Consider the following 56,036-nt stretch of genomic DNA (forward strand, 5'->3'; position numbering starts at 1 on the left):
GCCCTGCAGCTGGCGTCGCTGACCGCGACCCAGCCGAAGGTGCAGAGCCTGATCGACACCTGCAAGCGCACCATCGCCCGCGCCACCGCCCTCACCAGCCAGCTCGGTTCCTTCGGCCGCATCCAGGACGCCAAGCTGCTGACGGTGGCGCCCTGCGAGCAGCTGCGCAATTCGGTGCAGCTGGTGCGCAATGTGCTGCGCCAGGGGATCGAGCTGGAACTGCAGTGCGAGGAAGACCTGTGGCCGGTGACGGTCGATCCGCTGCAGTTCGATCTCGCCCTGCTCAACCTGGCGATCAACGCACGCGACGCCATGCCGGACGGCGGCCGCCTGACGATCGCCGCGCGCAACTGCGTGCTGGAACCGACCCATGAACGCAGCGGCGGAGACCACGTGTTGGTCACCGTCACCGACACCGGCTCCGGCATGCCGCCCGAGGTGCTGGCGCACGCCATGGATCCCTTCTTCACCACCAAGGCCCCGGGCAAAGGCAGCGGCCTGGGACTGGCGCAGGCCTATGCCTTCGCCACCCAGTCGCAGGGATCGCTGGCGCTGTCCAGTACACCGGGCCAGGGCACCCGCGTCGAGCTCTACCTGCCGCGCTCGACGCTGCCGCTGTCGCCGCAGCCCGGCCGCAACCCGCAGGCAGCCGCCATGCAGGCCAGCGGCCGCATCCTGTTCGTCGAAGACGACGAGCTGGTACGCGAAGCCGTGGTGCGCGGACTCGAGGAAGCGGGCTTCGAGGTGGTGGTGGCGGCCAACGGCGAACGCGCGCTGGCGATGATCGAGGCGGGACTGGACATCGATGTCGCGTTCTCCGACATCGTCATGCCGGGCAAGGTCAGCGGTATCGATCTGGCCGGTATCCTGCGCGAACGCCGCCCTAACCTGCCGGTGGTGCTGGCCACCGGCTATACCGACCAGCGTGCCACCGTGCCGGGGGTACAGGTGCTGGCCAAGCCCTACGAGATCGGCCAGCTGGTCGAACTGCTGTCCGGCCTTAAAGGCTGAGGCGCACGCGCTCGCCGCCGACGGCCACCATGCAGGTGGTGCCGTGCAGCTTGCGGCCGCCGGAGGTCGAACAATCCGCGCTGACACGCTTGCCCTGGTAATTGCCGGCAAACGCGCCGTCGCCATGGATCAGCGAAACGTGCTCGTCGATCACCTTGTTTTCGTTCACGAAGATCTTGACGCTGGTACTGTCGACCAGTTCGCCGCGGATTTGCAGCTGGCCGTCGGCACTGACATAACGACTTTCGGTAGCAGGCGTAAACATGGCGCAGCCCGACAGCAATGCGCCCATGCAGGTGATGAATGTGAATTTATGTGACATTTTTCCGAGTTTTTGACAATTTATTTTGGTATTCTTATTGAGTATCGAATACTAAACCGAATTGACTAAAAAAAACTCTCACATTGTCACGCTCGATGTTGTATTTAGGCACTGTTAAAAGCCAAATGGCAATATGTATAAAATTTCCTCAATGCAACTGTTAGTCACTTTAGCTGGAATGTAAAATATTGAACAACATGCATGCTGTGCCCCTCCGCATTCCCGCCCAAGCCGACCTGCGCGCCGTCCTGGCCAGCCTGCCTGCCCAGCACGGCGTCGAGGCGGCTTTCGTCCTGCAGGGCATCGGCAGCCTGAGCGTGGCGCAGATCCGCTTCGCCGGCGCGCCCGCATGCACGGAACTGCGCGGCGACCTCGAAATCCTGAGCCTGGGCGGCTCGCTGTCGCCGGATGGACCGCACCTGCACATCGCGGTGTCGGATGCGTCGGGACGGGTGACTGGAGGGCATATGGGGCCGGGATGCGTGGTGCGCACCACGGCCGAGGTGATGGTGCTGCTGCTGCCCGGCCACCGCTTCAGCCGGGAGCATGACCCGGCGACCGGGTTCAAGGAATTATTTGTGCGCTAATGCCTTGCGCGGAAAGCGCAGGTAGTACTGCAGGCCCTTGCCCGGGCTGCTTTCCACGCGCAGCGAACCGCCCAGCGCGCCCGTGACCAGGTTGTAGAGGATGTGGGCGCCCAGGCCGCTGCCGCCGCTGCCGCGTCGGGTCGTGAAGAAGGGATCGAACAGCTTGGCCAGCGTATCGGCGTCCATGCCGGCGCCGTCGTCGCCATATTCGAAGGCGACCATATCATCGTCCTCCAGGCGCGCGCGGATCGTGATGTTGCCCGGCTGCTCGCGCTCGAAACCGTGCACCAGCGAGTTGACCACCATGTTGGTGAGGATCTGCGAGACCGCACCCGGAAAGCTGTTCACTTCCAGGTCGGCCGGGCAGTCCACCGCCACCTTGACCGGCCTGCCCTTCAGCTTGGGCTGCAGCGAGAGCAGGACCTCGCCCACGTACTTGCACAGGTTGAAGTTGCGGATATTGTCCGAGGACTGGTCCACCGCCACCTGCTTGAAGCTGCGTACCAGGGCCGCGGCACGCTGGGTGTTGGTGGTCATGATGCGCAGCGACTGGTCGATCACGTCGAAGAAACCGTTCAGGCTCTCCTCCGTCATCTCGCCGGCCGCCAGCTCTTCCTTGGTCAGCTTGAGTTCCTGCACCAGGTGGCTGGTGGCGGTCACGCAGATGCCCAGCGGGGTATTGATCTCGTGGGCGACGCCGGCCACCATCTGGCCGAGCGAAGCCAGCTTTTCCTGGCGCACCAGTTCCGACTGCGCCTCCTGCAGCTGGGTGAGCGCCTGGTTCAGCGCCGCGTTCTGCTTTTCCAGGCTTTCCTTGGTCTTGCGGATCGCACGGTCGGCCTCCATGCGGGCGATCGCCACCGCGACGTGGCTGGCGATGAAGGCCAGCAGGTCGAGATCGGCCTTGGTATACACGATGGCCGGGTCGTAGCTCTGCACGACCAGCACGCCATAAGCCTTGTCGTGTACCAGCATCGGCGCGCCGGCCCAGCTGGCAACGTCGATGTTGCCGAGCGGCTCCTTGACCTTGCCGGCGGCGCGCAGGCGCGCAATGCTGCCGGCGTCATGCAGCTGCGCCTGGCGGGTCTGCAGCACATAGGACACCATGCCGGCACCCAGCGGGAAGCGCTGGTTGGGCGCGTAGCTGTCCTTTTCGTCGGCATAGTAGGGAACGCTGAGTTCCTTGCTGTCCGGATGGGTCAGCGCGATCAGGAAATTCTTCGCCACCATCAGCTCGCCGATGATGCGGTGCAGGCTGGCGGCCAGCCCGTCGCTGCCCTTGGCGGAGGCGGACAGGTCGGCGATCTGGTACAGCGCATGCTGGATCTGCTCGGCGCGGCGGCGCTCGGCCACTTCGCGCGCCAGCGCCGCGGTGCGTTCCTGCACGGCGCGCTCGAGGCGGTCCATGCTCTGCAGACCCTGCAGCGCATTCGAGACGCTGTTCGCGATCAGCGCGAACAGGGCCTGGTCTTCCTCGCTGTAGGTGTGTTCGGGCAGGTAGCTCTGGATCACGATGGCGCCCAGCACCTCGTGCTGCTGGTCGAGCAAAGGGCAGCCCATCCAGTGCTCGGCGACGCTGCCGGCGCCCCAGGTGTTGCCGTTCTCGCGTGCCCGCTCTTCGTCGGCCGTCATCGACAGTGCCTGCTTGTTGAGCATCACCCAGGCGGTCGGCGACTGCTCGGGCGAGGCCAGCGTCACGCGGGCCTGCGGGCTCGGGCCCTCGTCGACGGTATCGACGAAGTACACGAAGCGCACGGTATTGTCCTCACGCTCGGCCAGGGCCACATAGAAATTTTCCGCATACATGATGCGGCCCAGCGCGCGGTGCACGGCGCCGATGAATTCGGTGATATCGGTGCAGCTGGCCGACAGCTGCCCGATTTCGAGCAGCATGGCCTGCACCGCTTCAAGGCGCGCAAGACGGTCTTTCATCGATCCCCCTAGAACACAAAATAGTGCGTCGGGGAAATATTAGCAGCTGGCGCGCCGACTTTACATCAATTTCCGCGCGGGGCGCGGAAATCGTTCTCCACCCAGGCCAGCGCGGAGGCCGGCGACAGTTTGAAGTCCGCTGCCACCCGCACCTGCGCCACCTGCTCGCCCATCTCGTCGATGGCGGCCAGCATGGCATACGGATTGTCTTCGTCCGGCACGATGTCGAGCGTGACTTTCAGCTCGCCGTCAGCGGTCGAGACCACGGTGCTCTTGTGCAGCTTCGCATGCAGCGCCTGCTCGTGGCGGCGCAGCACTTCGTGCGCCGTCTTGACCAGCGTGTTGAAAGCGTTCACGTCGAGCGGCTTCGGGTTCTTCTTGTCGCGGCCCATCGTCCACGGACCGACCAGGGCCGGCTCGGCCTCGCCTTCCTTGTACATGGCGACGGCCCAGCCTTCGTCATCTTCGTTCTTGATGACGCGCGCGGTCCAGCCGTTGTCCTGCCACAGCCGGGCTTCCTGTACCGGCGTGTCATCGTCGTGTTGATCTGGTGCTTCGTCGTTCATGTCGTCCAATCTTAACCAGGGGCAGGGTCGCCCAAAGGTCAGATCATAGGAAATTCCAGCGCTCCGGACAAGCACCACACAGGGTGTATTTGCGGCTACATGCGCAGATCCGGCCTGCGGGGCGGGACGATGGGCGGCCCAGGGGGATTGCTGCGCGGGTCGATCGCCGGATTCGGGATCTGCCGGTTGAACGGATTGATGATAATCGGTGGGATGGCCGGTGGCGCCGAGGGCGGATAAATGAAATGCATACGAGTCCTCCTGCGACAGAGCAGGCTGTCAGTATAGACGGCGTGCCGGTCATTGCAAGGCTTGATTCTCGCCAATTCCTTCAGCCGTTCGTCGGCTGCCTGCGCATACCTGGCCCCTCAAAATTGCAGCCTGTCGCATGCCGATGGAGGGCCGCTGCCGATACAGATACATTGAAACCATGCCGGCAAGGACATCACTTCAAAAACATTGAACTACACGAGGACCATCATGAAAAAGCCCGCTTTGTTCGTCATCGCATTCCTGTTCGCGCTGCTGCTGTGGAACGTCTTCGCCTACGGCACCGGCCCTGTCGTCAACATCGACGGCGACGAGATCGACGGGCCGCTCGGCGCCCTGCTGGCGGTGCTGTTCGCGGGCGGCGGCACCCTGATCGCGGCGCTGGTCATGGTCGTGGTGGGCGTGGTGCTGGCGGTGGTGTTCGCGGGCGTCGGCATCATCCTGATCGGCGGCCTGGGAATCGGCGCCGTGGTGCTGGCGCTGGCGGTCTCGCCGCTGCTGCTGCCCCTGCTGCTGCCGCTGGCGCTGATCTGGTACATGGTGGGGCGTTCGCGTAAGAATCGCATGTTGCGCGAGCATGCGGTTTGAACCGGTTGCACTCGTAGGGTGGGCACCCCGTGCCCACGCGCACATTTGATTCGTATCGCCGTCCGATGCTGACACGGCGATACGATCGCCGCCATGCCCTACTACCGACGCACCCGCACCGGCAATACCTTCTTCTTCACGATCGTGTCCTACAATCGGCGCCCAATTCTATGCACCGATACCATCCGCCGATCACTCCGGACTGCTCTCGAAAACCTCCGTATCACCCGGCCGTTCTCGATCGACGCCTGGGTACTGCTCCCCGATCATCTACATTGCATCTGGACCTTGCCTGATGGAGACTGCGATTTCTCGACGCGTTGGTCACTGATAAAGCGTTCGGTGTCGCGCTTTTCCTCGGAAGTCACGCTCGATCCGGCCCTCCGTAGCGCGTCCTCATGCAAGCGTCGCGAATCGACAATCTGGCAGCGCCGGTTCTGGGAACATCAAATCCGGGACGAACTGGATTTCGAGCGGCATGCCGATTACATCCATTTCAATCCAGTGAAGCACGGGCATGTAAAGCGTGTGAGCGATTGGCCGTATTCGACATTTCACCGTTATGTACGGGACGGTTTGTACACCTCGGATTGGGGCGGAGAAAGCGTCGTGGATCTCGATCGTGAGTAGCTGGTGCGGAGCCCCGTGTACACGTAGACATGACGTTGCGTTGTCCCGGCATGCGCGTGGGCACGGGGTGCCCACCCTACGGCCGTTCCCGCACCTCGGCGAGCGCCAGGCGCATGCCATCCCCCGTTGAAACCCGCGCGGCTCAGGCGCCTGCGCGCTCCGCCGCGTACTGCTCGTAACCGCGCGCACGCAGTGCGCAGGCCGGGCAGGTGCCGCAGCCGTGGCCCCAGGCGTGGGCGGCGCCGCGCTCGCCCAGGTAGCAGGTGTGGGTGTCGAAGCGGATCAGGTCGACCAGCGCCTGGCCGCCGCACTGCTCCGCCAGTTCCCAGGTCTGCTTCTTGTCGATCCACATCAGCGGCGTCTCGACCTTGGTGCGCGTGGCCATGCCCAGGTTGAGGGCGACCTGCAGCGCCTTCATGGTGTCGTCGCGGCAGTCCGGGTAGCCCGAGAAATCGGTCTCGCACATGCCGCCCACCAGCACGTTCAGGCCGCGGCGGTAGGCCACCGTCGCCGCCACCATCATGAACAGCAGGTTGCGGCCCGGTACGAAGGTGTTCGGCAAGCCGTTGGCCTGCATCTGGATCTCGACATTGCTGGTCAGCGCGGTGTCAGAAATCTTCGAGATCAGGCCCAGGTCGATCATGTGGTCCTCGCCCAGGCGGCGATCCCATTCCGGCGACAGCGCGCGCATCTTCGACAGCACGGTCGGGCGCACCTCCAGCTCGATCGCATGGCGCTGGCCGTAGTCGAAGCCGATGGTTTCCACGCGCTCGTAGCGTTGCAGGGCCCAGGCGAGGCAGGTGGTGGAGTCTTGGCCGCCGCTGAACAGGACGAGCGCGGTATCAGCTTGATGCATGTTGATATTCCTGAATTAAAGCGTCCGCCGCCACTTTTGACATTCCGTTAAGATGTGGCCGGCAGAGAGAGAGAAATGGAGAGACATGTTGCCCGCACGACCCGACCACGTTGAGACCATTGCGTCGGCGCGACCACGGATTTTGGCACAAATCGTGCTGGCCGTGAACGCGCTGTGCGCCTCCGTGGGCGCCGCAGCACAGTCTCCCGCGCAGACGCAGGCGCAGGACCCGGTCCCGGCGCCGACCACCAGCAAGGACCAGACCCAGAAAGAGCTGCAGGAACAGGAGCGCGCCCCTGCCACCCCGCTGCCGGTGGAAGCGCCGGAACAGCGCGCGGTCCGCTATGAGGTGCGCATCGATGCGCCGCGCAACCTGCGTGAACTGCTCGAAAACAACCTCGACCTGATGCGCTGGCGCGGCAATCCGCGCGTCGACCTCGAACAGCTGCAGCGCCTGGTGCGCAGGGCCCCGGAAGAAGCCAGGACCCTGGTCGCCACCGAAGGCTACTACACGCCCAAGATCTCGAGCGGGCTCGATACGGCCGGCGCCACGCCGGTCGCGCGCGTGATCGTCGATCCGGGCGAGCCCACGACGGTCGGCGACATCAACATCGAATTGCGCGGCTTCGCCTCCTTCGATGCGAACCAGCAGGCGACGGCCTTCGATGCCGCCGGCCTGCGCAGCCGCTGGAGCCTGCCGGTCGGCTCTCGCTTCCGCACCGCCGACTGGGAATCGGCCAAGCGCGGCATGGTGCGCGAGATCACCCAGTCGCGCTTTCCGCGTGCCCAGCTGCTCGACTCCACCGCGATCGTCGATCCGGACAAGCACAGTGCCGCGCTGAAGGTCGTCATCAACAGCGGACCGGACGTGCGTTTCGGCGAGCTGCGCATCGAAGGCCTGCAGCGTTATTCGCCGTCGATCATCCGCAACCTGAACCAGATCGACCCCGGCGAAGAATACAGCCAGGCCGCATTGCAGGCCCTGCAGGGGCGACTGCAGGAGACCGGTTATTTCAGCACCGTCGAAGTCAGCCTCGACATGTCCTCGGCCCTGCAGGAACAGGTCAGTGAACTGAACCAGGGCGATGGCGCCAAAGCGGAAGCGCCGAGAGGCCCGGTGACCATGCCGGTGCTGGTGCGCGTTACCGAGAACAAGCGCAAGAACGTGTCGGTCGGTGTCGGCTTCTCGACCAATACCGGGGCCCGCGCCCAGGCCGAGTACGACGACCTGAACGTGTTCGGCAAGCGCATGAAGAGCAACATCCTGTACGAGCAGCTGCACCAGCGGGCGGGCGCCGATTTCTACTGGCCGACCACCTCCAACGGCTACAGCAACAGCGTCGGCGCCGGCTACGACCGCGAAGACGTGCGCGGCCAGATCACCCGCACCACCAGCGTCCACGCCACCCGCGCCTGGGGCTCGCCGACGCTGGAGAAGAGCCTGCGCCTGGAAGCGCTCACCGAACAGGTCACCATCGACAACCTGCCGGCCTCGCGCGCCAACGCCCTGCCGCTGACCTTCTCGATCACCAAGCGCCAGCTCGACAGCCTGGTGAACCCGAGCCGCGGCTACATCGCCAACCTGCAGCTGGGTGCGGCGCCGCTGCCGATCCTGACCGACGAGCCCTTCGTGCGCGCCTACGTGCGCGGCCTGATGTACAAGCCGCTCGGCCCGTCGGGCACCCTGATCCTGCGCGGCGAGTTCGGCGCGGTCGGCTCGAAGGACAAGGACAAGGTGCCGTCGACCTTCCTGTTCCGCGCCGGCGGCGACCAGTCGGTGCGCGGCTACGGCTACCAGCAGCTGGGCATCCCGGTCGGCAGCGCCATCGCGCCCGGCCGCTACCTGTTCACTGCCAGCACCGAATACGATTACTGGTTCAAGCCGCCCTGGGGCGCGGCCGTGTTCGTCGACGCCGGCAATGCCGCCGACAACTTCAAGGACCTCAAACCCAAGGTCGGCTACGGCGTCGGCGCGCGCTGGCGCAGCCCGGTCGGCCCGATCGCGGTCGACGTCGCCTATGGCAAGGCGGTGCACAAGGTCCGTCTGCACTTCTCACTTGGATTTACTTTCTGATGAACGACCAGGCTGAAAAACCCGAGCACAAACCGCGCCGCTGGCCGCGCCGGGTCGCGATCGGCGTGGCCGTCACCGCCGTCGTGATCGGCGGGGCCGTCTGGTACGGCGGCCGCGAGACCACGCTGCAGATGATCGCCCAGCGCGTCGCCAACGCCAGCGGCGGCAAGCTGACCATCACCGGCGTCACCGGCTCGCTGTACGGCCACATGCACATCGGCCACGTCGTGTTCCGCACCGAGACCTCCGTGATGACGGCGGACGAGATCGACATCGACTGGAAGCCTTGGCAATACCTGTCGCGCGGGGTCGAGATCGACAAGCTGTATGCGAAATCGCTGCGCGTCGAAACGCTCAAGGAAAGCGACGAACCGACCACCATGCCGACCCGCCTGGCACCGCCGTTCAAGGTCGCGGTGGACGATGCGCGCCTGGCCAGGGCGGTGTTCGTCAACAAGGGCGCGGAAACGCAGATCGACGACATCCGCGCCGGCCTGCATGGCGACAAGGAACGCTGGAAGCTCGATTACGCCAAGGCGAATACGCCCTGGGGCCAGGTCGCGGCCAGCGGCACCATCGCCAATGCCCTGCCCTACAAACTGAATGCCGATGCGAGCCTGAGCCAGACCCCGGGCGCGTCCTCGCAAGCCGGCGCGATCGCCCCGCAACTGAAGCTGCACGCCGGCGGCGACCTGCAGAACACCGTCATCGATGCCAGCGGCCAGGCCGCGCGCGCGCAGGGTACGGCCAAGCTGGTGCTGTCGCCGTTTGCCGAGATCCCGCTGCAATCCTTCGCGCTGAACGCGCAGAACATCGATCCGGGCTTCTTCAATCCGGGCCTGCCGACCGCCGACCTGAACCTGGCGGTGGCGGCGCGCCTGGACGCCAAGCGCAACATCACCGGTTCGGTCCACCTCACCAACGACGGGCCGCAGGGCACGATCGACCAGCAGCGCCTGCCGCTGCGGGCAATGCGCGGCCAGCTGGGCGGCAACCTGGACTCCATGAAGATCAGCGACGTGCTGCTCGACCTGGGCGGCGCCGGCCGCTTCACGGGCAGCGGCAGCGTCGAGCGCGCCCCTGAGGAAAAAGGCATCGGCACCGCGCGCTTCGCGCTGCACACCGACCGCATCGACCTGAAGCAGATCTACGGCAGCATGAAGACGACGGCGATCGCCGGCGATCTGTCGGTGGCGAATACCCAGGACACGCAGACCCTGAACGTGAACCTGGTCGACGCCGGCATGCGCCTGGTGGCGGAAGCGGCCCTGCAGAAGAACGTGCTCACGCTGCGCGAGGCGCGCGTCTCGGCCGGCAAGGGCAGCGTGCGCGTGACCGGCACCGCGAACCTGCTGGACACCAAGCCGTTCAAGGCGAACGTGGTCGCCAGCCGCCTCGACCCGGCCGCCTTCGGCGACTTCCCGAAGGCCGACGTCAATGCCGAGATCAATGCAAGCGGCGCCCTCGCCCCGCAATGGCAGGTCGCGGCCGATTTCGCGCTGCGTCCGAGCCGCCTGTTCGACCAGCCGCTGTCCGGCAAGGGCAAGCTGGTGGCCGATGCCGGCGGCGCTGTTACTGGCACCGGCGCTGGTACCGGCACCGGGGCGAAGGCGGCGGGCGGGCTCCACGTGCACGACCTGAACGCCAACCTGGCGCTGGGCCGCAACACCGTAGCCCTGGCCGGTGCCTTCGGCAAGCCGGGCGAAAAGCTGGCCTGGCGCGTCGAAGGACGCGACCTGGCGGCCCTGCGCAAGGACCTGTATGGCTCGCTGGTGGCGAACGGTGTCGTCAGCGGCACGCTGGACGCCCCGCGCACCAGCTTCGAGGCCGATGCCCGCAACCTGGGCTGGGTGGCGAAGGAGCGCAGCCGCGATAACGGCACGCTGCACGCCAGCGGCGAAGCTTGGCTGGCCGGCACCAAAGATGCGAAAGTAGCCGAGGTGAAGGCCACGGGTTCGATGCAGAAGCTGAACCCGGCCGCCTTCGGCTCGCCCTTCGCCGGCAGCATCAACGGTGCTTTCGATGCCAGCGGCCGCAGCGGCGCCAACATGGGCGGCTCGGTCAACCTGACCCTGCAACAGTCGACGCTGTCGAATTCGCCGCTGTGGGGCTATGCCAGGCTGACCGCCGACAAGCGCCATGTTTCAAACGCCGATGTCGACCTGCACCTGGGCGCCAATGTGGTGGCCGCGAAGGGTGCTTTCGGCAGCGGCCGCGACACCCTGAACTGGCGCATCGACGCGCCGCAACTGGCCGCGCTCGGCGCGGATTACGCCGGCGTGCTGCGCGGTTCCGGCACCCTGTCCGGCACCATGGACACGCCCTCGCTCACGGCCTCGCTGGAGGGCCAGAACCTGCGCCTGATGGGCACCCAGAACCTGAAATCCTTGCGCGCCACCGCGAATGTCGGTTCCGGCCGCGGCGCCGCCGACCCGCTGGCGCTCGACGTGCAGATCGCCGATTATTCGAGCGGTGCGCCGGGCAGCGAGACCCGCATCGCCACCGCGCGCCTGCAATCGACCGGCACCCGCGGCGCGCACACCATCACGGCCGCGGCGCGCGGCGACGCTTTTGACGCCAACGTCGCCGTCAGCGGCGGCTATTCCGGCAATACCTGGAGCGGCACCCTGAACGCGCTGCAGAACCGCGGCCGCTACGCCCTCGCGCTGGCGGCGCCGGCCCCGCTGCGCATCAGCGGCGCCCCCGGTTCCGGCATCGCCGGCCTGGCCAAGCCGGATAGAATCAGCTTCGACAACGCCACCATCCGCCTGCCGGCCGGCTCGATCACGGTGCAGTCGCTGGCCAAGAACGGCCTGCGCTGGACCAGCCGCGGCAACGCCACCGGCGTGCCGCTCAACTACCTGGCCCAGGCGTCCGACGCGATCCGCCAGAACCTGCGCGGCGACATGACCCTGGGTGCCGACTGGGCGCTCGACATGCGCGCGCCGAGCGTGCCCGGCGCGCCGCCGGCACTGGACGGCAGCCTGCACGTGTTCCGCGAAAAGGGCGACCTGATCGCCGGCGACGTCGCCCCGGTCGTGCTCGGCCTGCGCCAGCTCGACCTGCGCGCGGACGTGTCCGGCGGCGCCCTGCGCGCCCAGCTGGCAGTGGACGGCAGCCGGGTCGGCACGGCCAGGGCCGACGCCACCGCGCAGATGATCCGCGGCCGCCTCGACAACGACAGCCCGCTGCGCCTGACGGCCACCGCGAATCTCGGCTCGCTGGCCTGGGTCTCGCCGCTGATCGGCCAGCCCGGTCTGGAAGTCGATGGCGCGCTGGCGCTCAACGTCACCGGCGCCGGCACCGTCGGCGCGCCGACCCTGAACGGCACCGTGAACGGCGACCGCATGGCCGTGCGCTGGCCGGACCAGGGTCTGCGCCTGCGCAACGGCCAGCTGCGCGCGGTGCTCGCCGGCGACCAGCTGCAGCTGCAGCGCTTCGCCTTCGAGGGCAACAGCGGCCGCGCCAGCATCGACGGCAACGTGCGCTTTGCCGGCGGCGAAGCCACCATGAACCTGAAACTGGTGGCCGACAAGCTGGAGGCGCTGTCGCGTCCGGACCGCACCGTGATCCTCAGCGGCCAGGCCAGCGTGGTGCGCGACGCCACCCGCTTCGCCGTCGAAGGCAATTTCAAGGCCGACCGCGCGCTGGTGGAGTTCGCGCCGCAGGACCGCCCGACGCTGTCGGACGACGTCATCGTGCTGGGCCGCGCCAATCCGAAGGACGCGCCGCCCAAGAAAGGCGCGGCGGCGGTGCCGCTGACCATCGACCTGACCGCCGACCTCGGCGACGACTTCCACCTGCGCGGCATGGGCGCCGATGCCTACCTGGCCGGCAACGTCCACGTGCGCAAGGTCGGCGACGGCGCGCCGCGCATCAACGGCAGCGTGCGGGTCGTCAGCGGCACCTACGCCGCCTACGGCCAGCGCCTGGCGATCGAACGCGGCGTCGCCACCTTCAGCGGCCCGTACGACAACCCGTCGATCGACGTGCTCGCCGTGCGCAAGCGTCCGGAAGGCGAGCAGCTGAGCGAGACCAACGTCGAAGCCGGCGTGCAGGTGCGCGGCACGGCGCTGTCGCCGACGGCGAAGCTGGTGTCCACGCCGAATGTGCCGGACAGCGAAAAACTGTCCTGGCTGGTGCTGGGCCACGGCATGGAAGGCACGACCGGCAACGAAGCCGACGTGCTGAGCGCCGCGGCGGGCGCCCTGCTGGGCGGCAAAGGCGGCACCGGCGGCATCCAGAGCAAGCTGGCGAACGCCCTCGGCGTCGACGAATTCGGCGTACGCCAGGGTGCCGGCCAGGAAACCGGCCTGGCGAACACCGTGGTCACGGTCGGCAAGCGGATTTCCTCGCGCCTCTACCTGAGCTTCGAACAGGGCGCCGCCACCGCCACCAGCGTGGTGCGCCTGCGCTACAAGCTCACCCCGCGCATCACGGTCGCGCTGCAAACCGGCACCAACACCGCCCTCGACGTCCTCTACTCCTGGGCGTTTGATTAACAACAAACCGGGGTCAGACACCGATTTTGGGAAATTGCCCAAATCTGGTGTCCGACCCCGGTTTGTGTTTTATCAAAGTTGCGATTTCTTCAGGAAGCCAACGACCGCCGGCATCAGTTGCGGATGCAGCGGCAGCGCCGGGTCGCTGTACGACGCCAGCGGCTGCTGCGGATCGAGCGGCACTTCCTTCAGCACGTGGTTCATGCCAGGGACGATCAGCAGCTCGGCGTCCGGCCGCGCCGCCTTCAGCGCCTGCGCCTGTTCCACCCCGACCTGGATATCGGTCGTACCCTGGACGATCAGCACCGGCATGCGCAGCGCTGCGATGCGCTGGGCCGGCACATACTTCATCCACGAGATCATGTAGGGCTGCACGCTGGGCCGGTAGAGAGCCATCAGCGCAGGCGGCACCTCGGCGACCGGCTTGCCCTGCTCCAGGCTCGCGAGGATGCGTTCGTTGTCGGCGGCAAGCGGCGGCGGCAGCTTGCCGGCGAACTGCTTGCGCAGCACGGCGCCCGGTCCTTCGGCCACCCCGGCCAGGGACACATAGGCGGATGCGCCTGCTTTCTCGGCCGCCAGCATGCCGATCAAGGCGCCTTCGCTGTGGCCGATCACCGCCAGCTTCGTGAAGCGTGGATCGCGCTTCAGTTTGGCGATCCAGGCCGCAGCATCCTCGACGTAGGTGTCGAAGCGCAGCTGCGATTCGTCCAGCGCGGCGGCGCGGCTGGCGGCGATGCCGCGCTTGTCGTAGCGGACCGAGGCGAAGCCGGCCTGCGCCAGAGCATCGGCCAGCATTTTGAGGCTGTCGTTGCGGCCCGGCAGCATGGCGCTGTTGCCGTCGCGGTCCGTGGGACCGGAACCGGCGACGATCAAGACCACCGGCGCCTTGTCGGCACCGCCCGGCAGGCGCAGGGTGCCGTGCACGGTGCCGCTGGCCGTCTCGAGTGCGATCGGCTGTTCGGCAGGCGCGGCTGCGGCTGCCACCTGCGCCGCTGCGGCCAGCACCAGCATCGTCCACAGTGTCACGAGTCCTTTTCTCATCACCCCTCCTAGTTTGAAAAACATCTAATTAGATACTTGTCGAAATACTAGGCGCGAAGACAGCCGCCGTCAATGCGCAGCGGGACGGCTGCGCCAATTGAAGATTGAACACTGTCTCGGTGGCTGTTTCCAAAATCCGGTGTCTGACCCCGGTTTGATGCTGCGCAAGCAGTTTCAGTGCAGCGTGCGCGCGATGCTGGGATTCGGATCGGTGTCCGGCTCGTCGTTCATCGGCGTGCGGATCGGCGGCTGGTGCGGATCGGGGGTGTCGAAGGGTTCCCTGAGCGGCTCTTCGACGGGCGCTGGATCGGGGGCGCGGTGGGCGTGGATGGTGGGTACGAACATGGTCGGTTTCTCCTGCTTTTTGAGCCAAAACATTACCACGCAGGGCAGTTTGCCGACGCCCGGCTGGATTACAATGGCGGATTCGACATGAAGGAATCCGTCATGCTGCCTACTCCCGTCGTTGCCGCCGTCGTTGCCCCACTGGTGCTGTGGCGTGTCTACAGCCGCATCAAGCGCCTGACGACGCGCCAGCGTTCCAAGACCTGGCGCCATCGCACCACCCTGGTCTTTTTCCCGCTGCTGCTCCTGCTGCTGGCGGCCCTGAGCCTGCAGACGGCACCGATCGCGCTGGCCGGTATGGGCGCCGGGCTGGCGGTCGGCGTCGTGCTGGGCCGCATCGGCTCGAAAGGCACGAAGTTCGAACAGGTCGATGGCGACTACTATTTCACGCCGCACGCACCGATCGGCATGCTGGTCGCCCTGCTGTTCATCGGCCGCATGGGCTACCGCGCCTACGAGTTCTATGCGCTGGGCGCGGGCGAGCATCACGAATTCGTCACCAGCCCGCTGACCCTGTGCATCTTCGGCGTCCTCGCCGGTTATTACATGACTTTCGCGGCCGGCCTGCTTGCCTGGCGCAAGCGCACCGCCGCCGTAGCCGCCACACCCGCTTCATCCGCAACCGTCCAATGAGCATTACCACCGCCGCCCTCATCCTCCTCATTCCCGTCCTGATCTGGCGCATCTACCAGCGCCTGAAAAGCCGGATGACGCGCCAGCGCTCGATCCTGTCGCGCCACTACACCGGCCTGCTGGTCTTTGCCGGGATGGTGCTGGTGCCGCTCGTCGACATGCTCGACCGCCCGCTGTCGCTGGGGGCGCTGGCGCTGGGCGCGCTGGTCGGCATTGCCCTCGGCAACCATGGCGTGCGCAAGACCCGCTTCGAAGACACCCCGGAAGGTTATTACTTCACGCCGCCCATGCGCATGGGCATCCTGGTGGCGATGCTGCTGGTGGCGCGCGTGATCTACCTGGGCATCGAGATCTACATGAGCCAGGGCAGCGGCAAGCCGATCCCGCGCTTTTCCGACAGCGAGATCACCCTGTTCTGCGTCGGCCTGACAGGCGCCTATTTCGCGACCTTCTCGGCCAGCCTGGTGCGCTGGCGCCAGCGCCTACGCAAGGCCGTCGACAACATCTAGGACCGTCCATGACGCTGAACCGCCGCAGTTTCCTCGGAGCCGTACCGATCGCTTCACTGGGCCTGGCGGCGGGCGGCAGCGCCCGTGCCCAATACGGCGGCGCCGCGGCCGCGAACGCGGCGCCGGCCACCGACCTGGACACGCTGGTGGTGCTGGCCGGCGATGCCCTGCCGCGCGATCCGGCCCTCGAACCGGCGCGCCTGCAGGCCTTGCTGGACAAGCACGCCAAACCCGGCGACGCCTACCTGCTGGGGGGCGCGGTGACGGCACTGGAAGCGAAGTTTTCCAGCCTGCTCGGCAAGGAGGATACCGTCTTCATGCCGACCGGGACCCTCGCCAACCACATCGCCCTGCGCCTGCTGTGCGGCGAGAACCGCCACGCGCTGGTGCAGCAGGAAAGCCACGTCTACCGCGACGAATCGAACACCGTCACCACCCTCAGCGGCATCAACCTGGTGCCGCTGGCCGCGGGCAACGCCGCGCCCACGCTGGAGGAAATCGGCGCCGCGATCGAGCGCGCCGAAGTCGGCCCTTATCCGATCAAGGTCGGCGCGCTGGCGCTGGAAAGCCCGGTGCGCCGCAGCCAGGGCGCCAGCCTCACGCCGGCCCTGGTGGCCGAGATCGCCAAATTGGCGCGCGCAAAAAAGGTGCCGATGCATCTGGACGGCGCGCGCCTGCTCCTGATGAGCGGCATGCCGGGCTTTCGCGTCCGCGACTATTGCGCGCACTTCGACACGGTGTATGTCTCGCTCTACAAATACCTGGGCGCGCCCTTCGGCGGCGTGCTGTCCGGCCCCAGGCCCCTGATGGCGAAGGCGCGCGAGCTGCGCCACATCTTCGGTGGCACCATCTACCACGGCTGGCAGGCGGCCCTGCCGGCGCTCGACGCACTGGATGGCGCGGAGGAGCGCTATGCCCGCGTGCGCGCGGCCGGCGAACGCCTGATGGCGGCGCTGGAGCGCACGCCGGGCTTCAAGGTGAAGCGCATCGAGAACGGCAGCAACCTGGCCATGCTGGAGATAGCGGCGGCGCGCCAGGCAGGATTGGAAGAGCGCTTGCGCAAGGCCGGGATCAGGCTCGGCAAGCTCAATGATGGCAAGGTGCAGCTCGGCTTCAACGAGTCGATCCTGCGCCGGGAAACGGGTTACTTAGTCGAAGCGCTGGCGGGCCAGGCCTGAGGGCGGTTTGAGGTCGCCAAGCGACTCCCAGCTCGGCAGCCCGTGGGTCTTGCGCTGGCGCGTGTAATAGCTGGCCATGAACAGGCCGAAGCACAGGCCGGCGCCGCAGGCGCTCGCCACTGCCAGCCGCGCGCCCACACCCTGGCGCAGCCAGAACCCGATCCACATCACCGCGCCCCAGCTGGCGCCGAACCAGACGCCCGACAGCAATGCATTCGCGCCGAAGCTCATGAAATGCGGCGGCCGCACCTTCACGCCGCAACGCCACAGCAGCTGCATCAGGGGCGGGGCATAGGTGCTGTGGTCGATACCGGCCTTCTCCATCAACTGAAGGGCCCGGTCGCGCTGCTCGTGGAAATCCATGCTGCTTCATCCTCAGAAAACGTCCAAAGATGATACCAGCGGGCAAGTGCCCGAAAATCCGTCAATTGTCACGCGAACAATCTAAAGAGGCTTGTTCCACTCCAATACGCCCTGTCCATCCCGGCCCAGAATTTTCGTATTGACGAATACGATCTGGAGCTGCGATGGTGTTTACCCTCTTGACCAGGCACTGGCTGGCACGCCGTCACTATCCCCTGCCCTCCTGGCTGGCCTGCATCGCGCGCAGCCTGCGCGTGCTGTTGTTCCGGCGCGACCACCAGCAACTGCTGGCGCTGGACATCCACCGCCGCTACGTGGCGCTGGCACACGACGACGTCTTCCACCACCTGAGCCACCGCCACTACCTGGCGCAAGGGATGTCCTTGCGCGAGCGCGTGCGCTGCGTGCTGGCCCACTACCGCTTCGAGGAAGAAACCTTCGATGCCGCCTACAAGCGCGCCGTCTACCAGGACGGCGGCTTGCCGCTGTGGCAGCACGAGGCGAACGGCTGGCGCTTCGAGATCCGGCTGGAGATGGCCGCACGCCTGTGCGCCGAAGGCGACCTGACGATCGCCGCCAGCGCCAACGGCATCTGCCTGCATCGTTTGTCGTTCAGCTGGGTCGAGGGGGCTTTTGTCGGCCTGGAGACGCCGGTCCTGCCCTTCATCGCGCGCAACCAGGGACACCGCGCCGACAGCATCGACGCCTTCGAGGCCTTCGGCCATGCCTTTCCCCACAACTCGCCCAGCTTCTTCTGCTTCGCCGCCCTGCAGGGCATTGCACAGGCGCTCGGCATGCGGGAGGCCGTGGCCGTGAAGGCCGCCTGGCAAAGCGCCTGGACCCAGGCCGACGCCAGGCACTTCGCGAACGCCTACGACGGTTTCTGGGAAGCCCTGGGCGGCGTGCCGATGGCGGGCCGCTGCTGGCGCATCGCGCTGCCGCTGGCGCTCAAGCCGCTGTCGGAGATGCCGTCCAAGCACCGCAAGCGCGCGGCGCTGCGGCGCGAGCACTGGCAGGCGGTGGGCGAGTCGGCGCGGCGGGCGCTGGCCCCCCACCGCGCCCCTGGCTGACGCTCAGGCCGCCTTCGCGGTCTCTTCGCCCGCCTGGCGGCGCTGCAGCACGAAGATCGGCTGCGCCCACTGCACGTCCTTCTTCTTCTTGCTGGTGATGAGCGTCAGGTCGGAAGGATCGTAGACGTCGGTGTTGTGGGTCAGCGGCGTCGTCATCAGGTACTGGGCGTCGGTGTTCTTCAGGAACTCGCCGACCAGCTGGATGTTGCGAATGTCCAGGTGGGCGAAGGGTTCGTCGATGAACACGAAGCCGCCCGAGCCCTCTTCCGACTTGAGCAGGCCAATCAGCAGCACCAGCGACTTCATGACCTGCTGGCCGCCCGAGGCTTCGCCGTCGTTCATGCCGATCTGGCCCTTGCCGTCGAACTTGAAGCGCACGTGCAGGCCGGCCTGGGCCAGCTGCAGGTCGTCGTTCTCCAGACGGACCGGATCGACCGTGACTTCGATGTTGGCCAGCTCGCCCAGCTCGCGGATGTTCTTGGTGTAGGTCTTGATCGTGTAGCGCAGGCGCTCGATGTAGGCGCCGCGCGCATTGTCGGTGGCCTCGATCGCGCGGTTGTTCTGGTAGCGCCGTTCCTCGGTCTCGTTCTGGCGGTTCGAGAGCTGGTCGTTCAGGCGCGCGTACTGGTCGATCACGGTCGGATCGTGTTCCCAGTCGGCGCGCGCCAGGGTCTGGTCGAGCGAGCCCACGCGCAGCTTGACCTGGTGCGTGTTCTGGTGCGCGGCCACCAGCGCGGCGCGCTGCTGCGGCTTCTTCCAGGCCTTCGGCACGTGGCGCCAGCTGCGGCGCAGCTCCAGCAAGGCACGCGCGTGGTCGCTGCGCTGCTCGATCTGGCGGCGGTGGTTCAGGCGCATGCCGGCTTCCGCTTCGGACAGCGCCATGCGCGCGTTCTGCCAGACGGTGTCGGCGCGGGTGCGGGTGACGGTCGCGTTCTTGGTCAGCACCTGCAGCTCGCCCAGGCGCGCGCCGACTTCCAGGCGCTCGGCCTTGAGCGGCTCGATGGCGCGCAGGGCTTCTTCGAATTCGGCCTGGCGCGCGCTCAGTTCCTTGACCGCGTCGACGCCGGCGATGCGCACGCGCAGTGCCGAGACTTCGGTCGCCAGCTTGCTGATCGCGAGCGTCAGCGTGTCTTCCTGGGCTTCCAGCGCCGGCAGCGATTTCTGGATCGCTTCCAGGCGCTGGGTCTTGCCGGCCGCGCCAAAGCGGTAGCGCGAAGGCTCGACGAACAGCGAACGGCCGCCGCGGCGTTCGCGGTGGTAGGCGTCCGGCGTGATCCACTCGTCGGCGTCGGATTTGAAACCGGCGTCGACCGATTCGACGCGCTCGATGCGCTCGAGCTGGTCGATCAGCCAGCCCGGTGCCTTCGAGCTGAAACGCACCACCGACAGCAGGGTGTCGTCCTTGACCACCGGCGCGCTGACGCAATCCGGCACGATGAAGTGGCGATAGCGCTCCTTCTCCGCCAGTTTATAGGCGGCCGGCGCATCCTTGGCCGACTCCAGCAGCACCACCGAGGCATAGCCGCCGAGCACACCCTCGACCGCGCCCTGCCATTTCGGATCGGTCACTTCGACGATATCCGACAGCATCGCGTGGCGGATGTTGGCGTCGTTCAGCGCGCGGCGCATCTGGCGCTGCGCTTCCGGTTCCGGCATCGAGCTCTTGCCCTGCAGGGCCGAGATGGTCGACAGCTCGCCGGCGATGCGCGCCGCCAGGTTGTCGCGCTCGGTCTTCTTCTTGGCCAGTTGGGCTTCTTTCTTTTCCAGCTCGGCCGAGACTTCGGCGATGTCGGCGCCGGCATCGGCGGCCAGCTTCTGCAGGCGTTCCTTCTGCTCGAGCAGGCTTTCCAGCGGTTTGAGCTTGCGGTTGACTTCCGACAGACGGCCGGCCAGCGTGTTCGCTTCCTGCTCCAGCTGGACTTCCTGCTGCTGGGCTTCGGTCAGCGCGCGCTGCTGGGCCGCCAGCGCATGGCGCTTCTCGGCCAGCTGGCTGTCGGCCTGCACCAAAGGCTTCTTCGCTTCGCGCAGGGCGCGGCTGGTCTGCGCCGCTTTTTCGCGCGCCTCGTGGTATTCGAGGCTGGGCAGCACTTCTTCCACCAACGCCTGACGTTCCTTGTTCAGGTCTTCCCACTGGTGGTAGTTGGCCACGCGCAGCCGCAGGCCCTCGAGGTTGATGCGCGAGGTTTCGAGTTCGGCCTCGAAGCGCTTCAGCTCCGTCTCGGTGTCGCGCTGGTGGCGCTTGGCTTCGTCGTAGGCGTCCAGCACTTCCTTGTCGCCGAAGACCTGGAACACCAGGTCCAGCAGCTGGCGCGGCGCGTATTCGCACAGTTTATCGGTCTCGCCCTGCTCCAGCGCCAGCACCTTGGACATCGCCGGCGACAGGCCGGCCGAAGCCAGGCGCTTGCGGTAGTTTTCCACGCCCAGCCAGTCGCTCGCTTCGGTGACTTCCTCGATCTCGACGTTCCCGGGGCGCATCAGGTACTGGCGCTTCCAGTCGCCGCCGTTCTTCTGCACCTGGCAGAACAGCGTCACTTCGTCGTCGCTGAAGAAGCCGCTGTGGCGGAACGGACGGTTCGACAGCTGGCGGCCGGCCGGCTTGTTGTCGACCACGGCGCGGATCCAGGCGCTCTGCTGGCCCGAGTGGCGCGCATAGTGCTTATAGGTCCGGCCCATCGAGCAATCGAGGCCGAACAGGGTGCGCAGGGCGTCGAGCAGCGTGGTCTTGCCGGAGCCGTTCTGGCCGGCGATGGTGATGATCTTGGCGTCCAGTGGAATGTTCTTGATCCGCTGCCAGTAGTCCCAGTGGACCAGCTCGAGAGATTTAATGTGGAACATGCGCTTTACTCCTGGGATTCGGGGGCGGCTTCAGCGGGTGCTTCGACCGGTGCTTCGGCCACGGCGGGCTCCGCATCGTTGGCCGCTTCGCTGACGACGCGGCGCACCGCGGCGATCGGCGCGCGCTTGAACACCTCGGCCAGGGCGCCGTTGATGATGCGCTCCTTCAGCAGGTCGGTGTCCATCAGCAGGTCGAGCAGCGGGCCTTCCAGGATCACGTCGCCGCGGCGCTCGATGAAGCCGAGCTTGGACAGCTGGCCCAGGTTCATGTCCATGCGGGTCTTCTTGCCCAGCTTGTCGCCGAAGTCGGCCAGCAGCGCGGTGTAGGAGATGCCGATCGAGGTGTCTTCGGCGCGCGGAATCGGGTTGTCCTTGTCGAACATGTCCGACTGGTCGACGTCGATCGCCTGGTGGGTTTCCTGGCGCTGGCGCTTGGGCAGGATGATCTGCGCCCACAGCACCACCAGCAGCGCCACGCCGTCGCGCGTGAGGCCGAAGTTATTGTTCTGCCAGATGTCCTTGGCACCGAAGATCTTCGGCTCGACGTTGCGGTGCAGGGCCAGCGTGACGTGGTCGGCATAGACGTTGTCGATCAGCTTCAGGCCGGATTCCAGCAGGCGCTTGTCGATCTCGGCGCGGAAGGTGTCGTCGGACAGCGCCCGCTTGACCATCTTGTCGTCGCGGCGCAGGGTCTGGTGCGTGAGCAGGCGCGCGATCAGGATCTGTGCGTCATCATTCATCGTTGCTGTCCAAATCTAATTCAATGTCTTCGATGCGGGAGAGGGTGGCGCGCGACATCGCCATCACATGCGGATCGTCCAGCTGGACCATTTCGTCCTCGGACGAGAAGGCCACCGGCAGGCGCGCCAGTTCGGCGGTCGGGCCCTGCAGGCTGGCCTCGGCGGGGTCGCCCAGCAGCGGCAGCAGCGAGGCGCGGTAGGACGCCACCGCGAAGCTGGCCGGCAGCAGCGAATCCTGGATCGCCACCGTCTTCGGCGCGCCCTCGGCCACAGCGGGGAAGTTGTCGAGGTTGGCGAAGTCCGCCAGGCGCTTGATCCAGTCGTCGAGTTCCGCCTGCATCGCCGGGTTGTCGTTGATGGTCAGCGGCGCGTCTTCGCCGCTCGGCAGGCCGCCCGGGGCGACGTTGACCGCACGCTCCGCCAGCAGCTCGGTCTCGGCGACGTCGATCATCTCGGCCGGCGTGACGAACAGCGGCAGCACCGGCCGCTCGATCGCGCCTTCGGCCAGGCCGGCAAGGTCGTCGTGCGCCAGCAGCCAGCGCTTGATGTCGGTGGTCGACAGGCCGGACTGGCCCAGGTGCACGCGCTGGCGCTCGATCTGGTTCAGGGCGCGCGAGAACATGCCCTGCATGTTCAGCAGCGAGGACTGGGCGCGGCCGATCGCCTGCGCCGCCTTGTGGGTCGCGGAATCCGCGCGCTCGTCGGAGGTGATCGCGCGCAGGATCGCCGAGCCCTTCTCGACCCAGTCGCATGCCATGTGCCACTTCGCCTGCGAGGCGCGCAGGCGGAACTCGGAACCGGAGGCGATGGCGTCGCGGAATTCCTCGTGCAGCTCGACCAGGCGGCCCAGCAGGTGCTTGAGCTGCTCGACCGTGACGCCGCCCACCGCCTGCGCACCGGCCACCTGCGACAGCAGGAAGCCCATCTCGGCTTCGTCTTCTTCCGGACGGCCCAACGCCAGCAGCGTGTCGAGCGCGGCCAGCACGTTCCTCGCCAGCGGCGTGATGCGGTACACGGCCGCCGGGTTGTCCCAGGCCAGCAGGCCGTGCGAACGCAGGCGGCCCAGCACCGTCTCCAGGCTCTCCGGAATCATGTAGGCGAACTTGGTGTTGATGTCGGCGCGCGAAAAAGCCGATTCGCCGGTTTCGGCGGCCAGCTCGCGCAGCACCAGCAGACGCACGATCACGCCGTCCTGCGAACCGTGGAACAGGGCGGTGAACGCCTGCAGCATGGGCTGGGCGCGCTTGAGGTGATAGACCTGCTCGATCTCGTCCGGCGCCACTCCCTCGTGGAAGTGGGCCTGCAGCGGATCGATGTCTTCTTGCGCTATGGAGTGGAGGTCGGCGGCGGCGGCGCCTGCCAGGTTGTCGATCATCGTAAGGCTTACCAGTTGCCGGTTTTCTAACGCTCGCGGCGGCCAGGGCGGCGGGCGCGGGGGCGTCAGTATAACAGTTAAGGTCAGGCAACTAATAAATGCGGGCTGCACATCTGGCTAATAAGCAACAATATTTGTGACGCCCAGTCACAAATCCCCGCTCAGCCGCGCGCCCTTCCTTTTTCTGTCGCCGGATAATGGATCTTGCGATATTTACATCAAATAAGAGGAGGAATGCCATGCACCGGACACTCGTGAATGCGGCCCTGGCACTGGCCTTGACGGCCGGCCTGAGCCCCGCCGTTTTCGCTGCCCAGCCGAAAGAACAGAACGGCGTCGCATACATCAACGGCGGCGTCGGCCAGGACGAACAGAACGCGATGCGCGCCCTGAAGGCCGATTACAACCTGCAGCTGACCTTCGCCACCAAGCAGACCGGCGCCTACCGCTCCGACGTCCAGCTCGACATCGCCGACGCCAAGGGCGCCAGCGTGCTGAGCGTGGCAAATACCGGTCCGATGTTCTTCGCCAAGCTGCCGCCGGGGACTTACCGCATCAGCGCGGCGGCCGAGGGCAAGACCTTCAAGCGCACGGTCAAGCTGGGCAATGGCGCCAAGGAGATGACCCTGCACTGGGAGAATGACTCGCCGGACGATCCGGGTGTGCAGGAGTAGCCGAACTTGGATTCCCGCCTCCGCGGGAATGACGGTTAGCGCTTGGTGATCTTTTCCAGCGTCTGCTCGACGAAGTCGCGCTCATTGTCGACGAAGCGCAGCTTGACCGGGTACCAGTCCAGCGAAGGCGCCAGCCAGATGTCGAGGGTCTGGTCCTTCGAGCCCGGCGGCGGTTCGCGCAGCACGTGGATGGTGTCGACGGTGCCGATGGCGGCACCGGCCGTCACCTTTTCGCGGCCGATCACGCGGAAGGTCCAGGGGTCGGCGTCGTGCGGGCCGACCACGAAGAAATCCCATTCCGAGCCCGGCTTGAACTTGTCCTTGCCGGCGCGTGCCAGCCCGACCAGCTGCCAGGAAATCGACACCCGGTCCTGCTCGCCGCCCTTGATCGGGTAGCTCTTCTTGCCGTCGCTGAAGGCGATGGTCTTGGCTTCGCGGTCGAAGTTCGCTGTGACCGGGTCCTTGCGGAAGCGCTTGTCGTAGTACTCGTTCGGGGCCAGGCCGTAGCTGTCGATCGTGCCCTGGCTGCGGTTCTCGGTCAGCTTGCCCAGCAGGGCCACGCGCGACTCGGTGTTGATCGTGTACTTGCCGTCGCCCTGGCGCCAGCTCAGGGTGGCGTCGCCGTTCAGGGTGAAGCCGCGCTGCTTGGCGCTGATCGAGTAGGCCAGATCGGCCGAAGGCGGCAGGTTGAAGGGGCGCAGCTGCGACGGGTGCTCGTCCGCCGCCGCCGCGGGTGCCGCCATCGGTGCCGCCATCGCCGCCAGCAGGGTGCTCAGACCCGCAGCGCCGGCCAGTTTCCACATCTTGTTCATATCAGCTTCCTGAATTCTTCATTACGATATTGTTCACGGTCTGGGTCGTCACTGCCCCGCTCGCCTCCAGGTTGCGGATCTGCACCGGCATCCAGCCGTAGTCGGGCGCCAGCCACAGGTCCAGGCGCGAGTTGTACGAGCCGGGCTTGGGCGGACGCGCCAGGTGCCAGGTGGCGATCTTGCCCATGGCCGTGTCGATTTGTTCCTGGCCCAGCACCACGAAGCTGAAAACGCTGGCATCGCGGTCTTCGCCGACAAGGATGTCGATATTGCCCGACAACTGCTGCGGATCGCCGCGCGCGATCGCCGTCAGCTGCAGCGGCAGGCTGGCCTTGTCCTGGGCACCCCACACCAGCGGGTAAGTCGCTTGCGAGGCCGAAAAACTGAGCCGGCCATCCTTGCGGTTGAAGTGGGTGGCCGTCATCGAACGCCCGCGCCGCTTTTCCGTCATCAGGCTCGGCATGAAACCTTCGTCGCCGACCGTGCCTTCGCTGGTCACCGTCAGCAGGTTCACGTGCGCGAACACGACCGTGATGCCGGCTTCGACGCGGATCTTGTACGAGGTCGGCGTCAGCGTCCACGACAGCAGCGCATCGCCGCTCCAGCGCGTGCCGTTGGCATCGGTACGGGCGACGTCGAGCTTGATGTCGGCGGCGGGCGGCAGGTCGACCTTGTAGCGGCGCGCTTCGACGGCGGGCTTGGCCTCGGGCTTAATCGCGGGTTCCGCAGCCTGCTGCGCCTGCGCCTGCGCGCCGGTCTGGGACGATTGTACGTCGGCCGCGGCAATGGCGGCGCGCCCCTGCCCGGCAGCCTCGGTCCCTGCCGGGGCGGGCCCGGCTTCGGGTGTAAGGGCGCCCTCGCCGGCGCCATCGGCTACCGGGCCGTCCGGCTCCGCCTGTGCCAGCTCCACCGGTTCCGGCGGCAGCTGCGGCAAGGGCGGCGGCGCAAGTCGAGGCTGCGGCAAGGGTACCGGTTGCGCCGGCGCGACCGGCTGCGGTTCGGGCGTCCTCAGCAGCCGTGCTTCCAGCGGTGGGACCTCGCCCTGCGCAGGCGCCTCGCGCGGCTTGCCGAGCTGGCTGCTGAACCAGTCCAGCACGAGCAGGTGCAGCAGGACCGTGAGCGCACCCAGCACGATTTTCCGGCGGCGATTCGAGGCGATAGCGGGGCTCATCCGGCTAGTGTACCGTCTATGAGGGCCATGCGTTATCTGTTAGCCTTGTGTGAGACCGACAACAGGAGACCATGATGCTGAAACCACCTGCCGCCAACATGCCCGGGATGACGGACACGCTGGACTTCGTCAAGAACCTGTGGGGTTCGATGAACCTTCCGGGCACGAACCTGTCCGGCATGAGCGCGCCGCCGATGTCGGCCGAAGACCTCGACAAGCGCATCGCCGACCTGAAGGCCGTCGAATCCTGGCTGAACATCAACCTCAGCATGCTGCGCGGGACCATCCAGACCATGGAAGTCCAGCGCGCCACGCTGGCCAGCCTGACGGCAATGGGCGCTTCGATGGCCGAGGCCATGCGCCAGTCGGGCGTGAGCGCCGAGAAAATCGCGGCCATGCCCTTCGGAAGCTTCTTCGGTCAGCCTCCAGGCGCGGCGCCGGCCAGCCCGGCTGCCGGCGCGGCTGGTGGAAACAGCGGCGGCGGATCGGCCCAGCCCGGCGCGCCGTCTTCTGATCAGGCATCGGCGCCATCGTCGGCCCAGGGCGGCGCAGCGGACCCGGCCGCCGCCATGGGCATGCCGGCCGCAATGGCTTGGTGGAATATGCTTCAGGACCAGTTCACGCAGGCAGTAGCAACGGCGATGACACCGGCGGATGGGGCGGCCAAGGCGGCGCCACCGGCCGAGGCAGCGGCTGCGGCTACGCCACCGCAGGCGGACGCTGCGCCCCAGGCCGACGCGCAGCCGAATGGCAATGGCCGGGCGCGGGGCGGCAAGCCGAAGGCTGACAAGACGTAGGGTGGGCTCTCCGAGCCCACGCGGACCTTAGCGTGACATCATGCGTGGGCACGGTGTGCCCACCCTACGCCACTTCTTCCGCCGGCTGCAACTGCGCCAACTGCTCCATCAACTGCGCAAAGCGCTGCTGCCCCGGCAGCAGGTGGTCGACGTGGTGCAGTACCTCGCAGGCTTCGGCCCACAGCGCCTCGTCGTGGCCGTGCTGCTGCATGTGCGAGACCATGATCTGGGCCGCATTGAACAGGATGCGCTGGTTGTTCGGCACCGCCTTGCGCGCATTGCGCATCCATTCCACGGCCTCGGCCAGCTTGCCGGTCTTCCACAGCAGCACGCCCTGGTTCATCAGGTCCGCCGCTTCCTTCTTCGCGCTGCGGATATAGGCCATGCCCTCCTCCCCCATGCGCGCCTTCTCGAAGATCTGCTGCACCTCGTCCAGCAGCAGCGGATTGTCGTGGTTGTTGCGGATCACGTAGCACAGCAGCTCGGCCGGCGCGTCCTTCACGCCGACTGCGAACAGCAGGGTCGCCAGCTCCAGGCAGGTGGCGGTGTCGGGACGCTCTGCGCTCGCCTGCAGCATCGCCTCGAGCTCGTCGCCGGCCTTGCGCGCGCGCCGGTAGTCGCCGCTCTCGTGGTAAACCAGGCCTTCGGTGATCTTGGCGCGCAGCTGGATGTCGGGGTGCTCGTGCGCGAACTCGCGCTGCGCCGTCAATAACAGCTGCAGCGCCTCCTTCGGATCGTTCTTCTGGCCGCACACGCGCGCCAGGCCCAGGTAGGCATCCGGGGTCTTCATGATCGAGTACTCGCCGATCGCGATGCACTTGCGGAAGGCCTTCTCGGCCATCTGCACATTGCCCAGTTTGAGGGCGATGTTCCCCAGGTTGCGCTGGCGCGGCACGGAATTCGGCGAGAGTTTCGCGGCGCGTTCCAGAATCGCGCCCGCCTCTTCCATCTTGCCCATGTTCTGGTAGGCGGCGGCCAATTGGTCGTAGGCGTCGATGTAGTACTTGTTTTCGGCGATCACGCTCTGGAACATCTGGCGCGCCTGTTCGAACTCGCCGTTCGCCATGCGGATCTTGGCCAGGCCGGCGCGCGCCCACTGGTATTCGCGCTGCTCCAGCACCTGCTCGTAGACTTCGCGCGCCTTGGCCGGCTGTCCGCTTCGCTCCATCAGCCTGGCCTTCATGCGCAGCAGGTCGAGTTCGTGCAGCTTGTCGCTGCCGATGCGCGCATCGCAGAGGCGGGCCGCGCGCAGGTAGTCCTTCTCGGCACAGGCCTGGTCGATCATGCGGAACACCTGCTTCTTGTGCCACACGCGGTTCAGGCGGGTCAGCAGCACGCCCTCGGTAATCGGCTTGATCAGGTAGGCGTCCGGCTGGTGCTCGGCCGCGCCCATCACCGACTCGACGCTCTTCTCGGCCGACACCATCAGCCACACGGTGCTCGGGTTGACCAGGTTGCGCACGCGCGCCTCTTCCAGCACCTGCTGGCCGTTCTTGCCCTCGCCCAGGTTGTAGTCGCACAGCACGACGTCATAGCGCACGCGGGACAGCAGTCCCATCGCCTCGCCGCCGCTCGATGCCTGGTCGATGTTGCGGGCGCCCAGGCTGCGCAGGCTTTCGCGCAGCAGCTGGCGGATGCCGACGAAATCGTCGACCACCAGGTAGTTCTTGTCGGCCCAATCGATTTCCTCGACCGCGCTCATGGCAACCTCAGGATGAAACAGCCGCCGCCATATGCCCCTCCATTCTCGAGACGCAGGGTGCCGGTGTGGCCACGGTGCTGGTGCATCTTCGCGACCTTGCTGGAAAAGTACAGGCCCAGGCCGGCGCTGTTGGTCAGGAAATTGACGCCGCCCGCCGCCTCGCGCGTGGCGATCGCGCCGGCCTTCAGCAGCGCCGGCGGATAGCCGGGGCCATTGTCTTCGACACGCAGCTCGAGCCAGCCATCGGACTCGTGGATCGCCAGGCGCACCGTGTTGCAGGTGTAGTGGATGGCGTTGTTGATCGCATGCGAGAGCACGCCGACGACCAGGTCTTCGTCGAGGTGCCAGATCAGGTCGGGATCATAGGCGAGTTCCAGCCGGATGCCGCGCGACTGCAGCAGCACGCGTCCGATCGATACCACCTGCTCGACCAGCTGCCCCAGCGCGACCGGCTGCAGGTCGAAGGGATAGTCGGGCTGGCCGACCTGCTTGTACAGGGCCAGCAACTGCATCAGGTTGTCGTTCAGGCGCTTGGTCTGGTACAGCATGTGCGCCATTTCCGGATAGGCCGATTCGCGCTTCGGCGCAGGCAGCGCCGACTGCGCGACCAGCAATCGTTCCAGCGTGCCCGACAGGACGCTGAGCGAGTTCTTCATGTCGTGCGCGGTCGAGGCAAGAAACAGGAACAGGTCCTGGGTGTTGGGCGTATCGGGAGGCGTGTCGGCCAATAGGTCGTCCATCTCAACCTTTCATATGTGAAATGTTGCTGGACGTTAATTATACCTTTAGTCGCTGGAATTGCTTACAAGAAATCAATTATCGGCTGTCTGAGGGCCGCGGCTGGTGCGGCGTGCGCGCAACACGAAGCGGGCCGGGTCGAGGGCATCGACCAGCGCCGATTCCAGCGGCAACGGCTCGCCCTCGAGCTGGGCGGCCAGCAATTCGGCAGCCCAGCCGGCCCAGATCAGCCCGCGCGAGGCATAACCCAGCAAGCCGTACAAACCGGGATGGCGCGGCACGTCGCGCAGGCGTTCGGTAGCGCCGGCCGCGTCGAAGTCCGGCAGCCGGCCCACCAGCGGCAAGCGATCCGGGGCGATGCAGCGGAAGCCCACCCGCCCTGCCAGCGGTGCGCCCTGCGCCGCCTGGGGATCGGACAGCAGGCTGCGCAGGCGCTGCAGGTTTTCCTCGTGGCTGGCCGGCGACAGTTCGGCATTGTCGTCGACGTCGTAGGTGGCGCCGGCGCTGACCAGGCCGTGCGAGGGCGGCGTTACATAGGCTTCGCGGCACAGCACCAGCGGCAAGGCCGGCAGCATGCTGGCGGGCAGGTGGCTGACCTGGCCGCGCATCGCCGTCAGCGGCAGCGGCGCCGCCTGCGGCACCTGTCTGGCGCCAGCGCCGTTGGCCAGGATCAGGGTCGGCGCGCGCGCCAGCTCGGCGCCATGCTGGTCGTGGACCGACCATTGGCCGTCCTGCCAGGCAATGCGCACGCTGCCGACGCCGAAGCGCTGCTGCAGCCGGCCACCGCAGGCTGCCAGCATCGCCTCGCACACGCTGCCGGGCCGCGCCCAGCCGCCCTGGCGGAACAGCCAGCCGCCATCGGGCGCCGGCAGGCCGAGCAGGCTTTCCGCCTGCGGCGCCTCGAGCCATTCGGCAAATTCGGCGGGCAACGCGCCCCCGGCCGCGATCGCCCGCTGCACCTCGGCGTGGCCGGCATCGCGCGCCAGCTGCAGCACGCCGCAGGCCTGGCCCTCGATCGCGCGGCCCGGTCCGATGCCGCCCAGGCGCTCCCAGTGGCGCAGTGCGAACAGGTAGGCAGCGCGGGTCAGGCGGGTCGGGATGTTGTCGTCCCTGGATACCAAAGGCATGAAGATGCCGGCGCGGTTGCCGGATGCTTCCATCGCCGGGCGTTCGTGGCGCTCGACCAGGGTCACCTCCCAGCCGCGCGCACACAGGCGCTCGCAGGCGGCGGAACCGGCAATGCCGGCACCGAGCACGATGGCGCGCCGTTCCGGCAGCGGCGGCGTGGGCGGGCGCGGCTTGCGGCTGGCGAAGCGCGCGCATTGCTTGTCAGCGCCTCGATCGCCATCCGCGCAGGGTTCGAACACGAAGCCCTGGGCTTCCAGCGCCCCGATCTGCTCGGGCGTCAGGCCGTGGGCCAGCAGGCGGGCCTGGGGCGCGGCCACCCGTGCCAGCGCGCGCGCGAAGCCGGCGCCGGCTTCCTGCAGGCCGTGCAGGCGGAACAGGTCGACCCGCGCCGTCAGCTGGGCCAGGGCGGCATCGATGGGCGCGCTGAGCAGGTCCAGCGTGATGCCGGGTTCGGCCTGCGGCATGCGGTGAAAGCCCGGCAGCAAGTCGGGCCCTGGCCGCGTGTTCAGGGCGATCGCGTGCAGGTGCGGCGAGCGCTGCGGGTCGGTGCGCCAGACGTCGGCCAGGATCCGGAACCCGGCACCGTCGCCGTAATCGCTGTCGAAGACGGTATAGCGCGCCTGGTCGCGCCATGCGGCACGGATGTCCATGGTCAGCCCGCGGAGGTGCGTTGGCGGCAGATGCAGCCGCGGTCGTGGTCGTCCACCATGCCGATCCCCTGCATGTAGGCGTAGACGATGGTCGAGCCGACGAACTTGAAGCCGCGCTTGCCGAGGTCCTTCGAGATGCGGTCGGACAGTTCGGTGCGCGCCGGGCGTGCGCCATCCGGCCAGTCGTTGACGATGGGCTGGTGGTCGACGAAGGACCACAGGTACTGGTTCAGCGTCAGCCCCTGTTCGCGCATCGCCAGGTAAGCCTTGGCATTCGTGATCGCGGCCGCGACCTTCAGGCGATTGCGCACGATGCCGGGATTGGCCAGCAGCTCGGCCACCCTGGCATCGTCGTAGCGCGCGATTTTTTCCGCGTCCCAGCCGTCGAAGGCGGCGCGATAGCTGTCGCGCTTGTTCAGGATGGTCTCCCACGACAGCCCGGCCTGTGCCCCTTCCAGGTTCAGCATCTCGAACAGGGTGGTCTCGTCATGACAGGGCACGCCCCACTCGTGGTCGTGGTAGGCGATGTAGCGCGGATTGGCCATGTTGGCCCAGGTGCAGCGGGTCGGGTTCATGGCGACAGTATACGCCTGTATGTCGCGGCGCTGAATGCTGGACCGTCCTCCCTTAGCTGTCGCGAAATATCTACAATGAAATAAAAGTTTCCTAAAAAAATGTAGATTTTGACATGGCTCGGCGATAATTGTAGGATCTCTCCTACTTCAACCCTCGTCATGGACATCCGCAAGGCCTATCTCCGGCGCAGCATGCGACAGGCGCGCCTGCAAAAGCGCCTGGTCGTCGCGACCGTGCTGGCCGCCTCGGCGTGGGCGCTGGTGTTGCTGCAGCCGGACGAGAAGGAAGTCGACCAGGTAGCCTTGGCCGCCGTGCTGGCCAGGCCGGCGGCACAGGGCGTCGTGCGCGCGGCCGACCAGCCCTCGCCGCCAGCGGCGCGGCGCGTCTATCCGTATTCGATCGTTCCCGGCGGGCTGCAGGGCCGCGCAGAGCTCGTGCAAACCGTGAAGACCGACAAAGTGGTGGCCGCGCATTACGCCGGCTTCGCCGTGCACAAGGCCAGGCTGCGCAGCGTCGACAAGCCGCGCGCGGTCTACGTGTCCTACCGCAAGGGCGAGCAGGTGTACTGGACCTCGAAGAAGATGATGCTGGCCGCCGGCGAAACCCTGCTGTCCGACGGCCAGCACGATATCCGGGCGCGCTGCGGCAACCGCATCGCCGATACGCCCCAGTTGCCGGTCGAGGCCAGGGGGCCCAGCGAGGAGGAACTCGACACCCCGGTCGAACAGACCGACGGCGCGCTGCGCCAGGTCGCCTACGATCCGGAAGCCGACGCCGGCGAGGGCCGCCAGTTTGCGCTGCAATCCTTTGCGAACGGCGCCGGCTTGCTGACGGCCACCCAGAGCCAGTCCGGCGCCAGCCAGACCGGTACCGTCTTTAACAATCCCGGCTGGAACAACATCGGCGGCTTGTCCAGCAGCGCGGCCGGGCCGGTTTCGGTCCTGGGCGGCCTGACGGCCAGCACCGGTGGCGCGCCCGGCGACGCCGCTGCGCCCGGCATCGCCCATGGCAGCGACAGCGGCGGCAGCGGTGTGGCCGGCGATCCCGCGCCCGGCATTTCCCCGACGGGCGACCCAGCACCCGCCGCCGGCGGCAGCCCTGGCGCGAGCGGCGGCGGCACCGGCGGTCCTGGCACCGGCGGCACCGGCAGCACCGGCACTGGAAACGGCAGCCCCCTCATCGCGGACGGCAGCGAACTGCCGCCGCAGAGCCTGCGTCCGGACGGTCTCCCGACCGTGCCCCCGCCAACCAAGGAGCAGGCGGTGCCCGAACCCGGCAGCCTGTGGCTGACCAGCCTGGCAGGCGCCGGCCTGCTGCTGCGCCGCCGCCGGCGCCAAGGCCGGCCACGCTGAGCTGCTTGCCGGCCGGGCGCAGCGGCCGCATACTTGAGTTTTCAAGCCTGGGGAAGCCCATGCGTGTCCTGCCGGCCTTTGTTGTGACTGCCCTGCTGGGTACTCTTGCCCTGCCCGCCCTGGCCGACAGCGACATCGATGTCGTCTACGGCGACGACCTGGCCCAGCGCGGCGAACTGGCCACCGAGCTGGCGGCGCGCTGGTCGCGGACGGCGCGTCAAAGCGACTTCGCCGGCCGCACGCTGTGGCAGGCCGTGGGCGAACTGGCCTACGGCGTCGGCGACAACCTGAATATCGGCATCAAGGTCCCAGTGAGCCGGGTGGACGGCAACTGGCATGGCCACGGCGCCTATGCGGAGCTGAAATACCTGGCGCCGCGCCGCGCGCAGGGGTTTTACTGGGGCGCCGAGATCGAAGCCGGCAGCATCAGGCAGCCTGGCGAGGAACGCGCCTTCGTCCTCGAAGCCTTTCCCATCCTGGGCTATCGCGTCGGCCGGGTGCACCTGATCGCCAATCCTGGCCTGGGCTACAGCTCGGAGGGCGAGGACAAAAGCTGGGACTTCGCGCCCAAGGCCAAGGTGGCCTACCAGCTCGACGATGCCAACAGCCTTGGCCTCGAATACCATCTCGACGCCGGCAAGATCGGCGATTTCGCCGCGCGCAGCCAACGCAATGAAACGGCTTATCTGACCTGGGACACGAAGATCGCCGGCCAGCAGATGAGCCTTGCGCTCGGCCACGGCACCACCCGGGCCTCGGACCGCTGGGCAGTCAGGATCGGCGTCGAACTGGACTGATCAGGCGCAGCCGGCCACCAGCAGCAGCGGCATGCCGCCCCAGGCGATGGCGATCAGGGCCAGGACCGCCATCAAGAGCGCCGCATGGCTGGCCAGTCCCGTCGCCCGGCCGTCCCGGCGCAGGACATGGCAGGCGCGCCAGACCAGCAGCGCGCAAATGCTGAATGCGGTCAGCGTCGCAGCGGCCAGCAGCAGCCGGTCCGGGCCGCCGGGCCGCATGCCGGCCGGCGTGCACTGCGCCGCCGCCAGTCCGTAATTGAAGGCGAAGTGGGCGATCCACACCAGCAGCGGCAGCGTGGCCCACAGCACACGCTTCCAGAACCCTTCCTTGTGCGCGTCGGTTCCCATCTTCACTCCATCAGCAGCGGCATCAGCCGCACCATCGCCACCGCCGCGATGCCCTGCAAGGTCGTGTAGTGCCAGACCAGGGCGATGTTGTCGAGCGTGGCGCGGCTGCGCCGGCCCAGGAGGCCGCGCCAGGCCCGCAGCGCCAGGTAGGGCGCGAGTATCAGCAGCAGCACGATGTGCAGGCCCTGGTAGCTGGCCAGCGCCGCCACCGCCGCCGCCCACGCGGTCTCGCTCGGCGCGAGACCGGCACGCCAGCCCTGCAGGTCGAGCGCGAAGGAAGCCAGTGCGCAAGCCAGCGCCGCCAGCACCAGCCATGGCAGCCGGCGCGCATGACCCTTCTTGTCGAGACCGCGCTTGGCCAGCCACACCAGCCCGGAACCCAGCACCAGCAGGCCGCAGGACGTCAGCGCCTGCGCCAGCGGCGGCAGTTCCGCGCCCGGCGGCGGGCACACCATCAGCCGCATCGACACGTGCACGTAGGCGAAGGCGAAGGACGCGAAGATGCTGGCGTCCACCACCAGCATGATGATGGTGGCCCACCAGGAATGCGACGCCGCGCCGCGCGCGCCGACCGGCAGGTATTCGCCAGCCGCCGCTTCGACCTGCTCTTCGGGCGGCGGACGGTCCGCGCCCCAGGTCCAGGCCAGCACCGAGCCCACCGCCAGCGCGGCGCAGAGCCAGGCCAGCGGGTACAGCTTGACCGTCAGCAGCAGGAAGAAGGCCGAGGTGCCGAAGGCGCCGATCAGCGGCAGCCAGCTGTCGCCGGGCAGCACCAGCAGGTAGCGCGGTTCCGCCGCGATCGGGCTGGTGGCGATGGTCTCGCGGCGCCCGGTGGCGGTATGGGGCAGGTAGTGCCTGCCCTCCTCCACTTCGCGTGCCAGTTCCGGCTGATCCCACAGCGGATTATTGGAGGCGACACGCACGATGCTGCGGTTGCCGTAGTCCTCGGACGGCAGCCACTCCAGCGTCGCCGCATTCCACGGATTGCCGACCGCGCGTTCGGGCCGGCGTAAGGTACGGAAGGCATCGATCGCGAACAGCACCACCCCGAGCGCGAACATGAAGGCGCCCACGGTGGACAGCAGGTTCAGACCGTCCCAGCCCATCTCCGACGCGTAGGTGTAGACGCGGCGCGGCATGCCCAGCAGGCCGGTGATGTGCATCGGGAAGAAGGCGATGTTAAAGCCGGCGAACATCAGCCCGAACACCCAGCGCGCCCATGCTTCCGACAGGCGGTTGCCGTTCACCAGCGGCAGCCAGTAATACATCGCGGCGAACACCGGGAACACCATCCCGCCGATCAGCACGTAGTGGAAATGGGCGACGATGAAATAGGTGTCGTGCACCTGCCAGTCGAAGGGAATCACCGCGACCATCACGCCGGTCAGCCCGCCCAGCACGAAGATGAACATGAAGCCGAGCAGGAACAGGGTCGGCGCGTTCCAGGTCACCTTGCCCTTCCACAGCGTGGCGATCCAGCCGAACACCTGGATCGCGGTCGGCACCGCCACCGCCATGCTGGCCGCGGACACGAAACTCATCTCCAGCACGCCCAGGCCGGCGGTGAACATGTGGTGCGCCCACAGGCCGAAGCTGAACACGCTCACGCCCAGCAGGGCCGCGATGATGGCGCGCCGTCCGACCAGCTTTGTTCCGGCGATGGTCGGGATCATGGTCGAGACCATGCCGGCGGCGGGCAGGAAGATGATGTAGACCTCGGGGTGGCCGAAGAACCAGAACAGGTGCTGCCACAGCAGCGGGTCGCCGCCGCGCTCGGCGATGAAGAAGGGCCAGTCGAAGGCGCGCTCCAGTTCCAGCAGCGCGGTACCGGCGATCACCGCCGGGAAAGCGAACACGATCATCAGCGCCACCACCAGCATCGCCCAGGCGTACACCGGCATGCGGCCGAGCGTCATGCCGGGCGCGCGCGTAAACAGGATGCCGACGATCAGTTCGATGGCGCCGGCAATCGCCGAGATCTCGATGAAGCCGATCCCCAGCAGCCAGAAGTCGGCGTTCAGGCCGGGCGAATACCTGGTGCCGGTCAGCGGCGGGTACATGAACCAGCCGCCGTCCGGCGCAAGGCCGACGAACAGCGTGCAGAAGAAGGCCAGGCCGCCGAAGGCATAGGCCCAGTAGGCATAGGCGGACAGGCGCGGGAAAGGCAGATCGCGCGCGCCCAGCATGTTGGGCAGCAGGTAGACGCCGATCGCCTCGACCACCGGAATCGCGAACAGGAACATCATCACCGTGCCGTGCATGGTGAAGACCTGGTTGTAGGTTTCGGCACCGAGCAGGTGGTTGTCGGGCACCGCCAGCTGCAGGCGGATCAGGAGGCCCAGCACGCCGGCCAGCACGAAGAACAGCAAGGCCGTGGCGATGTACAGCAGGCCGATGTTCGTGTTGTTCACCGACGAGAAGAAGCGCCAGCCGCTTTGCGTGCGCCAGACCGCTTCCAGCTTTTCGAGTTCGCCGTCGGGCCGCGGCGCGGGGTTGAGAGTGGGTTTGGGGGTACTGGTCGTCGTCATTGCAAATGCTCGAGATAGGCCGCCAGCGCGCGCAGCGATTCGCCGTCGATGCCCGACGCGGCGGGCATGAACACGCCGGGTTTCAGGGCTTGCGGGTCGGCGATCCAGCCGGCCAGCGTGCCGCTGTGGGTGCGCAGCAGGCCGGCGCCGATCTGCAGGCGGCTGCCGACGTGGGTCAGGTCCGGCCCCAGGCTGTTGCTGGCAACGACGCCGCGGATCGTGTGGCAGTTCTGGCAGCGCTGCTCGAAGAACACGTCGCGTCCGCGCAGCGGCAGCGCCGCCTCGGGTGTACGGGCGGGTTGGGCCTGGTTTTGCAGCCAGGCCTCGAATTCGGCCGGCGCCAGCGCCACTACGTGCAGCGCCATGTGCGCATGCTGGGTGCCGCAATATTCGGCGCACTGGCCGCGGTAGACGCCGGGTTTGTCGGCGCGCAGGGTCAGGCCGGTCACGCGGCCCGGGATCATGTCGCGCTTGCCCGCCAGCGCCGGCACCCACAGGCTGTGGATCACGTCGGCCGCGTTCAGGCCCAGGTAGACCGTGCGCCCGACCGGGATGCGGATCTCGTTGGCGGTGACGATCTCGCGGCCGCTGGCCGGGTCGTGGTAGCGGACTTCCCACCACCACATGCGGGCAGTGACGGAAATCGCCGGCGCATTGCCGGCCAACTGCGCCGAGCCCTGCGGCACCAGCTGGGCGCTGCGCCAGGTGCTCCAGCCCAGCAGGCCGGTCAGCAGCAGCACCGGCAGCGCGATGCCGCCGCCGGCGATCCACAGGCCGGGCCGCAGCGGCGCCGCGTGACGGCGCAGGCTGAGCCCCAGCAGCGCCATCACGGCCAGGAAGATCAGCAGGCCGGCGCCGAACAGCACCCAGGCGAACTGGCCGATGATCTCGGCGTCGGCACCGGCTGGGTGCAGCACCGATTGCAGGGGCTCGCTGCTTGTGGGCATCCGGCTCATTTGGGCGAGCGCAGCGTGTAGAGGTAGGCCGCCATGTGGCGCGCCTCCTGTTCCGTCAGGCCCATGGCCGGCATCGCCGTGCCGGGCTTCATGGCCGGCGGATTGACCAGCCAGGCGATCAGCTGGTCCGGCTGGTTGGGGATGATGGTCGCGATATAGCTCAGCTTCCCGAAGCCGTCCAGGCTTGGGCCCACCTCGCCGGCGGCGCCGCGCACATCGGAAATCTTGTGGCAGGCCCCGCACTGGTATTGGGTCACCAGCTGCTTGCCGAGCTTGGCGTCGCCGCCCGGCACCTGTTTTTCCTTGGGTTTGCCGCCGCAGCCGGCCAGCAGGGCCATGCACAGGGCGGCGCTCAGACCAGCCACCAGGGCGGCGCGGACAGTCTGGCGGAGGGGATCGGACAGTATCGGCATCACGGGATCGAAGTCATAAGATCGAAGTCACAGGATCGGCATCACAGGATCGGCATCACGGCGGGCCACACGGTTGAAATCACACATCGGGCCGCTTGGGCGGATGACTTTTATAATACCGGAAACGATGCATTTTTTTTAACACGATACGTCTAGCGAATCCATGGCCTCCGATCGCACCCGATTGATCCTCAAGACCGCCATCTACACCCTGCTCGCCGCAGGCGGCATCGGCGCGGCCGCCGGCTACACGGTCTACCAGGTCGGCTGGTACAACATCGGCGCCAACACCCAGCACCTGCAACTCACCTACACCGTGCTGGAACAGGCCATGCACAACTCGGTGCGCCACCATGCGAAGACGGTCGTCGTGCCCAGCCTCGGCGATACCGGCCAGGTTCTGCGCGGCGGCGCCCTGTACCGCGAGCACTGCGCCCAATGCCATGGCGGCCCGGGCTTCGCGCCCTCGGCGCATGGCCAGAGCATGCAGCCGGTGCCGGGACCGCTGGTCGATGCCGCCGAGCGCTGGAAGCCGCGCGAGCTGTACTGGATCACCCGCCACGGCATCAAGATGAGCGGCATGCCGGCCTGGGAAGCGCGTTTGAACGAACCCGATACCTGGGCGGTGGTGGCCTTCCTGAACCGCCTGCCCAAGCTCGATGCAAGCGCCTACCGCGCGATGACGGCCGCCGCCGTGACCCCGGCAACGGACAATGCCCAGACCTCGGCCGTCACCGCCACCAACGCCACCGGCGGCGCGGTGCTGCGCGGCGACGCGGGCCGCGGCAAGAAGATCCTGGCCCAGTACGCCTGCCAGTCCTGCCACAAGGTGCCGGGCGTGACCGGTTCCGATGTCGACGTCGGCCGCCCGCTGGACGGCCTGGCGCGGCGCCCCGTCATCGCCGGCAAGCTGGCGCCGACCCAGGACAATCTGATGGCCTGGATCCGCAACCCGCAAGCCATCGAGCCGCGTTCGGCGATGCCGAACATGGGCGTGACCGAGCGCGATGCGCTGGATATCAGCGCCTATTTACTGAGCAAATAGCCTCCTCCAGGCGCCCGATGCCGGCGCGGATCTGCTCCGGCGTAAAGGCCGAAAAACCCAGCAACAGCCCAGGCGGCACCGCGCAATCCGGACCGGCAGCCGGATTCGTGTAATAGGCCAGCGGCCGCACCTCGACGCCGCCTTCTCCCGCGCGAGCAAGCGCTTCGGCCTCGCTCAAGCCATTTGTGACGCCCACGCACAAATCCAGGCCCGCGTCGGACGGGCCGCAGGCCAGCACCCCATCCATGCGCGCGGCAATCGCCTCCAGCATGGCGATGCGGCGCTCGCCATAGGCATCGCGGGTGCGCCGGATGTGGCGCGCGAAGTGGCCTTCCTGGATGAAATCGGCCAGCACCGCCTGCGGCATGATGGGGCTGTGGCGGTCGACCACGGACTTGGCGCGCGCCAGCGGTTCGGCCAGCGCGGGCGGGGCCACGATATAACCCAGGCGCAGGCCCGGAAACAGCACCTTCGACAGGGTGCCGACATAGATCACGCAACCGGTGCGGTCCAGGCCCTGCAGCGAGGCCAGCGGCGGGCCGGTGTAGCGGTACTCGCTGTCGTAGTCGTCCTCGACGATCCAGGCGCGTTGCGCCTGCGCCCAGCGCAGCAGTTCCAGGCGCCTGGCGAGGCTCATGGTCACGCCCAGCGGCAGCTGGTGCGAAGGCGTGGCGAAGGCCATGCGCGCGTCCGGGTAGCGCGCCGCGGCATAGGCCACATCCATGCCCTCGGCGTCGACCGGCACCGGGCAGATCCGGGCGCCGGCAACCGCGAACGGCGCCAGCGCTCCCTGGTAGCCGGGCGATTCCAGCCACACGCCCTCGCCCGGCGCCAGCAGCAATTGCGCCAGCAGGTACAGCGCCTGCTGCGAGCCGGTGGTGATGACGATCTGTTCGGGCGTGCAGCGTACCCCGCGCGAGGCCTGCAGGTAGGCGCACAGCAGTTCGCGCAGCGGCGCATGGCCGGCCGCGCCGCCATAGCCCAACGGGACCTGGCGGCGGCGCCAGTGGCGCGCCTCGAGTTTGCGCCAGACCTCGAAGGGAAACAGGTCCAGGCCCGGCATGCTGATGCGGAAGGTACGGAGCGGCCCATCGTGGTGGCGCACGCGCGCCATCGCCGACGCCATCGCTTCGCCGCGTGCCGAGAGCGGGCGTAGCAGCGCCGGGGCCGCCGCTGCAGACGCCTTGCCCCTGGATGCCGCCGGCAGCGAATCGCTGACGAAGGTCCCCTTCCCCACCGCCCCCGCCAGGTAGCCCTCGGCCATCAGCTGCTCGTAGGCCGCCAGCACCGTCTGGCGCGACACCCGCAGCAGCCGGCCCAGTTCGCGCGTGGCCGGCAGGCGCGCCGAGGGTGCGATCTCGCCGGCCAGGATCGCATCCTTCATCTGCAGGTAGAGCTGGCGGAACAGCGGCGTGGCGGCGCTGCGCTCGAGCGGGATGGCGGCAAGGATGTCGTGGACGTGCATGGCTCCTGAATCCGGAATTGGTACGCCCATCTTCGTCTTTATTGGTTATTTCGACAAGCCACTTGCCCGCCTATGATGGACGCCATGAACACATTCGATCCGTGATGGAGGGAAACGCCGGATGTACATGCCTGCCCACACCAGGGAAGAACGCCTGGACGTGCTGCACAGCCTGATCGATGCCCACCCGCTGGGCGCGCTGGTGCGGCCGGACGGCGACGGTTTCACCGCCGACCACATTCCCTTCGAACTGGCGCCGGCCTGCGCCGATGCGCCGCGTGGCCTGCTGCGCGCCCACGTGGCGCGCGCCAATCCGCTGTGGCGCCAGGACGGCGCGGCAATGCTGGCGATCTTCCAGGGGCCGTCCGGTTATGTCTCGCCGGCGCTGCAGGATTTACAGGCCATCGGCGGCCGCACGGTGCCGACCTGGAACTACGCCGTCGTGCACGCACACGGGCGCCTGCGCGTCATCGACGACAGGGAATGGCTGCTGGCCCACATGCGCCGCGCCACACGCCACCAGGAAGACCGGCATGGCCACGCCTGGTCGGTCGACGATGCGCCGCGCGACTTCATCGACAAGCTGGTGCGCGCGACGGTCGGCATCGAGATCGCCATCGGACGCCTCGAGGGCAAGTGGAAAACGAATTAGCGCGACCCAAAGAAAAACGCCGCCCCGCATGCGCGGGAACGGCGTTCGCAGGCTGAGACCGGGAATTACTTGCCTGCAGCGGTACCCGACTTGGCCGAGTGCATCTGCTGGGCCGACTTCAGGTGCTGCTCGACCACCGGCATGTGCTGGTCGGCCAGGGCTTTCACGTCCGGATCCTTGATCTTCTTGGCATCGGCAACCAGCTTCTTGTGGGTGTCGGTGTGGTCCTTCACGCCGGCCTGGGCCATGTAGACCTTGTCGAACTCGGCGCCGCTCAGCTTCTCGAGCTTGGCCGACATGGCCTTGTGCTTGGCGTCCAGGTCGGTCGGCAGGGTCACGCCCTTGGCTTGCGCAACGGCCTGCACCTTGGTCAGGGCGGCGCCGTGGTCGTCGATCATCTGCTGGCCGAAGGCTTTCACCTCGGCGCTCTGGCCTTTGCTCTGGGCCAGCTTGCCGGTGGCGACTTCAGCCATGTCGGACATGGCCATGTCTTTCAGGGCTTTTTCGTCGCCGCTGCTCAGCTTGGCGCTGGAAGCGCTGGCGCCGGCTGCGCCGCTGGCGCCGCTCTGGCCCGAAGCGCTGGCACCGGTGGCGCTCATGCCCGAGGCGTTGCCGCGGTTTTCCATGCCGGTGCTGTTGGTGTTGTCCATCGTCCCTTCCTTGGTCGTCTTGCCGGCCTGGTTCGGGTTGGTGCTGCTGGTGCCGGTCTGGGACGGGCTCGAGCTCACCGAGGTTTGGGCCTGGACGCCGAAGGTGCTGAACATGGCGGCCACAGCCGATACAGCCAGCAGCCCTTTCAAGGTTTTATTCTTCTGCATATCGTTCTCCTGATCTCATATGGTCAATAGGGGCCGTGTTCAAATGACAACGGTAGGCACAGAGTGTATCGCCGTGTTTTGCCGTACAGCGCGCGTTAGCCACCAGGAAATTTTTCGCAAAAAAAAGCGGCCTCGAGGGCCGCTTCCGGGGATACAGTTGCGCTCAGCGGAAGCTGAGCGTGGCGGTCAGATCGCCCGGCGGACGGGCACCGCGCGCCTCGAAGGCGGCATTGCGCGTGGCCAGGCCTTCCAGCAGCGGCAGGCCGTGCAGGCGGGTGATGAAACGCAGGATCGAGGTCGTGTCGTAGAAGTTGTGGTCGACCGCGCCCTTCTTCGCGAACGGCGACACCACGATCGCCGGAATGCGCGAGCCCGGGCCCCAGCGGTCGCCCTTGGGCGGTGCCACGTGGTCCCACCAGCCGCCGTTCTCGTCGAAGGTGATCACGACCACCATGTTGTGCCACTGCGGCGACTTCTTGAGGTGCTCGATGACGTTGGCCACGTGGGCGTCGCCCGACTCGATGTCCGAGTAGCCGGCATGCAGGTTCAGGTTGCCCTGCGGCTTGTAGAAGCTGACCGGCGGCAGGCGGCCGGCGACGACGTCGGCGATGAACTTGTTCGAGATCGGGCTGTCGCCCAGGCCGCCGTCGCGGATGTGCTGATCGCGCGCGGCGCTGCCCGGCGCAAACTGCTTGAAGTAATTGAAGGGCTGGTGGTGGTGCTGGAAGTTCGGACGCGAACCTTCGCCGCGGCCGTCCAGCGCCGCCTGCCAGGCGCCGCCGTACCAGGCCCAGTCGACGCCCTTCGCGGACAGCAGGTCGCCGATGGTGTTGTAGGTCTGCGGCGGCAGCACCGACGGGTCCTGCGGGTCGGCCATGGACGCATCGCCGCCCGGCGCCGGGCGCACCCAGCTCGGCTGGTAAGGCGGGGCCATGGTGTTGACCGCGTAGCCGTCCGGCGTGATGGCGCCGTGGTTGACGAACTTCGGCTTGCCCTCCAGCGCCGACTTCGGCGAGTCCGGCGCCACCGCCAGGCGCGTGCCCTGCGGACCGTCTTCCAGCACGGCGATCTTCTTTTTGGCCGGGGTCTCGGCGGCGTTGAAGAATTCCGGCGTGCGGCCGGAAATCAGGAACTGGTGGTTCAGGTAGGAGCCGCCGAAAGCCGCCATGAAGAAGTTGTCGCACAGCGTGAACTCGCGCGCGATCTGGTACAGGCCCAGGTTCTTCGCCGTCTCGCCATAGCGGCCCATCACCAGCGCGCCGCTGTCGCCCCAGGCGACGAAGCCGTCGTTCTTGCCGCCGTTGATCTGCATCTGGTTGTGGTAGAAGTTGTGCACCAGGTCGCGCGTGACCAGGCCTTCCGGCAGCGGCTTGCCCTGCGCATCGCTCAGCTTGAAGGGCGCGTTCGGCAGGTGCTGGATCTCGTCTTCCTTGATCAGGTAATCCTTGCCGCCCAGGTTCTGGCGCGCCGGCACCATGCCGCCCCAGATCTTCGGCAGTTCCGGCAGCACGCTGCCGTCGCGGTCCTTCTGCGCGGCGGCTTGCGCCGGCACATCGGCGAGCGGCTGGGCCAGGCCGGGGAAGTCGGCGAACAGGTTGTTGAAGCTGCGGTTCTCGAGGTAGATCACGACCACGTTCTTGACGTGTTCCTTGAGCTTGGCGTCGAGCGAACCCTTGGCGGCTTTGGCGGCCTTGGGGACAGCGGGCGCCGCTTCGCTGGCGGCCGGCAGGGTGCTCGACAGGCCGACCGCGGCGGCGGCCTGGAAGATCTTGCGGCGCGAAGGATTGGCGGGCTGGCCGGCTTCCGGCAGCGCGTGGTCGTGAGGCTGGTCTTGCACAGAGTTCTCCTGGACGGACGCGGCGGACAGGGCCGCGAAAACACCGATTATCGGACTTTTTTGCCAGGCGGAAAAGATTTAAAGGGCAAGGCGTCAAACGCCCGTCACAATCCGGCGCCAGAATACGCCTCGCTCCTGGGGAAAAGAGCACGGCAGCCCAGCTGCCCTACCGGCGCCGGCGGTCGGGAAACATACCGGCACCAATTCAGCAAGGCGTTCTCTCGTGTGGCAAGATAAGCCGCTCAAGGAGGACACTTTGGACACCAAGCTGCACACCCTGCTCGCCGACCTGGCGGCTTTCGGCGACGCCCACGACGGCGACGACGCCAACCGCGCCACGCGCATGCTCAACATCACGCCCGACACCGGCGCATTCCTGGCCGTGCTGGTCAAGGCGATGTCGGCCCGCCGCATTCTCGAAATCGGCACCTCGAACGGCTACTCGACGCTGTGGCTGGCGGACGCCGTCGCCGGCATCGACGGCGATGTCACGACGATCGAGATGTCGCCGCAGAAGATCGCGATGGCCAGAGAGAACTTCGAACGCGCCGGCCTGGAAAACCGCATCACCCAACGCGAAGGCGACGCCGGCCAGCACTTGCAGCAGTTCGGCGACGGCGACTTCGACCTGGTCTTCCTCGATTCCCAGCGCAGCGCCTACCTGGCCTGGTGGCCGGACCTGAAACGCATCCTGCGCGCGGGCGGCCTGCTGGTGGTCGACAACGCCAGCTCGCATGCGGACGAGATGGCGGCCTTCACCGAGGCGGTGCAGGCCGATGCGGCATTCACGACCAGCTTGGTCCCGGTAGGCAAAGGCGAATTTTTAGCCGTGAAGAGCGCCTAAAAAGCCGCCCGCGCCCGCAGCTTGCGCCGCACATGCTTGCCCGCGCGCGGCAAGGCCTCGAAGGCACGCGCGGCCAACACGCCTTCGATGAAGCCGAGCAGCGCCAGCTCCTGCGGCACGCGGTCGCGGAGCTGGCCGACCAGTTCGCGCGCGACCACGCTGTCGTTCAGCAGGCCCAGTTCGTCCTGCATCCCAGTCAGCATGTCGTGGCGCCGCACTTCCTTCTTGCCGTGGCTGAGGGCCGCGAAGAACTCGCGCGCATAGCGTTCCTTCTTGGCCGCGATGCGCACCTTGTGCAAGGTTTCGGGATGCTGCAGGTCGATGCCGCGGGCGCGCTTGCGCACACGCGCGGCGGCATGCCTGACCAGGCCTGGCGCGGTCTTGCCCACCTTCTGCGCCAGTTCCGGCGCAGGCTGGCCTGCCTGCTGCCATCCCTGCCCGGCAATCCAGGCGCCCAGGCCCAGCATCAAGCTTGTATAGCGCGGGCTGCCGACCGCGGACCGCACGCGGGCGCGGTGCCGCTCGGCTTCTTCGCGCGCGGCCACCTCGACCCGCGCCAGCGCCGGCTTGTGCTCGTCCGGCACCGGCAGGCCGGGCAGCAGCGATTCGATGAAGACGTCCCAGTTGCGGGCGTCGCCGAGTTCGCCCGCCAGCCATTCGACATCGTCCGCCAGCGGCGCCGGCAGCTGCACCAGGTCCTTGACCATCGCCATGGCCGCGCGCAGGCGCCGCAAGCCGACGCGCATCTGGTGCAGGCTCTCGACCTCGCCCGCCAGCACGCCCTGTTCGTTGGCCTGCATCTGTTCGAGACAGTTGCGCAGGATGCCGGCCAGGGCCTCGCCCATGCTGGCCTTGCGCCTGAGCGTGACCGGGGTGGCCTTGACGGCGCGCGGCGCCACCGCACCGGCCATCGCATAGCCGCGCTCGGCCTTGCTGACGTTCTCGATCCGCACCGGCACCGCTTCGTGCACCTGGCGCGCCAGATCGTACAGACGGGCCGGATCGCCTTCCTGCATTTCGAGTTCGAGCTCGCGCACCGGCAGCGTGCGCTCGCCGCGCTGCAGTTCGCCGGTGTCGAGCGCGCACTCGACCTTCAAGTCATCGGCCAGCGCCAGCACCCAGGCGGTGCGCTTGACCTTGTTGACGAACACCGGCTCCAGTGCCAGGTCATGCTTGCCGAGCTGTTTGGCCAGCGCCGGCAGGGCTTCGCGCAGCTGGCGCGCGAACACGGCGCGATCCGGCTCCTCGGCGCTCACCTCTTCTTCCAGCTCGACGCGCCGGTGCAGACCGGCGACCACCGTGCCGCCTCCCTTGAGCGTCTGCACGTGGCGCGTGCCTTCGCTGCGCACGCGCAGTGCGAAGCCGTGCTGCCACAGCGTGAAGTCGGCGCTGTCGAAGTAGCGGTCGACATGTTCGCGCTGTTCCGGCCTGGCGCCATCTTGCGCGCGCAGGAGCGGGATTTTCTTGATCTGGTTGACGCTGGCGCTGTCGAGCGCCAGCTTGATTTCGCATTCCATCGGGTCTCCTCTGCACGTCGATACTGTAGCGCTTACCGTATGAAGCGGGCACACGGATCGCCGCGCCATCCTAGCGCGGCTTGATGTCAGGAGCATGTCAGGCGGGGGATGAATTCTCGCGAAATGTCACATTTTCGGATGCACCGCCCAGGCCGGACCGGGTCGGGAATAGCCCAGGCAACTGCCGCCTTCATAGAGGAAGTGCAGTCCATCTTCACCCAGAATAGCCGAGTTCGGAATGACTATACAAGCAATATTGCCCGAAAAGCACATAACTACAACACATGGATAGTTAACATTTGTGCATACCATCCCCGCCTCGCTAGACTGGTCGAGGTCGACGCGCGCCATGCCGGTGCCGCCGCCACCCGAACAATTCAACGAGAGAGTCAGGATGAGAAAACAGACTGCATTGCCCCGTTTTACCCGCACCCTCCTCGCCTCCGCCCTGATGCTGGCCTTTGCGCCGGCCTGGGCCCAGGAAGCTTCCAGCACCCAGGCCGCCGAAGCGCCGCCCGCACAGACGGCACCGTCCGGCGACAAGGACATGGCCTCGGTCGTGGTGCTCGGCTCGCGCGGCGCGGCGCGCACGGCGCTCGACGCCTCGGCCCCGGTCGGCCTGATCAGCGCCAAGGACATGCAGATGGCGGGACCGCTGGAACTCGGCAAGCTGATGCAGACGCTGGACCCGTCCTTCAACTTCTCCTCGACCTTCATCAGCGACGGCACCGACATCATCCGCCCGGCCACCCTGCGCTCGCTCGGCCCGGACCAGCTGCTGGTGCTGGTCAACGGCAAGCGCCGCCACCAGCAGGCGCTGGTCAACGTGCAGCAGACCATCGGCCGCGGCTCGGCCGGCACCGACATCAATGCGATCCCGATGTCGGCGATCCAGCGCATCGAGGTGCTGCGCGACGGCGCCGCCGCGCAATACGGCTCGGATGCGATCGCCGGCGTGATCAACATCGTGCTGAAGCAGCAGACCAGCGAGACCCAGCTGTCGGGCACCGTCGGCGGCACCAGCGAAGGCGGCGGCGAACTGTATTCGGGCAGCGCCAACAAGGGCTGGGCGATCGGCGACGGCGGCTACGTCAACCTGACCGTCGAAGGCCGCCACCGCGGCGAGACCAACCGCGCCGGCCTGGACACCGCGCGCGTCGATCCGCCGCGCGTCACCCAGCGCATCGGCGACAGCCTGGCCAAGGACAAGTACTTCTGGTGGAACGCCGCGCTACCGGCCGGCGAAGGCGCCGAGTTCTACAGCTTCGGCGGCATCTCGCACCGCACCGGCGACTCGGCCGGCTTCTTCCGCACCGCCGGCGACGGCCGCAACGTGCCGTCCGTGTACCCGAACGGCTTCCTGCCGAACATCCGCACGACCGTCAAAGACCAGTCGCTGGCGCTGGGCTACCGGCGCGACCTGGCGGACCAGTGGAAGTTCGACGTCTCGCTGAACCACGGCCGCAGCGAGCTCGATTTCCATGAAAAGGAAACCATCAACATCAGCTATTGGTACGAGCCGAAGCCGGGCGGCGGCATCTACGCCCAGTCGCCGCTGGAAGCCGATACCGGCAAGCTGAAATTCAGGCAGACCACCGTCAACGCCGACCTGCGCGGCCCTCTGAACATCGGCGGCCGCGAGATCTCCTTCGCCACCGGCTTCGAGTATCGCCGCGACGGCTACGCGATCGATGCCGGCGACCCGGTCTCCTACCAGTACGGCCGCACCAACAACCCGGCTATTCAGATTCGCGACCAGCTGGGCGGCATCGCCGCTTCCGGCACCCAGGGCTTCCCCGGCTACACCCCGGCCACCGCGGTCGACGACAGTCGCCACAACATCGCGCTCTACGCCGACCTCGAACACAAGCTGACCAGCGAACTGCTGCTGGGCGCCGCCGTGCGCTGGGAAAAATACTCGGATTTCGGCAGCACCACCACCGGTAAACTCAGCCTGCGCTACGACCCGAGCAAGGTCGTGGGCCTGCGCAGCACCGTGTCGACGGGCTTTCGCGCACCTGGCGTGCAGCAGAAGTTCTACAGCTCGGTCTCGACCAACCTGAACGCCGCCGGCGTGCTGACCGAGACCCTGACCGCGCGCGAAGGCAGCGCCGTCACCAAGGCTTTCGGCATCCCGAACCTGAAGCAGGAAACCGCGAAGAACGCCAGCGTCGGCATCGTGCTGCGCCCGGCCTCGAACTTCTCGCTGACGGCCGACCTGTGGGGCATCGACATCGACGACCGCATCGTGTTCTCGTCGAACATCGCACCGGAATCGGGTCCGTGCGCCACGCTTGCCGCCTGCCCGATCAAGGCCATCCTCGATCCGCTGAAGGTCGGCCAGGCCCAGTTCTTCACCAACGCCATCGACACCGAGACGCGCGGCCTGGACATCGTGGCCGAGCACACCACGCGCTGGCCGGGCTCCACGCTGGTGCTGTCCGGCCAGCTGGACTTCAACCGCACCAAGGTGGCGGGCCGCCACTCCGATTCGCCGGTCCTCTCCGGCGCGCAGCTGTTCGACGACGCCCAGGTGACCCTGATCGAACGCGGCCAGCCGCGCCAGCACCACGTGCTGTCGGCCGATTACACGACCGGGGCCTGGAACGGCAACCTGCGCGCCAACTACTACGGCGAAGTGCAGGGCCAGGGCTTCACCGCGCCCTTCATCCAGACCTGGGACGCCAAGTGGATCTTCGACGCCACGCTGCGCTACAACTTCAGCAAGACCGCCAGCGTGACGGTCGGCTCGAACAACATCTTCAACACCTTCCCGACCAAGTGGGATCCGGTCAAGGCCGCGCCCTTCCCGCAGTTGGGCTTCACCTACTGCTGGGAGACCTGCCCGTTCGGCATCAATGGGCGGTCGTGGTATGCGCGGGTGGATGTGGCGCTGTAAGCATCCACCGTCTTCAAAGGCCGCAGCGAGCATCGTCTCCTGCGGTCTTTTTTATTTCCGGAACGCTGTCTCCCTACGTACGTACGCATGCGCACAGAACCGTCGAGCTCAATTAGCTAGGATGCGTCATCGACTGCATCAGGAGAAGCAATGAAAAACGTACACCGACATATCATGCGGCTCGCCACCGTGCTGGCCTTGACCGCCACGTCCAACGCCGCGTTTGCCCAAAGCGCCGAATACCGCCGTGGTTACGACGAGGGCTATGCGGCAGGCCAGCGCGACGCCCGCGGCGACCGAGGCGGCCCGGATGGGCCCATGGCCTGGGGCCGCGTGCACATCGAGGAAGCCGAATACGGCGCGCGCGGCGCCACCTGCAATGCGCGCCGCGGCGTGCGTGACCAGCTCGAACGCAATCGCGGCAACATCGAAGTCAACAACCAGCTGTGCGGCGACCCGGCGCCGGGTGAACAGAAACGCCTGCGCCTGGTCTACCGTTGCGGCGACAGCGCATCGGCACGGGTCGTCGCACGTGAAGGAGAGAGGCTGCGCCTGAACTGCCGCCGCTGATGCCCGTTAATTCGGGATCAGGTCTGTTTCAGCGGTCGGCGGTGCTCTGGATACCACCCGGTAAACCAGGCCGCCGCCGCGAGCGCCATTGCGGTGGCCAGCACGCTGCCCGCACGCGGCAGCGCCGGCGCGAAGGCCATGACCACGTCGGCCAGCACCAGCACGCCGAAGGCGGCGGCCCAGGCCGCGCTGATCACGTAATTCGTGCGCAGAAATTCCGGACTGTCCCAGTGCTGCCGCTCCACGCTTTCGCGCGCGTACTGCAGTGAGAACGGCCTTTGGAACACCATCGTCAGCAGCACGATCGACAGCAGCCCGGCGTCGACACGCAGGCGCACGTCGGCGATCGACCATTGTTCGCCCATGACGAGCGCCAGCAGGAAGAGTCCGCCGAACAGCAGGCAGGTGCCGATCTCGAGCAGTTTGGGGCTACGACCGGGCGCGAGCAGGTCGCGCACCAGTAGTGCGGCCGACGAGAGCGCTGCGGCTGCTAAGCCGATGGGGATGCCGAACATGCGCTCGGCCACCACGAAGACGATGAACGGCGCGAATGCCAGGAGCAGGTTCATGGGTCCTCCCCTCATGGAATACCCGTTGTTCCAGCTTTGATTCCGGCTTTACGGGATCGTTCCATTGATCCGGAGCGCGTAAAGCGGTCCGCTCTAGTCTTCGCTGCCGCCATCGCAGAGCGCTGCTGCCTGCCCGGACGCCGTCAGCACCGCGGCAAGCAGCAATCCATGCAGGCCAGCCCGCACCGCGCTCAGTCGAACTTGCTGAAATCCGGCTTCCGCTTCTCGAAGAATGCGGTAAAGGCTTCCTTCGCCTCACCACCCACCAGCATCGCGCTGAAGCGCTCGTTCTCGACCGCGATGGTCTCCTTGACCAGCGCCGCGCGCGAACGCTTCATCAGCATCTTGGTGGTGCGGATCGAAGCCGCCGGCAGTTTTACGAGCTTGGCGGCCTGGCCCTGGGCGAAGGCCAGCAGTTCGGCGGCCGGCAGCACCTTGGCGACGATGCCCATCTCGAAGGCTTCCTGGGCCGGGAAGGCTTCGCCCAGCATCAGCTTCTCGGCGGCGCGGGTGTAGCCGGCGGCCTGGGTCACCAGCAGCGAGGAGGCGAATTCCGGGCACAGGCCCAGCTGGGAGAACGGCATCGAGAACTTGGCGGTGTCGGCCGCATAGACCAGGTCGCAGTGCATCAGCATGGTGGTGCCGATGCCGACCGCGGCGCCGGCCACTGCCGCGATCACCGGCTTGGTGCAGGCTTCGAGCGCGTTCATGAACTGGAACACCGGGCGGGCTTCCGTCATCGCGCCTTCGCCGACGTTGTTGAGGAAGTCGTCGAGGTCGTTACCGGCGGTGAAGATCTCCGGCCTGCCGGTGATGAGAACGACGCGCACCTGCGGGTCGGTGTCGGCGGCGCGCAGGGCTTCGGCCATGGCGGTGTACATCGCGCCGGTGATGGCGTTCTTGCGCTCCGGGCGGTTGAATTCGATGGTGAGGACGCCGTTGGCGGTGGTGGTCTGGATGTCCATTCAGGAGGTCTCCTTTATTGTGAAAAGGGCGCTGCAGGTGTACCGACAGCGCCCTTCTTTGCATTGCATGGTGGGCACGGAGTGCCCACCCTACCGAGGATTACACGCGCTCGATGATACCCGCAGCGCCCATGCCGGCGCCGACGCACATGGTGACCATGCCGTACTTCAGGCTGTTGCGGCGCAGGGCGTGCACCACGGTCGCGGCGCGGATCGCACCGGTCGCGCCCAGCGGGTGGCCCAGGGCGATCGCGCCGCCCATCGGGTTGACCTTGCTGGTGTCCAGGCCCAGGTCGCGGATCACGGCCAGCGCCTGTGCGGCGAAGGCTTCGTTCAGCTCGATCCAGTCCAGCTGGTCCTGGGTGATGCCGGCGGCTGCCAGCGCGGCCGGGATGGCGACCTTCGGGCCGATGCCCATGATCTCCGGCGGCACGCCGCGCACGGCAAAGGAGCTGAACTTGGCCAGCGGGGTCAGGTTGTGCTCTTTCAGGATCTTCTCGCTGACGACGATCAGCGCACCGGCGCCGTCCGACATCTGCGACGAGGTCGCGGCGGTGACGCTGCCCTTGGCGGCGAACACCGGCTTCAGCTTGGCCATGCCTTCCATGCTGGCGTCGGCGCGCGGGCCTTCGTCCAGGTCGACGGTGCGGCGCTTGATGTCGACTTCACCGGTGGCCAGGTTCGGCGTGCGGGTCACGATCTCGACCGGGGTGATCTCGTCCTTGAACAGGCCGGCCTGCTGGGCGGCGATGGCGCGGCGGTGCGATTCCAGGCCGAAGGCGTCCTGGTCTTCGCGCGACACCTTCCACTGCTGGGCAACCTTTTCCGCGGTCAGGCCCATGCCGTAGGCCAGGCCCACGTTCTCGTCCTTGAAGGTCTCCATGTTAATCGACGGGTGGTGGCCCATCATCGGCACCATCGACATCGATTCGACGCCGCCGGCGATCATCACATCGGCTTCGCCGACGCGGATGCGGTCCGCGGCCATGGCCAGGGCGGTGATGCCCGAAGCGCAGTAGCGGTTGACGGTCACGCCGCCGACGGTGTGCGGCAGGCCGGCCAGCACCACCGAGTTACGGGCGATGTTGAAGCCCTGCTCCGCTTCCGGGAACGAGCAGCCGACGATGGCGTCGACGATCAGGGCCGGGTCCAGGTTCGGCACGGCGGCCATGGCGCCCTTGATCGCGGCGACCAGCAGGTCGTCCGGACGGGTCTTGTTGAACATGCCGCGCGGCGCCTTGCCGATCGGGGTGCGGGTCGCTGCGACGATGTATGCGTCTTGAAGTTGTTTGCTCATGTCATGTGTCCTTAATGTCCGCGTCGCGATCAGTTACGAACCGGCTTACCGGTCTGCATCATGCCCATGATGCGTTCCTGGGTCTTCGGATTGTTCAGCAGCGAGACGAAGGCCTTGCGTTCCATGTCCAGCAGCCACTGCTCGGAAACGGTGCTGCCCTGATCGACGTCGCCGCCGCTCACGATCTCGGCGATGGTATCGCCCAGGTGGTAGTCATAGGCCGAGATGAAGCCGCCGTCGCGCATGTTGACCAGCTGGCCGCGGATGGTCGCCCAGCCGTAGCGGCCGGTGACCGGCACCGGACGGCGCGCCGGAGCGCGGTAGCCGGCGTCGAACATCGAGCGCGCGGTGACCTTCGCCACGTGCAGCAGTTCGTACGGGTTGAAGACGATGACGTCGTCTTCCTTCAGGTAGCCCATGGCCTTCGCTTCGAGCGCCGACTTCGACACCTGCGCGGTGGCCGCGTTGGTGAAACCGGTCTTCAAGAATTGCAGGATGTCGTTGCCCTTGGCTTCATTGGCAGCGCGCAGCGCGGCTTCCTTCAGGCCGCCGCCGGCCGGCACCAGGCCGACGCCGACTTCGACCAGGCCGATGTAGGACTCGATCGAGGCCACGCGCTTCGATGCGTGCAGCGCCATCTCGCAGCCGCCGCCCAGGGCCAGGCCTGCGACAGCCGCCACCACCGGCACGTTCGAGTATTTCATGGCCATGAAGGTGTCTTGCAGGGCCTTGACGATCGGGTCCATCGCTTTCGCGCCGCCGGCCATGAAGGCTGGCAGTGCCGATTGCAGGTCGGCGCCGGCCGAGAACGCACCGCCTTCGGCCGCATCGGTATTCCAGATCACCAGGCCCTTGTAGCCCTTCTCTGCTTCGGCCAGGCCGCGCTGCAGGCCGGCGATCACGCCGTCGCCGATCACGTGCATCTTGGTCTTGAGCGAGATGACCAGCACTTCGTCGCCCGAGTGCCACAGGCGGACCGAGTCGTCCTCGAACACGGTGGTGCCGAAGGTCTTGGCGTCGGTGGTGGTGCTGCCCAGGACCGGCGCGCGGAACTGCTGGCGCTGGTAGACCGGCAGGTCGGACAGCGGCACGTAGGCGTTCTTGCTGACCGAGTACGAACCTTCGGCGGTGTGCACGCCTTTTTCCGAGACCGGTGCGCTGAAGACCCAGCTCGGCAGCGGTGCGTTCGACAGCGACTTGCCGGCTTCGATGTCTTCCTTCACCCACTGGGCGATGGTGTTCCAGCCGGCGGCCTGCCAGGTTTCGAACGGGCCGACGCTCCAGCCGAAGCCCCAGCGCATCGCGAAGTCGACGTCGCGCGCGTTGTCGGCGATCGACTCGAGGTGGAACGCGATGTAGTGGAAGGCGTCGCGGAAGATCGCCCACAGGAACTGCGCCTGCGGGTTGCTCGATTCACGCATGGCCTTGAATTTCTTGACCGGGTCTTTCTCTTTCAGGATGCGCGCGACGATGTCGGCAGCCTTGGCGCCGCTCGGCACGTATTCGCCGGTGGCGAAGTCCAGGCGCTGGATCTCCTTGCCGACCTTCTTGTAGAAGCCGGCGCCGGTCTTCTGGCCCAGCGCGCCCTTCTCGATCAGCTTGGACAGCACTTCAGGCGTCTTGTAGACGCTGAAGAACGGATCGTCCTGCAGGGTGTCCTGCATGGTCTTGATCACGTGGCCCATGGTGTCCAGGCCGACCACGTCCGCGGTGCGGAAGGTGCCCGACTTGGCGCGGCCCAGCTTGGCGCCGGTCAGGTCGTCGACCACGTCGACCGACAGACCGAACTGCTGCGCTTCGTGGATGGTGGCCAGCATGCCGAAGATACCGACGCGGTTGGCGATGAAGTTCGGGGTGTCTTTTGCACGCACCACGCCCTTGCCCAGGGTCGAGGTCAGGAAGGTCTCGAGCTGGTCCAGGATTTCCGGGCGGGTGCTGGTGGTCGGGATCAGTTCGACCAGGTGCATGTAGCGCGGCGGGTTGAAGAAGTGGACGCCGCAGAAGCGCGCCTTCAGTTCTTCGTCGAAGCCTTCGGCCAGCTTGTTGATCGACAGGCCCGAGGTGTTCGAAGCGAAGATCGCGTTCGGGGCGATGTGCGGCGCGACCTTCTTATACAGGTCGTGCTTCCAGTCCATGCGCTCGGCGATGGCTTCGATGATCAGGTCGCAGCCGGCCAGCACCTCGAGGTTGTCCTCGTAGTTGGCGACTTCGATCAGCGCCGCGTCTTCCTTGTTGCCCAGCGGGGCCGGCGACAGCTTCTTCAGGTTCTCGATGGCCTTCAGGACGATGCCGTTCTTGTTGCCCTCTTTGGCGGGCAGGTCGAACAGCACGACCGGGACCTTGGCGTTGACGCAGTGCGCGGCAATCTGCGCGCCCATCACGCCGGCGCCCAGCACGGCGACTTTCTTGACGATGAAATTGGTCATCTCTCGTAATCCTTAGTTATCGTCGTCCCCGCGAAGGCGGGGACCCAAGCTTGCATGCGCTGAGGCTGCACTGAACTTGGATCCCCGCCTGCGCGGGGATGACGGGTCTATGTAGCGGGTGTACGCGTTCGTACGTGATGGTCTTGCTTAGAACAGATCTGCGTCCAGCGCCAGCAGGTTCGATGCGCCCGAACGTGCCTGGCGGATCAGCATCGCGGTTTCCGGATACAGGCGGCCGAAGTAGAAGCGTGCGGTGTGCAGCTTGGCTTCGTAGAACTTGTCGCCCGAATCCTTCTTCTCCAGCGCGATCTTCGCCATCTGCGCGAAGAAGTAGCTGAACACCAGGTGGCCGACCACGCGCAGGTAAGGCACGGCGGCGGCGCCGACTTCGTCCTGGTTGGTGAAGGCCTTCATGCCGATTTCCATGGTCAGCTTGGTGACCTTCTCGCCCAGCTCGCCCAGCGGGGTCACGAACTCGGACAGGTTCTCGTCCAGGCCGTTCTCTTCGACGAAGGCTTTGATCTTTTCGCCGAAGGCACGCAGCTTGGCGCCGTTGTCCATCAGGATCTTACGGCCCAGCAGGTCCAGCGACTGCACGGTGTTGGTGCCTTCGTAGATCATGTTGATGCGGGCGTCGCGCACGTACTGCTCCATGCCCCACTCGCTGATGTAGCCGTGGCCGCCGTACACCTGCATCGCTTCCGAGGTCGCGATCCAGCCGTTGTCGGTGATGAAGGCCTTGACGATCGGGGTCAGCAGCGCGACTTCGCCGGCGGCTTCCTTGCGCACGTCTTCGTCCGGGTGGTTCAGTTCGCGGTCGATCTGCAGCGCGACGTAGGAGGTCAGCGCGCGCGCGCCTTCGGCATAGGCCTTGGCGGTCAGCAGCATGCGGCGCACGTCCGGGTGCACGATGATCGGGTCGGCCGGCTTGTCCGGTGCCTTCGGGCCCGACAGGCTACGCATCTGGATGCGGTCTTTCGCATACACCAGCGCGTTCTGGTAGGCGACTTCGGTCAGGCCCAGCGACTGCATGCCGACGCCCAGGCGGGCGGCGTTCATGAAC

The 56,036-nt window shown here is 67.0% G+C and carries 48 protein-coding genes (2 of these 48 running past the window's edge); 19 read left to right on the plus strand and 29 right to left on the minus strand.

The window, feature by feature from the left end; all coding sequences use genetic code 11:
- A protein-coding gene (locus tag NX782_RS02260) for a hybrid sensor histidine kinase/response regulator (RefSeq protein ID WP_258843870.1) crosses the window boundary here: on the plus strand, nucleotides 1-1,011 show its final stretch. Its footprint begins 1,188 nt before the window's first position; 1,011 of the gene's 2,199 nt are visible here — the last part of the coding sequence; its start codon lies beyond the left edge, outside the window; the stop codon is at nucleotides 1,009-1,011.
- Here the strand turns inward: NX782_RS02260 and NX782_RS02265 are convergent.
- The gene (locus NX782_RS02265) at nucleotides 1,001-1,333 is read right to left on the minus strand and encodes a hypothetical protein (RefSeq protein WP_258843871.1); all 333 of its coding nucleotides are present in this window, start codon (nucleotides 1,331-1,333) and stop codon (nucleotides 1,001-1,003) included. The genes NX782_RS02260 and NX782_RS02265 overlap by 11 nt on opposite strands.
- A 197-nt stretch (nucleotides 1,334-1,530) precedes the next feature.
- On the opposite strand from NX782_RS02265, the gene NX782_RS02270 reads away from it, so the two are divergent.
- Nucleotides 1,531-1,920, plus strand: coding sequence for a PPC domain-containing DNA-binding protein (locus NX782_RS02270; protein ID WP_258843872.1), 390 nt, complete (start codon nucleotides 1,531-1,533; stop codon nucleotides 1,918-1,920).
- Here NX782_RS02270 and NX782_RS02275 read toward each other — a convergent pair.
- Both NX782_RS02275 and NX782_RS02280 read right to left on the minus strand, forming a co-directional pair.
- Nucleotides 1,906-3,852, minus strand: a complete 1,947-nt coding sequence (locus NX782_RS02275) for a GAF domain-containing sensor histidine kinase (protein WP_258843873.1) — start codon at nucleotides 3,850-3,852, stop codon at nucleotides 1,906-1,908. The genes NX782_RS02270 and NX782_RS02275 overlap by 15 nt on opposite strands.
- 65 nt (nucleotides 3,853-3,917) lie before the next feature.
- Nucleotides 3,918-4,418: a hypothetical protein gene (locus NX782_RS02280; protein WP_258843874.1), complete on the minus strand. Its 501-nt coding sequence runs from the start codon at nucleotides 4,416-4,418 to the stop codon at nucleotides 3,918-3,920.
- Between the two features lie 480 nt (nucleotides 4,419-4,898).
- Between NX782_RS02280 and NX782_RS02285 the strand changes: the two genes are divergently transcribed.
- On the plus strand, nucleotides 4,899-5,276 hold the full coding sequence (locus tag NX782_RS02285) for a hypothetical protein (protein ID WP_258843875.1): 378 nt from the start codon (nucleotides 4,899-4,901) through the stop codon (nucleotides 5,274-5,276).
- A gap of 93 nt (nucleotides 5,277-5,369) precedes the next feature.
- Complete coding sequence (locus tag NX782_RS02290; RefSeq protein ID WP_258843876.1) at nucleotides 5,370-5,906, plus strand: REP-associated tyrosine transposase; 537 nt, start codon at nucleotides 5,370-5,372, stop codon at nucleotides 5,904-5,906.
- 142 nt (nucleotides 5,907-6,048) lie between these two features.
- Here the strand turns inward: NX782_RS02290 and queC are convergent, their stop codons facing one another.
- Nucleotides 6,049-6,762 carry a 7-cyano-7-deazaguanine synthase QueC gene (gene queC / locus NX782_RS02295; protein ID WP_258843877.1) on the minus strand — a complete coding sequence of 238 codons (714 nt, stop codon included), beginning with the start codon at nucleotides 6,760-6,762 and terminating at the stop codon, nucleotides 6,049-6,051.
- 154 nt (nucleotides 6,763-6,916) lie between these two features.
- Between queC and NX782_RS02300 the strand changes: the two genes are divergently transcribed.
- Both NX782_RS02300 and NX782_RS02305 read left to right on the plus strand, forming a co-directional pair.
- Complete coding sequence (locus tag NX782_RS02300) at nucleotides 6,917-8,836, plus strand: autotransporter assembly complex protein TamA (protein ID WP_258843878.1); 1,920 nt, start codon at nucleotides 6,917-6,919, stop codon at nucleotides 8,834-8,836.
- Nucleotides 8,836-13,338, plus strand: a complete 4,503-nt coding sequence (locus NX782_RS02305) for a translocation/assembly module TamB domain-containing protein (protein ID WP_258843879.1) — start codon at nucleotides 8,836-8,838, stop codon at nucleotides 13,336-13,338. The genes NX782_RS02300 and NX782_RS02305 overlap by 1 nt, the downstream gene beginning before the upstream one ends.
- 72 nt (nucleotides 13,339-13,410) lie before the next feature.
- Here the strand turns inward: NX782_RS02305 and NX782_RS02310 are convergent, their stop codons facing one another.
- Nucleotides 13,411-14,379 carry an alpha/beta hydrolase gene (locus NX782_RS02310; RefSeq protein WP_258843880.1) on the minus strand — a complete coding sequence of 323 codons (969 nt, stop codon included), beginning with the start codon at nucleotides 14,377-14,379 and terminating at the stop codon, nucleotides 13,411-13,413.
- 174 nt (nucleotides 14,380-14,553) lie between these two features.
- Nucleotides 14,554-14,724, minus strand: coding sequence for a hypothetical protein (locus NX782_RS02315; RefSeq protein ID WP_258843881.1), 171 nt, complete (start codon nucleotides 14,722-14,724; stop codon nucleotides 14,554-14,556).
- Between the two features lie 102 nt (nucleotides 14,725-14,826).
- Between NX782_RS02315 and NX782_RS02320 the strand changes: the two genes are divergently transcribed.
- Genes NX782_RS02320 through NX782_RS02330 form a run of 3 tightly spaced genes read left to right on the plus strand, consistent with a single transcriptional unit; the run spans nucleotide 14,827 to nucleotide 17,044 of the window.
- Entirely contained in the window at nucleotides 14,827-15,357 is a 531-nt protein-coding gene (locus tag NX782_RS02320; protein WP_258843882.1) for a CcdC protein domain-containing protein, read from the plus strand.
- On the plus strand, nucleotides 15,354-15,866 hold the full coding sequence (locus NX782_RS02325; RefSeq protein ID WP_258843883.1) for a CcdC protein domain-containing protein: 513 nt from the start codon (nucleotides 15,354-15,356) through the stop codon (nucleotides 15,864-15,866). The genes NX782_RS02320 and NX782_RS02325 overlap by 4 nt, the downstream gene beginning before the upstream one ends.
- Nucleotides 15,867-15,874: 8 nt before the next feature.
- A complete protein-coding gene (locus NX782_RS02330; protein WP_258843884.1) occupies nucleotides 15,875-17,044 on the plus strand; it encodes a threonine aldolase family protein in 1,170 nt (389 codons plus the stop codon).
- Here the strand turns inward: NX782_RS02330 and NX782_RS02335 are convergent.
- Nucleotides 17,015-17,407, minus strand: a complete 393-nt coding sequence (locus NX782_RS02335) for a DUF6404 family protein (RefSeq protein ID WP_258843885.1) — start codon at nucleotides 17,405-17,407, stop codon at nucleotides 17,015-17,017. The two genes, NX782_RS02330 and NX782_RS02335, sit on opposite strands and share 30 nt — an antisense overlap.
- A 164-nt stretch (nucleotides 17,408-17,571) precedes the next feature.
- Here NX782_RS02335 and NX782_RS02340 point away from each other — a divergent pair, with 164 nt between their 5' ends.
- Entirely contained in the window at nucleotides 17,572-18,477 is a 906-nt protein-coding gene (locus tag NX782_RS02340) for a DUF535 family protein (RefSeq protein ID WP_258843886.1), read from the plus strand.
- A 3-nt stretch (nucleotides 18,478-18,480) separates the two neighbouring features.
- Here NX782_RS02340 and NX782_RS02345 read toward each other — a convergent pair whose 3' ends face one another.
- Genes NX782_RS02345 through NX782_RS02355 form a run of 3 tightly spaced genes read right to left on the minus strand, consistent with a single transcriptional unit; the run spans nucleotide 18,481 to nucleotide 23,427 of the window.
- Entirely contained in the window at nucleotides 18,481-21,312 is a 2,832-nt protein-coding gene (locus tag NX782_RS02345; RefSeq protein WP_258843887.1) for an ATP-binding protein, read from the minus strand.
- A gap of 5 nt (nucleotides 21,313-21,317) precedes the next feature.
- Nucleotides 21,318-22,052, minus strand: a complete 735-nt coding sequence (locus tag NX782_RS02350; RefSeq protein ID WP_258843888.1) for a hypothetical protein — start codon at nucleotides 22,050-22,052, stop codon at nucleotides 21,318-21,320.
- On the minus strand, nucleotides 22,045-23,427 hold the full coding sequence (locus tag NX782_RS02355; protein ID WP_258843889.1) for a hypothetical protein: 1,383 nt from the start codon (nucleotides 23,425-23,427) through the stop codon (nucleotides 22,045-22,047). Before NX782_RS02355 ends, NX782_RS02350 begins: the two co-directional genes overlap by 8 nt.
- 239 nt (nucleotides 23,428-23,666) lie before the next feature.
- Here NX782_RS02355 and NX782_RS02360 point away from each other — a divergent pair, with 239 nt between their 5' ends.
- Complete coding sequence (locus NX782_RS02360) at nucleotides 23,667-24,101, plus strand: hypothetical protein (RefSeq protein WP_258843890.1); 435 nt, start codon at nucleotides 23,667-23,669, stop codon at nucleotides 24,099-24,101.
- A 35-nt stretch (nucleotides 24,102-24,136) separates the two neighbouring features.
- On the opposite strand, the gene NX782_RS02365 is transcribed toward NX782_RS02360, so the two are convergent.
- Nucleotides 24,137-24,913, minus strand: coding sequence for a DUF3108 domain-containing protein (locus tag NX782_RS02365; protein ID WP_258843891.1), 777 nt, complete (start codon nucleotides 24,911-24,913; stop codon nucleotides 24,137-24,139).
- Between the two features lies 1 nt (nucleotide 24,914).
- The gene (locus NX782_RS02370) at nucleotides 24,915-26,084 is read right to left on the minus strand and encodes a DUF3108 domain-containing protein (RefSeq protein WP_258843892.1); all 1,170 of its coding nucleotides are present in this window, start codon (nucleotides 26,082-26,084) and stop codon (nucleotides 24,915-24,917) included.
- Between the two features lie 74 nt (nucleotides 26,085-26,158).
- Here NX782_RS02370 and NX782_RS02375 point away from each other — a divergent pair, with 74 nt between their 5' ends.
- The gene (locus tag NX782_RS02375; RefSeq protein ID WP_258843893.1) at nucleotides 26,159-26,881 is read left to right on the plus strand and encodes a PhaM family polyhydroxyalkanoate granule multifunctional regulatory protein; all 723 of its coding nucleotides are present in this window, start codon (nucleotides 26,159-26,161) and stop codon (nucleotides 26,879-26,881) included.
- A gap of 64 nt (nucleotides 26,882-26,945) precedes the next feature.
- On the opposite strand, the gene NX782_RS02380 is transcribed toward NX782_RS02375, so the two are convergent.
- From NX782_RS02380 to NX782_RS02395, 4 genes are all read right to left on the minus strand, one after another.
- Nucleotides 26,946-28,583 (minus strand): tetratricopeptide repeat-containing response regulator, encoded by a 1,638-nt coding sequence (locus NX782_RS02380; protein WP_258843894.1) that lies wholly within the window; start codon nucleotides 28,581-28,583, stop codon nucleotides 26,946-26,948.
- Nucleotides 28,580-29,323, minus strand: a complete 744-nt coding sequence (locus tag NX782_RS02385; protein WP_258843895.1) for a sensor histidine kinase — start codon at nucleotides 29,321-29,323, stop codon at nucleotides 28,580-28,582. The genes NX782_RS02380 and NX782_RS02385 overlap by 4 nt, the downstream gene beginning before the upstream one ends.
- A gap of 72 nt (nucleotides 29,324-29,395) precedes the next feature.
- Nucleotides 29,396-31,099 carry an FAD-dependent 5-carboxymethylaminomethyl-2-thiouridine(34) oxidoreductase MnmC1 gene (mnmC1, locus tag NX782_RS02390; RefSeq protein WP_258843896.1) on the minus strand — a complete coding sequence of 568 codons (1,704 nt, stop codon included), beginning with the start codon at nucleotides 31,097-31,099 and terminating at the stop codon, nucleotides 29,396-29,398.
- Nucleotides 31,100-31,101: 2 nt separating this feature from the next.
- Nucleotides 31,102-31,674, minus strand: a complete 573-nt coding sequence (locus NX782_RS02395) for a DNA-3-methyladenine glycosylase I (protein ID WP_258843897.1) — start codon at nucleotides 31,672-31,674, stop codon at nucleotides 31,102-31,104.
- A 159-nt stretch (nucleotides 31,675-31,833) separates the two neighbouring features.
- Between NX782_RS02395 and NX782_RS02400 the strand changes: the two genes are divergently transcribed.
- Nucleotides 31,834-33,027 (plus strand): PEP-CTERM sorting domain-containing protein, encoded by a 1,194-nt coding sequence (locus tag NX782_RS02400; protein WP_258843898.1) that lies wholly within the window; start codon nucleotides 31,834-31,836, stop codon nucleotides 33,025-33,027.
- Nucleotides 33,028-33,086: 59 nt separating this feature from the next.
- Nucleotides 33,087-33,824 (plus strand): hypothetical protein, encoded by a 738-nt coding sequence (locus NX782_RS02405; protein ID WP_258843899.1) that lies wholly within the window; start codon nucleotides 33,087-33,089, stop codon nucleotides 33,822-33,824.
- Here NX782_RS02405 and NX782_RS02410 read toward each other — a convergent pair whose 3' ends face one another.
- From NX782_RS02410 to NX782_RS02425, 4 genes are read right to left on the minus strand one after another with little or no spacing between them, the layout of a single operon-like run.
- The gene (locus NX782_RS02410) at nucleotides 33,825-34,172 is read right to left on the minus strand and encodes a hypothetical protein (RefSeq protein WP_258843900.1); all 348 of its coding nucleotides are present in this window, start codon (nucleotides 34,170-34,172) and stop codon (nucleotides 33,825-33,827) included.
- A 2-nt stretch (nucleotides 34,173-34,174) separates the two neighbouring features.
- Complete coding sequence (gene ctaD / locus NX782_RS02415; protein ID WP_258843901.1) at nucleotides 34,175-36,700, minus strand: cytochrome c oxidase subunit I; 2,526 nt, start codon at nucleotides 36,698-36,700, stop codon at nucleotides 34,175-34,177.
- Nucleotides 36,697-37,647 (minus strand): cytochrome c oxidase subunit II, encoded by a 951-nt coding sequence (locus NX782_RS02420; protein WP_258843902.1) that lies wholly within the window; start codon nucleotides 37,645-37,647, stop codon nucleotides 36,697-36,699. Before NX782_RS02420 ends, ctaD begins: the two co-directional genes overlap by 4 nt.
- Before the next feature lie 5 nt (nucleotides 37,648-37,652).
- Nucleotides 37,653-38,069 (minus strand): c-type cytochrome, encoded by a 417-nt coding sequence (locus NX782_RS02425; protein WP_258843903.1) that lies wholly within the window; start codon nucleotides 38,067-38,069, stop codon nucleotides 37,653-37,655.
- Nucleotides 38,070-38,232: 163 nt separating this feature from the next.
- On the opposite strand from NX782_RS02425, the gene NX782_RS02430 reads away from it, so the two are divergent.
- A complete protein-coding gene (locus NX782_RS02430; RefSeq protein WP_258843904.1) occupies nucleotides 38,233-39,114 on the plus strand; it encodes a c-type cytochrome in 882 nt (293 codons plus the stop codon).
- Here NX782_RS02430 and pdxR read toward each other — a convergent pair.
- Complete coding sequence (pdxR, locus tag NX782_RS02435; RefSeq protein WP_258843905.1) at nucleotides 39,089-40,579, minus strand: MocR-like pyridoxine biosynthesis transcription factor PdxR; 1,491 nt, start codon at nucleotides 40,577-40,579, stop codon at nucleotides 39,089-39,091. The two genes, NX782_RS02430 and pdxR, sit on opposite strands and share 26 nt — an antisense overlap.
- 121 nt (nucleotides 40,580-40,700) lie before the next feature.
- Between pdxR and NX782_RS02440 the strand changes: the two genes are divergently transcribed.
- Nucleotides 40,701-41,231, plus strand: coding sequence for an FMN-binding negative transcriptional regulator (locus tag NX782_RS02440; RefSeq protein WP_258843906.1), 531 nt, complete (start codon nucleotides 40,701-40,703; stop codon nucleotides 41,229-41,231).
- 65 nt (nucleotides 41,232-41,296) lie between these two features.
- Here NX782_RS02440 and NX782_RS02445 read toward each other — a convergent pair whose 3' ends face one another.
- Together NX782_RS02445 and NX782_RS02450 are read right to left on the minus strand one after the other, a co-directional pair.
- The gene (locus NX782_RS02445) at nucleotides 41,297-42,049 is read right to left on the minus strand and encodes a DUF4142 domain-containing protein (protein WP_258843907.1); all 753 of its coding nucleotides are present in this window, start codon (nucleotides 42,047-42,049) and stop codon (nucleotides 41,297-41,299) included.
- A gap of 163 nt (nucleotides 42,050-42,212) precedes the next feature.
- A complete protein-coding gene (locus tag NX782_RS02450; RefSeq protein WP_258843908.1) occupies nucleotides 42,213-43,886 on the minus strand; it encodes an acid phosphatase in 1,674 nt (557 codons plus the stop codon).
- A 256-nt stretch (nucleotides 43,887-44,142) separates the two neighbouring features.
- Here NX782_RS02450 and NX782_RS02455 point away from each other — a divergent pair, with 256 nt between their 5' ends.
- On the plus strand, nucleotides 44,143-44,730 hold the full coding sequence (locus NX782_RS02455; RefSeq protein ID WP_258843909.1) for an O-methyltransferase: 588 nt from the start codon (nucleotides 44,143-44,145) through the stop codon (nucleotides 44,728-44,730).
- Here NX782_RS02455 and NX782_RS02460 read toward each other — a convergent pair.
- A complete protein-coding gene (locus NX782_RS02460; protein ID WP_258843910.1) occupies nucleotides 44,727-46,247 on the minus strand; it encodes a CYTH and CHAD domain-containing protein in 1,521 nt (506 codons plus the stop codon). The two genes, NX782_RS02455 and NX782_RS02460, sit on opposite strands and share 4 nt — an antisense overlap.
- A 394-nt stretch (nucleotides 46,248-46,641) precedes the next feature.
- On the opposite strand from NX782_RS02460, the gene NX782_RS02465 reads away from it, so the two are divergent.
- Both NX782_RS02465 and NX782_RS02470 read left to right on the plus strand, forming a co-directional pair.
- A complete protein-coding gene (locus NX782_RS02465) occupies nucleotides 46,642-49,146 on the plus strand; it encodes a TonB-dependent receptor plug domain-containing protein (protein WP_258843911.1) in 2,505 nt (834 codons plus the stop codon).
- A 150-nt stretch (nucleotides 49,147-49,296) separates the two neighbouring features.
- Nucleotides 49,297-49,716, plus strand: a complete 420-nt coding sequence (locus NX782_RS02470) for a DnaJ-like protein C-terminal domain-containing protein (protein WP_258843912.1) — start codon at nucleotides 49,297-49,299, stop codon at nucleotides 49,714-49,716.
- Between the two features lie 17 nt (nucleotides 49,717-49,733).
- On the opposite strand, the gene NX782_RS02475 is transcribed toward NX782_RS02470, so the two are convergent.
- The 5 genes from NX782_RS02475 to NX782_RS02495 form a co-directional block, all read right to left on the minus strand.
- Nucleotides 49,734-50,285 carry a hypothetical protein gene (locus NX782_RS02475; protein ID WP_258843913.1) on the minus strand — a complete coding sequence of 184 codons (552 nt, stop codon included), beginning with the start codon at nucleotides 50,283-50,285 and terminating at the stop codon, nucleotides 49,734-49,736.
- Between the two features lie 191 nt (nucleotides 50,286-50,476).
- A complete protein-coding gene (locus tag NX782_RS02480) occupies nucleotides 50,477-51,250 on the minus strand; it encodes an enoyl-CoA hydratase (RefSeq protein WP_258843914.1) in 774 nt (257 codons plus the stop codon).
- A 100-nt stretch (nucleotides 51,251-51,350) separates the two neighbouring features.
- The gene (locus NX782_RS02485) at nucleotides 51,351-52,547 is read right to left on the minus strand and encodes an acetyl-CoA C-acyltransferase (protein WP_258843915.1); all 1,197 of its coding nucleotides are present in this window, start codon (nucleotides 52,545-52,547) and stop codon (nucleotides 51,351-51,353) included.
- A 29-nt stretch (nucleotides 52,548-52,576) separates the two neighbouring features.
- A complete protein-coding gene (locus tag NX782_RS02490; protein ID WP_258843916.1) occupies nucleotides 52,577-54,973 on the minus strand; it encodes a 3-hydroxyacyl-CoA dehydrogenase/enoyl-CoA hydratase family protein in 2,397 nt (798 codons plus the stop codon).
- A 147-nt stretch (nucleotides 54,974-55,120) separates the two neighbouring features.
- Nucleotides 55,121-56,036, minus strand: partial view of an acyl-CoA dehydrogenase C-terminal domain-containing protein gene (locus NX782_RS02495; RefSeq protein ID WP_258843917.1) — the 3' portion only. It continues 875 nt past the right edge of the window; the window shows 916 of its 1,791 coding nt (coding positions 876-1,791); its start codon lies beyond the right edge, outside the window — the gene reads right to left on this strand; its stop codon occupies nucleotides 55,121-55,123.

Origin of the sequence: Massilia norwichensis (genome assembly GCF_024753245.1) — a bacterium.
Classification (GTDB): Bacteria; Pseudomonadota; Gammaproteobacteria; order Burkholderiales; family Burkholderiaceae_D; genus Telluria; species Telluria norwichensis.

What these genes read in the sequence shown, in the direction of transcription:
- NX782_RS02480 (WP_258843914.1), bottom strand. Translation starts at nt 51,250, where the DNA reads ATGGACATCCAGACCACCACCGCCAACGGCGTCCTCACCATCGAATTC.
- NX782_RS02270 (WP_258843872.1), top strand. Translation starts at nt 1,531, where the DNA reads ATGCATGCTGTGCCCCTCCGCATTCCCGCCCAAGCCGACCTGCGCGCC.
- NX782_RS02310 (WP_258843880.1), bottom strand. Translation starts at nt 14,379, where the DNA reads ATGAGAAAAGGACTCGTGACACTGTGGACGATGCTGGTGCTGGCCGCA.
- NX782_RS02275 (WP_258843873.1), bottom strand. Translation starts at nt 3,852, where the DNA reads ATGAAAGACCGTCTTGCGCGCCTTGAAGCGGTGCAGGCCATGCTGCTC.
- NX782_RS02465 (WP_258843911.1), top strand. Translation starts at nt 46,642, where the DNA reads ATGAGAAAACAGACTGCATTGCCCCGTTTTACCCGCACCCTCCTCGCC.
- NX782_RS02405 (WP_258843899.1), top strand. Translation starts at nt 33,087, where the DNA reads ATGCGTGTCCTGCCGGCCTTTGTTGTGACTGCCCTGCTGGGTACTCTT.
- NX782_RS02475 (WP_258843913.1), bottom strand. Translation starts at nt 50,285, where the DNA reads ATGAACCTGCTCCTGGCATTCGCGCCGTTCATCGTCTTCGTGGTGGCC.
- NX782_RS02410 (WP_258843900.1), bottom strand. Translation starts at nt 34,172, where the DNA reads ATGGGAACCGACGCGCACAAGGAAGGGTTCTGGAAGCGTGTGCTGTGG.
- NX782_RS02385 (WP_258843895.1), bottom strand. Translation starts at nt 29,323, where the DNA reads ATGGACGACCTATTGGCCGACACGCCTCCCGATACGCCCAACACCCAG.
- NX782_RS02315 (WP_258843881.1), bottom strand. Translation starts at nt 14,724, where the DNA reads ATGTTCGTACCCACCATCCACGCCCACCGCGCCCCCGATCCAGCGCCC.
- NX782_RS02320 (WP_258843882.1), top strand. Translation starts at nt 14,827, where the DNA reads ATGCTGCCTACTCCCGTCGTTGCCGCCGTCGTTGCCCCACTGGTGCTG.
- NX782_RS02360 (WP_258843890.1), top strand. Translation starts at nt 23,667, where the DNA reads ATGCACCGGACACTCGTGAATGCGGCCCTGGCACTGGCCTTGACGGCC.
- NX782_RS02265 (WP_258843871.1), bottom strand. Translation starts at nt 1,333, where the DNA reads ATGTCACATAAATTCACATTCATCACCTGCATGGGCGCATTGCTGTCG.
- NX782_RS02285 (WP_258843875.1), top strand. Translation starts at nt 4,899, where the DNA reads ATGAAAAAGCCCGCTTTGTTCGTCATCGCATTCCTGTTCGCGCTGCTG.
- NX782_RS02290 (WP_258843876.1), top strand. Translation starts at nt 5,370, where the DNA reads ATGCCCTACTACCGACGCACCCGCACCGGCAATACCTTCTTCTTCACG.
- pdxR (WP_258843905.1), bottom strand. Translation starts at nt 40,579, where the DNA reads ATGCACGTCCACGACATCCTTGCCGCCATCCCGCTCGAGCGCAGCGCC.
- NX782_RS02490 (WP_258843916.1), bottom strand. Translation starts at nt 54,973, where the DNA reads ATGACCAATTTCATCGTCAAGAAAGTCGCCGTGCTGGGCGCCGGCGTG.
- NX782_RS02420 (WP_258843902.1), bottom strand. Translation starts at nt 37,647, where the DNA reads ATGCCCACAAGCAGCGAGCCCCTGCAATCGGTGCTGCACCCAGCCGGT.
- NX782_RS02325 (WP_258843883.1), top strand. Translation starts at nt 15,354, where the DNA reads ATGAGCATTACCACCGCCGCCCTCATCCTCCTCATTCCCGTCCTGATC.
- NX782_RS02425 (WP_258843903.1), bottom strand. Translation starts at nt 38,069, where the DNA reads ATGCCGATACTGTCCGATCCCCTCCGCCAGACTGTCCGCGCCGCCCTG.
- queC (WP_258843877.1), bottom strand. Translation starts at nt 6,762, where the DNA reads ATGCATCAAGCTGATACCGCGCTCGTCCTGTTCAGCGGCGGCCAAGAC.
- NX782_RS02340 (WP_258843886.1), top strand. Translation starts at nt 17,572, where the DNA reads ATGGTGTTTACCCTCTTGACCAGGCACTGGCTGGCACGCCGTCACTAT.
- NX782_RS02335 (WP_258843885.1), bottom strand. Translation starts at nt 17,407, where the DNA reads ATGGATTTCCACGAGCAGCGCGACCGGGCCCTTCAGTTGATGGAGAAG.
- NX782_RS02330 (WP_258843884.1), top strand. Translation starts at nt 15,875, where the DNA reads ATGACGCTGAACCGCCGCAGTTTCCTCGGAGCCGTACCGATCGCTTCA.
- NX782_RS02400 (WP_258843898.1), top strand. Translation starts at nt 31,834, where the DNA reads ATGGACATCCGCAAGGCCTATCTCCGGCGCAGCATGCGACAGGCGCGC.
- NX782_RS02430 (WP_258843904.1), top strand. Translation starts at nt 38,233, where the DNA reads ATGGCCTCCGATCGCACCCGATTGATCCTCAAGACCGCCATCTACACC.
- mnmC1 (WP_258843896.1), bottom strand. Translation starts at nt 31,099, where the DNA reads ATGGACATCCGTGCCGCATGGCGCGACCAGGCGCGCTATACCGTCTTC.
- NX782_RS02440 (WP_258843906.1), top strand. Translation starts at nt 40,701, where the DNA reads ATGTACATGCCTGCCCACACCAGGGAAGAACGCCTGGACGTGCTGCAC.
- NX782_RS02395 (WP_258843897.1), bottom strand. Translation starts at nt 31,674, where the DNA reads ATGAACCCGACCCGCTGCACCTGGGCCAACATGGCCAATCCGCGCTAC.
- NX782_RS02445 (WP_258843907.1), bottom strand. Translation starts at nt 42,049, where the DNA reads ATGCAGAAGAATAAAACCTTGAAAGGGCTGCTGGCTGTATCGGCTGTG.
- NX782_RS02365 (WP_258843891.1), bottom strand. Translation starts at nt 24,913, where the DNA reads ATGAACAAGATGTGGAAACTGGCCGGCGCTGCGGGTCTGAGCACCCTG.
- NX782_RS02350 (WP_258843888.1), bottom strand. Translation starts at nt 22,052, where the DNA reads ATGAATGATGACGCACAGATCCTGATCGCGCGCCTGCTCACGCACCAG.
- ctaD (WP_258843901.1), bottom strand. Translation starts at nt 36,700, where the DNA reads ATGACGACGACCAGTACCCCCAAACCCACTCTCAACCCCGCGCCGCGG.
- NX782_RS02375 (WP_258843893.1), top strand. Translation starts at nt 26,159, where the DNA reads ATGCTGAAACCACCTGCCGCCAACATGCCCGGGATGACGGACACGCTG.
- NX782_RS02485 (WP_258843915.1), bottom strand. Translation starts at nt 52,547, where the DNA reads ATGAGCAAACAACTTCAAGACGCATACATCGTCGCAGCGACCCGCACC.
- NX782_RS02470 (WP_258843912.1), top strand. Translation starts at nt 49,297, where the DNA reads ATGAAAAACGTACACCGACATATCATGCGGCTCGCCACCGTGCTGGCC.
- NX782_RS02370 (WP_258843892.1), bottom strand. Translation starts at nt 26,084, where the DNA reads ATGAGCCCCGCTATCGCCTCGAATCGCCGCCGGAAAATCGTGCTGGGT.
- NX782_RS02280 (WP_258843874.1), bottom strand. Translation starts at nt 4,418, where the DNA reads ATGAACGACGAAGCACCAGATCAACACGACGATGACACGCCGGTACAG.
- NX782_RS02380 (WP_258843894.1), bottom strand. Translation starts at nt 28,583, where the DNA reads ATGAGCGCGGTCGAGGAAATCGATTGGGCCGACAAGAACTACCTGGTG.
- NX782_RS02460 (WP_258843910.1), bottom strand. Translation starts at nt 46,247, where the DNA reads ATGGAATGCGAAATCAAGCTGGCGCTCGACAGCGCCAGCGTCAACCAG.
- NX782_RS02345 (WP_258843887.1), bottom strand. Translation starts at nt 21,312, where the DNA reads ATGTTCCACATTAAATCTCTCGAGCTGGTCCACTGGGACTACTGGCAG.
- NX782_RS02355 (WP_258843889.1), bottom strand. Translation starts at nt 23,427, where the DNA reads ATGATCGACAACCTGGCAGGCGCCGCCGCCGCCGACCTCCACTCCATA.
- NX782_RS02305 (WP_258843879.1), top strand. Translation starts at nt 8,836, where the DNA reads ATGAACGACCAGGCTGAAAAACCCGAGCACAAACCGCGCCGCTGGCCG.